Origin of the sequence: Peribacillus sp. FSL K6-1552 (genome assembly GCF_038005205.1) — a bacterium.
GTDB lineage: Bacteria > Bacillota > Bacilli > Bacillales > DSM-1321 > Peribacillus > Peribacillus butanolivorans.
Genome location: NZ_JBBOST010000001.1, coordinates 5,765,591 through 5,823,261, shown reverse-complemented (window position 1 = coordinate 5,823,261; position 57,671 = coordinate 5,765,591). Strand labels below are relative to the sequence as shown.

The window sequence follows — 57,671 nt, the reverse complement described above, 5'->3', positions numbered from 1 at the left end:
CGACATGTTTCTGTTTTGACCATTCGTAATTAGTAAAGAGTTAAGAAAAGAGCAAGAAGGAAAGCAGGCTATATTTGTTATTCACATGTGGATAAGTTAAAATAAGTGATACAGAATATGGGTTTTAATGCATGTGGATAACTCTTGAAAGGAAGGAGTATCTACTTTTTTTCATGAATATACTGTGGTATTGTAGTTATTTAGGGAATTCGACGATTTTATTATGGGAAAAATATAGAAACATCAATATATAAGAGGTGAAAGCATGGAATTCGATACAATCACCGCTATCTCTACTCCCTTAGGGGAAGGGGCAATTGCCATCGTAAGAATCAGCGGTGATGAGGCCATAGAAATAGCCGATAGAATCTTTAAAGGACCAGGCGGGAAAAGTTTGCTCGAAGTGAAATCACATACGATTCATTACGGACACTTAACTCAACCGAAAACAGGTGAAATCATAGAAGAAGTTATGGTTTCTGTTATGAAAGGTCCAAAGACATTTACAAGAGAAGATGTAGTCGAAATAAATTGTCATGGCGGGATCGTTTCGGTCAATCGGGTATTACAGCTTATCCTCTCACAGGGAGCTCGTTTAGCAGAACCTGGTGAATTTACGAAACGAGCTTTTTTGAATGGAAGGATTGATCTTTCCCAAGCAGAAGCTGTTATGGATTTAATTCGGGCAAAAACAGATAAAGCGATGAATGTAGCCTTAGGGCAAATGGAAGGGCGGCTTTCGAAATTAATTCAAAAGTTACGTCAGGAAATTTTACAGACCCTCGCACAAGTCGAGGTAAACATAGATTACCCGGAATATGATGATGTCGAAGAAATGACACATCGTTTATTTTTGGAAAAAGGCAGCTATGTGAAGACGGAGATAGAGAAACTCCTGCATACTGCACAGCAAGGGAAAATTCTGCGGGATGGGCTGGCGACGGTTATCATCGGACGCCCAAATGTCGGAAAATCTTCTTTGCTTAACAGCTTAGTTCATGAAAATAAGGCCATTGTTACTGATATTCCCGGCACAACACGTGATGTAATTGAGGAATATGTCAATGTTCGCGGAGTACCGCTTAAACTTGTCGATACAGCAGGGATTCGGGAAACAGAGGACATTGTTGAACGAATTGGTGTTGAACGCTCTCGTGCGGTATTAAAAGAGGCAGATTTAATATTACTTGTCTTAAACTATTCCGATGACTTTACACCTGAAGATGAAAAACTATTCCAGGCCGTTAAAGGAATGGATGTTATCGTTATTATCAATAAAACTGATCTTCCGCAAAAAATCAATTTGGATCAGGTTAAGGAAATGGCAGCATCGCATAAAATTGTTTCTACGTCTTTACTTGAGGATCAAGGAGTCAATGAGTTGGAAGATGCGATTGCTTCTTTATTCTTTGAGGGTTCTTTAGAATCAGGAGACTTAACCTATGTTTCGAATGCTCGTCATATAGCCTTACTTAGTCAAGCATTGCAGTCAATTGAGGATGCAATTGAAGCGATTGACATGGGGACGCCGATTGACTTAGTTCAAATTGATTTCACAAAGGCCTGGGAGCTTCTCGGCGAAGTCATTGGTGAAAGTGTTCAGGATAATTTGATCAACCAATTGTTCTCGCAATTTTGTTTAGGAAAATAACAGTAAAAGGAGGAGAAAACATGCAATACGAAGCAGGAAGCTATGATGTTATTGTTATTGGAGCTGGACATGCTGGTAGTGAAGCAGGCCTTGCATCTGCAAGAGTTGGAGCTAAAACTTTGATGGTTACCATTAATTTAGATATGGTCGCCTTTATGCCATGCAATCCGTCTATTGGCGGACCGGCAAAAGGGATAGTTGTCAGAGAAATTGACGCTTTAGGCGGTGAAATGGGGAAAAATATTGATAAAACCCATATTCAAATGAGGATGTTGAATACAGCTAAAGGTCCGGCAGTCCGTGCGTTGAGGGCACAGGCTGATAAATATCTCTATCAGCAAGAAATGAAAAAGACGATAGAAGATCAAGAAAATTTGACATTAATTCAAGGAATGGTTGAGGAATTAATTGTTGAAAATGATGTTTGTACGGGTGTCATTACTAAAACAGGTGCAGTGTATCGTGCGAAAACTGTCGTAATCACGACAGGAACATATTTACGTGGAGAAATTATTTTAGGGGAACTAAAATATTCAAGCGGTCCTAACAATCAGCAGCCTTCCATCAGACTTTCTGAACATTTGGAGCAATTAGGATTTGATTTAGTTCGTTTTAAAACAGGAACACCTCCTCGCGTCAATAGTTCATCTATTGACTACAGCAAAACAGAAATACAGCCTGGTGATGAAGTCCCACGTGCTTTTTCTTATGAAACAACGAAATTCATCACTGACCAATTGCCATGCTGGTTAACATACACGAATGAGGGAACACACCAGCTCATCGATGAGAATTTACACCGTTCACCGATGTATTCTGGGATGATTAAGGGAACTGGACCACGCTATTGCCCATCAATAGAAGATAAGGTCGTACGTTTTAATGATAAACCGCGCCATCAAATTTTCCTTGAACCTGAAGGGCGCAATACAAAGGAAGTTTATGTGCAAGGGCTGTCAACAAGTCTACCTGAAGATGTACAAGTGAAAATCCTTCAAACGGTTCCAGGGCTTGAGAAGGCGGAAATGATGCGTGCGGGATATGCAATTGAATATGATGCAATCGTTCCTACACAGCTTTGGCCTACACTAGAAACGAAAAAAGTTAAAAACTTGTATACAGCAGGCCAAATTAACGGAACGTCCGGCTACGAAGAAGCGGCGGGCCAAGGGTTGATGGCTGGTATTAATGCAGGATTGAATGCGATAGGAAAAGAAGAACTGATCTTAAGCCGTTCGGATGCCTATATTGGAGTTTTAATTGATGATCTTGTTACGAAAGGTACGAATGAACCATACCGCTTGCTGACTTCACGTGCAGAATATCGTTTACTGTTGCGTCATGACAATGCGGATTTACGTTTAACGGAAATTGGTTTCAATATTGGAATGATCAAAGAAGACCGCTACAAACGTTTTCTTTTGAAAAAGGAAGCAGTTGAAGTAGAAAAAGAACGACTGAAATCAACCTTCATTAAACCAACGCAAGAAGTGCAAGACGTTATTATTACAAGTGGTGGCAGTGAGTTGAAGGATGGAATTCGTGCGTCTGATTTATTGAAACGTCCTGAAATGGATTATTCTCATATTCAGAAGCTGGCTCCAAGTGATGTCGAACTAAGCGACGAAGTGACGGAACAAGTCGAAATCCAGATTAAATATGAGGGATATATTGAAAAATCTCTGCAACAGGTCGATCGTCTGAAAAAAATGGAGAATAAAAAAATTCCAGAGAACATCGACTATGATGCCATCTCCGGTCTTGCAACGGAAGCACGTCAAAAATTAAAACAGGTCCATCCGCTATCAGTAGCTCAGGCTTCACGAATTTCCGGTGTAAATCCTGCTGATGTCTCCATTTTGCTTGTTTATTTGGAACAAGGTAAGATTGCCAGAGTTTCTCAGTAACGGAAATACCCGAAAAGGATTGAAGAATTCATGAACATTGAACAATTTCAACAAGCACTACAGGAGAAGGGTATCGAGCTTTCTCCTCGTCAGCTTGAACAGTTTGACACCTATTATCGATTATTGGTGGAATGGAACGAAAAGATGAACCTAACCGCCATCACGAATAAAGAAGAAGTTTATTTAAAGCATTTTTATGATTCAATCAGTGCAGCTTTCTATTTCGATTTTAACAAGCCTTATCAGATTTGCGATGTTGGAGCAGGAGCTGGATTTCCGAGCATTCCTTTGAAAATTTGTTTCCCAAATATCCACGTATCTATCGTGGATTCTTTGAATAAGCGAATCTCCTTTTTAAATCATCTTGCTGATGAGTTACAATTAAAGGGCGTTTCCTTTTACCATGACCGGGCGGAAACCTTCGCTCAAAAACCAGAGCATCGTGAATCCTATGATATTGTTATGGCAAGAGCGGTAGCGAGGATGTCTGTCTTAAGTGAGCTTTGTTTGCCGCTTGTCAAACCGGATGGGACGTTCATTGCCATGAAAGCGGCAAGTGCACAAGATGAAATGGATACAGGCAAGAAGGCGATTTTTACATTAGGCGGAAAAATTGAAGAAATTTATCCCTTCACATTGCCCGAAGAAAATAGTGAAAGAAACATCATTACGGTAAAAAAAGTAAAGAAGACTCCTAAAAAATACCCTAGAAAACCTGGTACACCAAATAAACAGCCCATTGAATAATCCTTTTACTATGAGGCTTTCTATTCATTGTGGCTGATAGATAGATTTTGGCTAGCACTTGTTCTAATTTTCTTTTACTATAAATGTAGGATTTTTTTATCCATTTAAAAATGTATAAGTAAACCTGAAGGAGAATATCCGACAAAGTGTTCTTTACAACCATATGCCTCGTTTTCCTACAGAGCGAGAAAGTCGGAGTTTTATCTTTTTGAAAAATCAGGGAAATAATCTCGGGCAAGCCGGCAGATATCTATAATATCTGGGCGTCTAGGCCTCATTATTGCTTTAATGACGACAGTCGACATGTTTTTTACAACGATGGACCATATGTATAACCATGTCGGGAAATGTATGCAGGACTTGTCCTTTCAATAGAGAATATGTTATTTGGGAGTTTTAAAAGGTGGTGTAGGAAGATGAAGCATCCTTTTTCGCGGTTCTTTGGGTTTGGCGAAAAAGAAGAACAGCAACTAGAGATGGAGACACCTAGCAATAATAACGAAGAAATAAGAAAAATTTCCATTTCTGATATTGTGCCTAATCGATTTCAACCAAGGACCGTTTTTAATGACGATAAAATTGCAGAATTGGCTCAAACGATTCATACACACGGAATCATTCAACCGATTGTAGTAAGGGCGTATGGTCAGGGGCAATACGAAATCATTGCAGGCGAGCGTCGTTTTCGTGCTATGCAAAAGCTTGGTTGGGAATTGGCACCGGCTATTGTTAAGGATTTTACGGATACAGAAACGGCTTCAGTTGCGCTGATAGAAAACCTTCAGCGTGAAGAGCTGACACCGATTGAAGAAGCATTAGCTTATGGGAAACTATTAGAGCTTCATAGTTTAACTCAAGAAGCTCTGGCACAAAGACTCGGAATTGGCCAATCTACCGTGGCGAATAAGCTTCGGCTGCTTAAGCTGCCGAAGGAGGTCCAAGATGCACTTCTTCAAAAGCAAATTACGGAACGTCATGCCCGCTCGTTAATTCCTTTAAAAAGTCCGGAAAAGCAGATCAAACTACTTTTGGAAATCATCGAAAAAGGCTATAACGTTAAGCAGACAGAAGAGCGGGTCGTCAAGCTCCTCACCGGAACGGTACTTAAGCCGAAGCCAAAACGAAAGGCGTTTAGTAAAGACATGAGGATTGCGGTAAATACCATCCGTCAATCGTTGAATATGGTAACAGACAATGGAATAAATTTGGATGCAGAGGAAGAGGAATTCGAGGAATATTATCAATTTACGATTAAAATTCCTAAGAAGAAAACTTGATCCCCTTTTCCTTAGCCCCCGCTTGGTAGTCTTCGATTACCAAGCTTTTTTTATTCTCTCTTTTCAACAGCATCTTTTGGTCATTTTTAGGGAAATTCCAAATTTTAAGAGGAATTTCAGAAAACGATTTCTTCCAGGTTTATTCATGATAAAATAGAAAGAAAGAAAATTACGGTAAATGCATTTAGATATAGAGTATAAAGATCGTTGAAAGCAGGTGAATTCGTGGGTAAGATTCTCGCCATTGCCAATCAAAAAGGCGGTGTTGGAAAAACGACAACTTCTGTCAGCCTTAGTGCTTGTCTTGCATACATAGGACAGAAAGTCTTATTGGTCGATATCGATCCGCAGGGAAATGCGACAAGCGGTGCAGGTATTGATAAAGCAGATGTAGAACAATGTATTTATGATGTATTGGTTGATGATGTCGAAGCCAGTACCGTTATCTTGGAAACAAAGGTTGAAAACTTATATATTATACCTGCGACAATTCAACTTGCAGGTGCTGAAATAGAACTTGTTCCAACCATCTCTCGGGAAGTACGTTTAAAAAGGGCGTTAGAAGAGGTGCAGAGTCAGTATGATTACATTGTAATCGATTGTCCACCATCATTAGGACTGCTTACCCTAAATGCATTAACAGCTGCTGATGCTGTTTTAATTCCTGTACAATGCGAATATTATGCATTGGAGGGCTTAAGTCAGCTCTTAAATACGGTCCGTCTCGTGCAAAAGCATTTAAACCATGATTTGAAAATCGAAGGTGTGCTATTGACGATGTTGGATGCTAGAACAAATTTGGGTCTTCAAGTTATTGAGGAAGTCAAAAAATACTTTCAGGATAAAGTTTATCAAACCATCATTCCACGTAATGTCCGATTGAGTGAAGCGCCGAGCCATGGAGAACCGATAATTATTTATGATCCAAAGTCACGAGGAGCGGAGGTCTATCTAGAACTGGCAAAGGAAGTGGTGTCAAATGGCTAAGGGACTTGGCAAAGGACTAAACGCACTATTCAACAATGGGGAAATCAGTAAAGATGAAATCGTGCGGGAAATTAAATTGAGGGAATTAAGGCCAAATCCTTATCAGCCCCGGAAAAGTTTTCGACCTGAAGCGATAGAAGAACTTAAGCAATCAATCATAGAGCATGGGATATTACAGCCGGTTATTGCCCGGAAAAGTATTAAAGGCTATGAAATTGTGGCTGGGGAGAGACGTTATCGTGCCGCAAAAGAAGCTGGTTTAAAGACAGTACCGGTTGTTGTGAGAGAACTGAATGAACAACAGATGATGGAACTGGCCATTTTGGAAAACCTTCAACGGGAAGATTTAAACCCAATCGAGGAAGCGGCTGCTTATCAAACCCTGCTTGAAAAATTAGAAATTACTCAAGAACAGTTGGCTATTCGCTTGGGGAAAAGTCGGCCGCATATTGCTAACTATGTTCGATTACTATCTTTGCCTGAAAAGATAAGGAGTTATATCTCTGAAGGTGAAATTTCTATGGGGCATGGTCGTGCGTTACTAGGATTAAAGAAAAAAGAGTTGCTTCAGCCAGTTATAGACAAAATTCTCAAAGAAGGAATGAATGTCCGAAAGCTAGAGCAATATATTCATCAATTAAATGATACGGTTTCACGTGAAACTAAACCTGCGAAACAAGTGAAAAAAGATATATTTATAAAGCAGCGGGAGTCAAGTCTACGTGAAAGACTAGGAACAAGCGTGACTATTAAACAAAGCAAGAAAAAAGGGAAAATAGAAATCGAATTCTTTTCAAAAGAAGATTTAGAGAGAATATTAGACTTGATTGATCAAGAAAACCTTTCCTCTTAGTCCCTTCTTTGAGAGATGATTTTTGAATGTAGATATGCAACAGGGGATCTTACTGTAGAGAATTAGGTGAATAAGTTGGTTTTATTGGGGACTTTTGTGAATGGGGCTTGTATTTTAATCGGGTCAATTTTGGGAATGTTTTTACAGCATATACCTGAGAAGATAAAAGAAACGGTTATGAGTGGTATCGGTTTGACCGTTATTGTCTTAGGATTGCAGATGGGTTTTAAAAGTGATAATTTTATCATGGTCATTATAAGTATTGTGGGAGGCGCTGTGCTTGGAGAATGGATGAATCTTGAAGCCAGGCTTAATTCTTTAGGCAATTGGATTGAACGTCGGATGAAAGCGAAAAAAGGAACTTCGATATCACAGGGATTCGTAACAGCCACGCTCATATTTTGCATTGGAGCGATGGCCATTATCGGTGCCTTGGATAGTGGGATCCGTAATGATCATGATGTTTTAATAACAAAATCGATTATTGATGGGTTTACAGCGCTAGTTCTGTCCAGTACTCTTGGCATTGGTGTACTTTTTTCAGCATTCCCTATCATTCTTTATGAAGGATTCATTGCCATTTTTTCAAGGCAAATTAATACTTTGATCCCAACTGCGTTAATGGATTCCTTCATTCTTGAAATGACAGCAACTGGAGGAGTCATGATTTTAGCGATTGGCTTGAATATTATCGGTGTCACCAAAATCAGGGTGGCTAACCTGCTTCCAGGAATAATGATTACAGCAATTCTAGTTACAATCATGTATTATGTATAAAAATAAGGAAGGGGTGAACCCCTTCCTTATTTTTATACTCGGCCAAACTTTTCAGGAACATTAGAATTACAGGGTTTTTTCCTGTTTGAATGACCAGGAGAATGGAGTGAAAGTTGGTTTTACTGGATAATGATTTTGTGCTTCATAAATACCCTCTGCAATGGTTTTGGCCATTTTTAAGACTAGATTAAGACGAGTATTTTGTAGGACCATAAACTCCATGAATCCACTGACATTCACGATTCCAGTAATATGGGCATTGCCAACAGAAGGTAGATCTTTATTGACTCCAGCGCCAGGTTTCACCGGACCTTGGCCAATTTGAACAATGCCGACGCTTTTCAATTTTCCTAAGCAAGCATCGATTCCGACGATAAAGGGATTGGTATGGATTTTATTAATTTCACTTAATTTTTCCTGTAAATTCATAGCATGTATAGGATTATCGAGAGTTCCATAAACATGGAAGGAAGAGGCACCGTCTTCTGTTTTTTCATTAAGCAGAGTGCCGACAAGTGGACCGAGGGAATCGCCAGTAGAACGGTCTGTGCCAATACAGACAATTACGATAGGTTGAAGCTTTCCAGTTGGAAGAAGGTTGATTAATTCTTGGGAAATTTGTTTAGATGCATCTGTATCTTCATGTAGGATGCGGCTCAATCTATTTTTATTATTATTAAATAGACTAGAATTCAGATTCATCGGCTCAACTCCTTTACTTCGTTTGGTATTACAGTATACGGATAAAAAAGGAAAAATATACGGTATTTAATGTAAAATTGGTGGGGGATTTATTTGATAAGAACACGCAAACGGGGGAAGGGGAAATAGTAAGATGCTTCTTCCTCTACCAATTGTCGTTATATATACTCTCTAGCAAAAAATCATTCATGGAAATAGAAAAAACTTCTAATTATCTTACCTATATACCCATATTTTTTTTGTACAGAAACCCATATTTATTGATAAAATAGAGAAAACTTCTTATTTAGGGTTATCTTTCGGCTTGAGGGGTAGATGGAATACGTCCAAAATAGGAAGGTCATAGGGAATCTAAAAGTTTTGCAGGATTTTGCAATAGGCAGGAGGAAAAGATGGATAGCATTTATAATAACGTTACAAAAGAATTATTGGATGAAAAAGTATGGCTACTGATGGGGGAGGGAATTATTAAAATCTTCCTTGTTCTGTTGTTATCGCGTATTATTATTACAATAGGAAAGACCATTTTAAATAAATTTTTCAAGGCTCGTTTAAGAAGTCCTATTCGAGTTTCAGAGCGTAGGGAAGCGACACTCATTAAGCTGCTGGAAAATATCATTACCTATGTTATTAATTTCATTGCCTTGATGATGATACTTGAAATTTTTGGACTTCATGTAATGCCATTACTCGCAGGTGCTGGTGTAATCGGTTTGGCGATTGGGTTTGGTGCTCAAAGTTTAGTCAAGGATATCATCACAGGATTTTTTGTGATTTTTGAAGATCATTTCTCGGTTGGGGATTATATTAAAATTAATAATTTTGAAGGGGAAGTCATTGAAATTGGGCTTCGTACAACGAAAATTAAAAGTAGTGCAGGAGAATTGCACTTCATACCTAACGGCAGTATTATCCAAGTTACAAATTATTCTATTTTAAACAGTAAGGCTGTTGTTGATGTGACCATACCTAATGATGGATCAGTCGAACTTGCTGAAAAAGTGCTGGTCGATCTTTTAAGCAGTATGGAAGGTAAATATGAATCCTTAATTAAAGCACCTGAATTTTTAGGAATTGAAACAATAGGTCCTGATGAAATCGTCCTTCGAGTTACAGCTGAAACAAAGCCAATGCATCATGTCGAAATTAGTAGAATATTAAGAAAAGAAATAAGTGCTGCTCTGGATTTAAGTGGAATTACATCTACATACAAAGGCAGCGAGTCGTAGGAACTAGGGGGCTCATGGTTATGGATGAAAAAGAATTTGCACTTAAAGATATTGTCGAAATGAAAAAACCACATCCATGTGGAGTGAATAAGTGGAGAATTATCCGGCTGGGTATGGATATCCGGATAAAATGTGAAGGCTGCGGTCATAGCGTGATGTTGCCTCGACGTGAATTTGCAAAGAAAATGAAAAAAGTTCTACTAAAGCATGAGGATTGATCATGCTTTTTTCATGGAGAGAAAGCGGTTCTACTATCTCAATGATTTACTTGTCTTTTTAGGAAGTGAAATCTATAATTGGGAAAGGTTTAGGTAATTAGATTGTCTTTATAGAAGATTTATCTTTTTCCATATGTACGAATTATCTTGAAGGAGTGAAATATAAATGGCTTTAACAGCTGGTATAGTTGGTTTGCCTAACGTAGGTAAATCCACTTTATTTAATGCAATAACTCAGGCAGGTGCGGAATCTGCCAACTATCCTTTTTGTACAATTGATCCAAACGTCGGGATTGTAGAAGTGCCTGATCATCGTTTGCAAAAATTGACTGAATTGGTGAAGCCGAAAAAGACAGTGCCAACGGCGTTTGAATTCACGGATATTGCTGGGATTGTAAAAGGAGCTAGTAAAGGGGAAGGGCTTGGGAATAAATTCCTTTCTCATATTCGTCAAGTTGATGCAATTTGTCAAGTCGTTCGTTGCTTCTCTGACGATAACATTACTCACGTTTCTGGAAAAGTAAATCCAATAGATGATATCGAAGTCATCAATCTTGAATTGATTCTTGCTGATTTGGAATCTGTTGATAAACGAATCGACCGCGTTGGAAAAATGGCCAAGCAGAAAGATAAAGGTGCAGTGGCTGAGCATGAAATCCTTGTCGCTTTGAAAGAAGCATTGGAAGAAGAAAAACCAGCTCGTTCAGTTGAATTTACTGAAGAACAGCAAAAAATCGTGAAGGGCATGCACTTGCTTACAGCGAAGCCGACTCTTTATGTAGCGAATGTAAGTGAGGATGAAGTGGCTAATGCTGCTGATAATGAATATGTTCAACAAGTTCGTGAATATGCTGCGAAAGAAAACGCAGAAGTTATCGTAATTTGTGCAAAAATTGAAGAAGAAATTGCGGAGCTTGAAGGTGAAGAAAAGGAAATGTTCCTATCTGAACTCGGCATCGAGGAATCCGGTCTTGATCAATTGATCCGTGCTTCATACAACCTGCTCGGGTTGGCAACATACTTTACAGCTGGAGTTCAGGAAGTACGTGCTTGGACGTTCCGTAAAGGTATGAAAGCGCCTCAATGTGCAGGTGTCATTCACACAGACTTCGAACGCGGTTTCATCCGTGCCGAAATCGTTTCGTATAATGACCTACTTGAGGCAGGAAGCCATAGCGCTGCAAAGGACGCGGGCAAAGTACGATTAGAAGGTAAAGAATATATCGTTAACGACGGCGACGTAATCCATTTCCGTTTTAACGTATAAGGCATAGAGAGACTCTACAGACCCAATCTGTAGAGTCTTTTTTCTCGGTATAGTTTAAGTCTATAACATTTGATTTCAATAAATTGTAATAAGTCTAACCGTTCGTTGCAAAGCCCCATTAACTATGCTATAATTTCTTCTTGTGAGTAATTATAAATAATTGCTCCTTGCCCAATTGGGCCGCTTAGACCAAAAGGAGGTGACAGTGATGAGAAAATACGAAATTATGTATATCATCCGTCCAAACATTGAGGAAGAAGCTAAAAAAGCTTTAGTTGAACGTTTCAACACAATCCTTTCTGATAATGGTGCGGAAGTAGAAGCAAAAGAATGGGGTAAACGCCGTCTTGCATACGAAATCAATGATTTCCGTGATGGTTACTACATGCTTCTTAAAGTTAACGCTGAAAGTGCTGCGATTCTAGAATTCGATCGTCTTGCTAAAATCAGTGAAGACATTATTCGCCACATGGCTACTAGAGAAGAAGTATAATCCGATATTTAATATAAATTCTAATCTTGTTTCACGTGAAACAAGTTTGAAACCTAGGGGTTGATTCTGATGATGAATCGCGTAGTTTTGGTAGGACGCTTAACTAAAGATCCTGAATTACGATATACACCTAATGGAGTTCCTGTGGCTACCTTTACTTTGGCTGTGAACCGTGGTTTTACGAATCAGTCGGGTGAACGTGAAGCAGATTTCATTAACTGTGTAGTTTGGCGTAAACCGGCAGAAAATGTAGCTAACTTCTTGAAAAAAGGTAGTTTAGCTGGCGTGGATGGACGTGTCCAAACACGTAATTATGAAGGACAAGACGGCAAACGAGTATATGTGACGGAGATTCTGGCTGAGAGCGTTCAATTCCTTGAACCACGAAGCAGTTCAGCGGGTGAAAGAAATGAAGGCGGTTCTTACGGTGGAGGTCAAAAAAGTTATAGCAACAATAATAACGGAAATGACAACAATTCGTATGGACAAAATCCTAATCAGAATCAACGGAGCAATAATAACTACACTCGTGTAGATGATGATCCATTTGCAAATGACGGTAAAACAATCGACATTTCAGATGATGATCTTCCGTTTTAAACAACCGTTTAAAATGAAAATTCAACAAGCAGGGAGGGAAATTTATTATGGCAATGGGTGGACGTAAAGGACGCGGTAAGCGTAAAAAGGTTTGTTATTTCACATCTAACGGAATCACTAAAATTGATTACAAAGATACAGATCTTCTTAAAAAATTCGTCTCAGAACGCGGTAAAATTTTACCACGTCGTGTAACTGGCACAAGCGCTAAATATCAACGTAAATTAACGATTGCTATTAAACGCTCACGTACTATGGCATTACTACCATATGTATCTGGTGAATAATAAATAGGCACATTGAGGAGCAGTCCTTAATGTGCTTTTTTTTATGCAATAGGAGTGACGTATAAAAATAGCCCTTTTATTAAAAATCCGCTAAAATGCGGTTTTTTTTGTTTTTTGAAGGAATTTTTATAAACGAAAATAGTCTCTTTCCAAAGAAAAAATTCTATATCATGAAAAAAGATTGTGATGTTTGAAATATCCTATGCTTAACGGATACAATATAAAGATAGAGACTGGAGACATTATTTTTAGTTTTATAAAAAACGGGGGGTGAAAATAATTGAATAGCGGGAGACGAATTGCTGAGGGCGGGGCCCTTTTGGCACTATATTGCATTTTATTGTTCATCACAGTTCATATTCCAATAGTGGGCATCTTCACTCTTTTCTTTTTACCAATTCCTTTCATTCTGGTGACAAATAAACAAAAGATATCATGGGCTCTGGGGTATTTATTTGTTGCTTCGTTATTGTCGATACTTATTGCGACGATATTATCCGTGCCGATGACCTTACTTATGGGGGCAACGGGTATTACCATTGGTTATTTTTTGAAAAAAGATAAACCAATGGCACCTATGTTTATAAGCGCTGTCCTTGTATTCCTAGGGGGTACATTATTAATATATGCGGCCTCGGTATTAGTATTCGATGTAAACTACATAGAAAAATCGATGGTCATGCTTGAGGAGTCCATTGATTCTTCTGTTGTGATCATGGAATCCTTTGATCAGGCATCGACAGAGCAAATCGAAAAGAGAATGCATGAATCAATAGATTTGCTGAACACGCTTATGCCAAGTTTGTTCGTTGTCACTTCTGTCATCATGGTTTTACTGATTTTCTTTGCGGCCCATCCTATTTTGAAGAGGTTCAGCGATAAAACTTTAAAGTGGCCCCATTTTCGAGATCTGCGACTCCCGAAAAGCCTTTTATGGTATTATTTAATTACGATGCTTCTGGCTCTTTTTGTGAATACGGACAAGAATAGTTTTGTATATATGGCCATAACAAACCTATTTTTTATCCTGCAGTTTTTCATTTTGATACAAGGATATTCGCTGGTATTTTATATCAGTCATGTGAAGTCTTGGACTAAAGCTATACCTATTTTAATCGTGGTTGCTTCGCTTTTACATCCGATTTTCATAACCATCATTCGATTTTTAGGTATAATAGATTTAGGATTTCCTTTTAGGGAGACAATCAAGAAAAAGGAATAGTCCTTGTAAAACAGATGCTTTTAGGAGCTGAAACTATGCCATCTTATTTGAAAGAGTACTCGATTAAGTCCCCGTTATATGGGGTGCTGGCTGCAGGCTTGTTACTTTTGGGCGTACTGGCTTATTATAATTGGGTTGTTGCACTTGTTGGATTATTGATTCTTGCTGGTTTATTTTATTTAACATTAAAAGTGGAAGAAAAAAAACAGCGTAAGACAGAAGAATATATAACAACGTTATCCTACCGTCTAAAGAAGGTGGGTGAAGAAGCGTTACTGGAAATGCCAATTGGGATTATGCTCTTTAATGACGATTTTTACATTGAATGGACCAATCCATTTCTGGCTTCATGTTTTAGTGAAGATTCATTGGCAGGAAGATCTCTCTACGATGTCGCTGATTCGATTGTACCGTTAATTAAGCAAGAGATTGAGACAGAGACGCTTACACTCCATGACCGGAAATTTAAAGTGGTCCATAAGCGTGAGGAACGACTTCTTTACTTTTTTGATGTAACAGAGCAAGTTGAAATTGAAAAATTATACGAAGATGAGCGGACAGCAATCGCCATTATTCTGCTTGATAATTATGATGATTTGACGCAGGGAATGGATGATCAGCGTAAAAGTAGTATAAACAGTTTGGTTACCTCACTTCTTGATAAATGGGCAAGGGATAATGGCGTTTTCTTTAAACGGGTTTCCTCGGAACGATTTATCGCTGTTTTTAATGAGCATATCCTTCATCAACTTGAAAAGGGTAAATTCACTATTTTAGATGAAATTAGGGAAACGACAGCCAAGCAAAATGTACCACTGACCTTGAGCATTGGGGTTGGCTCGGCTGTATCTTCCCTACCGGAACTGGGATCACTTGCCCAGTCTAGCTTAGATCTAGCTTTGGGGCGGGGCGGAGATCAAGTTGCTATTAAGCAGGCAAACGGAAAAGTGAAATTTTATGGTGGTAAAACCAATCCAATGGAAAAACGCACGAGGGTCCGCGCACGCGTCATTTCGCATGCATTAAAGGATATAGTCTTGGATAGCGATAAAGTCATTGTCATGGGCCATAAAAATCCGGATATGGATGCAATAGGTTCAGCCATCGGTATTTTAAAAGTGGCTCAAATGAATGAACGTGACGGATATATTGTCATAAACACACAGCAACTTGATAGCAGTGTCCTTCGTTTAATGGAAGAAATTAAAAATAAAGAGGACTTGTATGCACGGTTTATAACTCCCGAAGAAGCATTTGAAATGATTACGGATGAAACGTTGCTCGTTGTAGTTGATACGCATAAACCTTCAATGGTGATTGAAGAGCGATTATTAAATAGGATTGATAAGGTAGTTGTCATTGACCACCATCGCCGAGGTGAGGAGTTTATCAAAAACTCATTGCTCGTTTATATGGAGCCATATGCATCCTCAACAGCTGAACTTGTAACTGAACTGCTTGAATATCAGCCAAAACGCAGCAAAATTGATATGCTTGAGTCTACGGCACTGCTTGCCGGGATTATTGTCGATACGAAAAGTTTTACTTTAAGAACTGGTTCACGAACATTCGATGCAGCCTCTTATTTAAGGGCTCATGGAGCAGATACGGTACTTGTTCAGAAATTCTTAAAGGAAGACGTAGACACCTATATTAAACGGTCGAAGCTGATTGAAGAGGTTGTCTTTTATAAAAAGGGTATTGCAATTGCTTCGGCAAAAACTGATCAGGTCCATAATCAGGTGCTCATTGCTCAGGCAGCCGACACGCTTTTGGCTATGGACGGCGTTGTCGCTTCCTTTGTAATGGCTAAGAGATCTGATGATACAGTTGGCATAAGTGCACGTTCTCTCGGTGATATCAATGTCCAGGTGATAATGGAAATGTTGAATGGAGGCGGACATTTAACAAATGCCGCTACTCAACAGGCATGTTCCATTGAAGAAGCCGAAAGTCGATTAAAAGCAGCAATTGATGATTATTTAGAAGGGGGACAAAAAGAATGAGAGTTATATTTCTAAAAGATGTTAAAGGTAAAGGAAAAAAAGGGGAAGTCAAAAATGTCGCAGATGGTTATGCACATAATTTCCTGATTAAACAAGGATTGGCTGTAGAAGCAAATAATACAAATGTGAAAACTTTGGAAGCTCAGAAGAATAAAGAAGAATCGCTTGCTGCCGAAGAACTTCAACATGCAGAAGAACTGAAAGTACAATTGGAGAAGTTAACTGTTGAATTATCTGCTAAAGCTGGAGAAGGCGGGCGTTTATTCGGTTCTATCACGACGAAACAAATTGCCTCAGAGCTTCAGAAAAAACATGGCATCAAGATTGATAAACGTAAAATGGAGCTTGCTGACGGAATTCGTTCTTTAGGACATACGAAGCTCCCTGTAAAGCTGCATCCTGAGGTTACAGCAACACTCACAGTGCAAGTGAAAGAAATTAACTAATTTTAGTGGTTTCATATCTGTGAAAAATTGATAAAATAGAGATAGACGAAAAAAATGTGATTGGGCATGTTGTCCTTTCACTTTTTTCTTTTTAACTAGAAACATATAAATAAGCAAAAAGTATCCTCTTAGAATGGGAGGTTTTAAGATTTGATAGAACAATTTCAAGATAGAGTTCCCCCTCAAAATATAGAAGCAGAACAAGCTGTGCTAGGGGCCATTTTTCTAGAGCCTTCTTCACTAACTGTTACATCGGAAGTTTTGATTCCAGAGGATTTCTACAGAAGCTCGCATCAAAAAATCTTTAATGTGATGATCAAGTTGAATGACGAAGGAAAAGCTGTCGATTTGATTACGGTGACTGAAGAACTAGCCGCTGCAAAGAACCTTGAAGAAGTGGGTGGGGTTTCATATTTAAGTGAATTGGCCGGGTCGGTACCTACCGCAGCCAATATTGAATATTATGCCCGCATCGTAGAAGAGAAGTCGTTACTACGTCGATTGATCAGGACAGCAACGAATATTGCTCAGGAAGGATATAGCCGCGAGGATGAGGTCGAGGAGCTGCTCGGGGAAGCAGAAAAAACGATCATGGAAGTAGCCCAGCGGAAAAATTCCGGGTCTTTTCAAAACATTAAGGATGTATTAGTACGGACTTACGATAATATCGAGGTATTGACCACCCGTAAAGGTGATGTCACAGGAATTCCGACCGGATTTGCTGAACTGGACCGAATGACAGCAGGTTTTCAACGTAATGACCTTATTATCGTGGGTGCTCGTCCCTCTGTCGGTAAGACCGCTTTTGCTTTGAACATCGCTCAAAATGTTGCAACGAAAACAGAAGAGAACGTTGCGATTTTTAGTCTTGAGATGGGTGCCGAGCAGCTTGTTATGCGTATGCTTTGCGCGGAAGGAAACATTAACGCTCAAAATTTGCGGACAGGCTCCTTAACGGATGAGGACTGGCGCAAGCTAACAATGGCGATGGGAAGCTTGTCGAATGCCGGTATTTATATTGATGATACGCCAGGAGTCCGAATTGGTGAAATTCGTTCAAAATGCCGTCGTTTGAAGCAGGAACATGGACTTGGCATGATATTGATTGATTACCTTCAATTGATTCAAGGAGATGGCCGTTCAGGCGACAATCGTCAGCAAGAAGTATCGGAAATTTCTCGTTCACTCAAAGCGCTTGCTCGTGAACTACAAGTACCTGTTATCGCCCTTTCCCAGCTCTCCCGTGGAGTGGAGCAGCGCCAAGACAAGCGCCCCATGATGTCAGATATCCGGGAATCAGGGAGTATTGAGCAAGATGCTGATATCGTGGCATTCTTATATCGTGATGATTATTATGATAAAGAATCCGAGAATAAAAATATTATCGAAATCATTATTGCCAAACAGCGTAATGGCCCTGTTGGGACGGTTTCGCTTGCATTCGTTAAAGAATACAATAAATTCGTTAACCTGGAACGGCGCTTCGATGATGACTCGATGTCTCCCGGGGCTTAAATAGATTTAATGTTATTCATAGAAAACGGCCCGCCACTTTTGAAGTGGCGGGCTGTTTTTATGGAGAAAATGATAAAAAAGAAAAGCCATCGTAAATAATAAAGGATTTCCATGGGTAAAATAAATGATATTGAAATATTGAAGAGAATAATCTAAATCGAAATGAGAAAAAAAGCCGCTATAAATACCTTAAAAACGCTATTTTCATCTTAGTTGCTTCATTCCCTATCAGTAAAAAGATAAGAGTAAAACCCGATTATTACCAAGTGGTAATCTTTTTATTTTTCAGAATTATCAGTATGAAAAAACGCTACAGAAGGTTAATACCTTATATTTATACTGTAGGAAAGTAGGTAAAATGCATATTTACGAACGAATTATTTATTAATTTATATAATGTTCGGATTTTGTATTGACTTCCTCTTTGAATTATTGATAAAATAGGTTTGTTTGATAAGAACCGGTTAATAACCGGTATTACGTGATCCTTTGGAGGTGCTTTATTCAGATGTCATCAGTTGTAGTAGTCGGTACACAATGGGGAGACGAAGGTAAAGGTAAAATAACAGATTTTCTATCCCAGAATGCGGAAGCCATTGCTCGTTATCAAGGTGGGAATAATGCAGGGCATACGATTAAATTTAACGGTGTTACTTATAAACTGCATTTAATTCCGTCAGGGATTTTTTATAGTGATAAAATTTGTGTTATTGGAAATGGAATGGTAGTTGATCCAAAAGCGCTTGTAGAAGAGCTTGCATATTTACATAGTCACGGAGTGAGCACGGATAATCTTCGTATCTCTAACCGTGCACATGTCATTCTTCCTTACCATATTAAATTGGATGAAGTTGAAGAAGATCGTAAAGGTGCTAATAAAATTGGTACGACGAAAAAAGGAATCGGCCCTGCTTATATGGACAAAGCTGCTCGTAACGGCATCCGTATGGCAGATCTTTTGGACCGTGAAATTTTTGAAGAAAAATTGTCCCAAAATCTTGTCGAAAAAAACCGTATGTTTGAACGTTTTTATGAAACAGAAGGTTTTAAAATCGAAGATATCTTAGAAGAATACTATGAGTACGGACAACAAGTGCAGAAATATGTTTGCGATACATCCGTTGTATTGAATGACGCACTTGATGAAGGAAAACGCGTATTATTTGAAGGGGCTCAAGGGGTTATGCTTGATATCGATCAAGGAACATACCCATTTGTTACTTCATCTAACCCAGTTGCAGGCGGCGTAACGATTGGTTCAGGTGTTGGACCTACGAAAATTAACCATGTGGTTGGAGTATGTAAAGCATATACAAGCCGTGTGGGTGATGGCCCTTTCCCTACAGAATTACATGATGAAATCGGTCATCAAATCCGTGAAGTAGGCCGTGAATATGGTACTACTACAGGCAGACCGCGCCGTGTGGGCTGGTTTGACGCTGTTGTTGTTCGCCATGCACGCCGTGTTAGCGGGATTACCGATTTATCTTTAAACTCCATTGACGTGTTATCAGGTCTTGATACGGTCAAAATTTGTGTGGCTTATGAATACAAAGGCGAAATCATTCATGAGGTTCCAGCGACTTTGAAAGCGATTGGCGAATGTACACCAGTCTATGAAGAGCTGCCAGGCTGGCCAGAAGACATCACGGGATGCAAATCATTGGATGAACTACCAGAGAACGCTCGTCACTATGTAGAGCGCGTATCTCAATTAGTAGGCATTCCTTTGACTACTTTCTCTGTCGGTCCTGACCGTAACCAAACAAACATCGTAAGAAGCCCTTGGCGTCTAGCGTAATTCATGAAAAAAGGAGCTGGCTTTTTTGCCGGCTTCTTTTTTATTTAAATCTAACTCCTTGGTGGTGTGGCTAGTATGTCAGTTTGTACAAATATGATTAAGCAATATGTACTGAGATACTAACAAGGAAATGATGTTTTTAAATAAATTTTGTTTAAAACAGTAGTGAAAAGGAAAAAATATAAAATAAAATAAATTTTATTTTAAAAAACTATTGCATAAACAATAAAAACTATGATATTATCAAAAGCGTCGTCACAATAGAACAAGCCAATAACACGGTAGAGCAACAAGCAAAGCTTCCACAAGTAGCGCGAGTTGCGGAGTTTACATCTTACAGAAGGTAAACAGAAAATCCGGAAATTATGTGGCGAAAATTTATTAGAACGAGCCATTAGCTCAGTTGGTAGAGCATCTGACTTTTAATCAGAGGGTCGAAGGTTCGAATCCTTCATGGCTCACCATTTTTCCGGCCCATTGGTCAAGCGGTTAAGACACCGCCCTTTCACGGCGGTAACACGGGTTCGAATCCCGTATGGGTCACTTCTTTATATAATTTATATGCTGGTCCCGTGGTGTAGCGGTTAACATGCCTGCCTGTCACGCAGGAGATCGCGGGTTCGATTCCCGTCGGGACCGCCATTTTATTTTTTTTATGATTTTTTCATTTAAAATAGAATATTTGGCTCAGTAGCTCAGTCGGTAGAGCAAAGGACTGAAAATCCTTGTGTCGGCGGTTCGATTCCGTCCTGAGCCATCCTTTTGAAAAGCGCCTTTCGGACGCTTTTTTTGTTATATATTAATTTACAAACGGGATAAATCCTGTTAATAGATTGTTATTGATTTGTAACAATCCAATTTTAACCATTTATATAAATGGTTCGCTATTCCTTATCAGGCTTACGTCTACCTCCTTTTTTATTTCGAAAGATACCTTTTCTAAAAACATATTTATTGGTACTTGTTGTCACCATTTATACAGTTCTATTACATTATGAAGTCTATTTCTTGATTTTTTTATTATTATGATAGAGTTATGAGTGGAAAAATGGTTATAGAAATTAGTCATGTACGCGTGAATATTGAAATATTGAAATTGAACTAATATATCTCATATAAATTTGATTAGTTTCTTAATTGGTGACTGGGCCGTTTAAGGAGGACAATATATGTTTATCTCAAAAAATAAAGGAATCTTTCTGTTCATTATATCCCTAATGTTATTGCTTGCAGGAAATCGAGCAACAGCAGCAGGTGTATCGGAAATTAAAACCATTCAGCATGTTTATCTCAACAATGAATTCGTGGGAAGTGTAACGGATGAAGCGGAAATAGAAAAGATTGTAGCGGATAAAGTTGCAGAAGCAGAGGCGGATTATCCTGACTATACATTTGATAGTGAGACGCAGTTAGCATTTGTGGGCGAGGAAGTATTTAGTGAAGAAGTAAAAGAGGACCAAGTCTTAAAGGAAATTGACGATCAATTGGATGTAAAGGCAGACGCGTATGAGATTAACATTGATAATCAGGTGGTCGCTTATGTTCCTTCTAAGGAAGATGCTGAGGAAGTTGTGAGAAAAATCACCTTATTATATGTAGATGAGGAAGAATACGCTGAATATGAATCCAGCAAGAGAGAAAGTGAATCGGATACGGTTGAAACGTTAAAAGAACCAGGAAGCAGAATTCTAAATATCGAATTTTCGCATCCAATTACGTTTAATGAAACCGCGGTTGATCCTAAAAAGATTATGACGGTTAACAAGACCCTTTCCATGATAGAAGAAGGAAAAGAAGAAAAGGCTATCTATGAGGTAAAGGAAGATGAGGAACTTGAAGAGGTCGCTAATAAGCATGATATGGACCTAATTCAGCTGTTGGAGCTAAACCCGGACCTTAATAAGGATAATGGGCTTAAAGTAGGTGAGAGCGTCTATGTGACCCAAGCTACACCCTATGTGAACGTAATGGTAGAAAGAGAAGTTTTGAAAGAAGAGGGGATTCCTTTTGAAAAGAAAGTAAAAAAGGATGATGATCTTCTGAAGGATGAGCTCGTTATTGAACAAGAGGGTAACGATGGCGTTCAGTCATTCACCTATACAGTTGAAGAAACAAATGGTAAAAAAATCAGTGAAACTATCGTAAAAAAAGAAGTTACGGAAAAAGCGATCACAGAGATCACTAGAAAAGGAACAAAGGTCATTCCTTCAAACGGAAGCGGCACCTATTCGTGGCCTGCAGACGGGGGCTATATTTCCAGTAAGCAGGGCCAGCGCTGGGGGAAACTACATAAAGGAATAGATATTGCCCGACCAACAACAAGGACCATCACGGCAGCCGATCATGGAATAGTCGAATTCGCAGGAGATTCCGGAGGTTATGGTAATAAGGTAATAATCAATCATAATAATGGATTTAAAACGTTGTATGCCCATTTAGATTCAATAGATGTAAAAGCAGGACAAAAGGTTGGAAAAGGAATGAAAATTGGGATGATGGGCTCAACAGGCCATTCCACCGGTGTCCACCTTCACTTTGAAGTATATAAAAACGGGTCTCTTGCAAATCCGCTAAATTATATAAGTCAGTAATTGAGAGAAGTCTTCGAAAAATATTCGAAGACTTCTTCTTCTGCTACATACATAGATGAGAATAATAGGAAAAAGGTGATTTAATGCCTGTAAAATGATAAAGTATAATAGATACAATTTGCTTACATTTAGGTGTTTAGACCTTTTAATAGGGTATATATAGTGAACGTTGTTGGACTAAGACGATAGGTCGGTGTAATCAGTAGGAAAATATGAAAAAAGGTCCCGGATAAGGACAAGGTTTTTAATAGATTTAGTTTAGTCATTAAAAAGGAGATAAGTACATGGATAAGAAAATTTTGGTAGTGGATGATGAAAAGCCAATCGCGGATATTTTACAATTCAATTTGAAAAAAGAGGGTTATGAGGTTTTTTGTGCTTATGATGGTAACGAAGCTCTTAAAATGGTAGAAGAACGGCAGCCTGATTTGATCTTGCTTGATATCATGCTACCACAGCGTGATGGGATGGAAGTTTGTAGAGAAGTAAGAAAGAAATATGAAACGCCAATCATCATGTTAACGGCTAAGGATTCTGAGATAGATAAAGTATTAGGGTTAGAGCTTGGTGCAGATGACTATGTGACAAAGCCATTTAGTACCCGGGAAATAATCGCCCGTGTTAAGGCGAACTTAAGACGCCAGCAAGCTGTCCCGGTTCCGGATCAAGAAAATGAACCGAAGGAAATTACAATAGGCACTCTTACTATCCATCCTGATGCCTATGTGGTATCTAAGCGTGGCGACACGATTGAATTAACTCATCGCGAATTCGAATTGCTCCATTATTTAGCAAAGCATATCGGCCAGGTTATGACAAGGGAGCACTTATTACAAACCGTTTGGGGATATGATTACTTTGGCGATGTACGGACAGTCGATGTAACGGTTAGACGTCTTCGTGAGAAGATTGAAGATAATCCAAGCCATCCGGGTTGGATTGTAACTAGAAGAGGGGTCGGTTATTACCTGCGTAACCCTGAACAGGAGTAGTTCTTATGAAAAAGGTTGGTTTTTTTCGCTCAATTCATTTTAAATTTGTTCTGATTTATGTGTTGCTTATTTTCGTAGCGATGCAAATAATCGGGGTTTATTTTGTTGGGGAATTGGAAGAAAATCTTGTCGGGAACTTCACGAAATCGATCAAAGGCCGCGTTAACCTGCTTACCTACAGTATTGGTGAAGAAATGGAAAAAGAGAGGGGAGAGGAAGACCCAACCCTCGAAGAAGCGATTAATACGGTACTGAAGGATCGCGATAATTCATCGAACGATATTTCGGAAGTACGTGTTATTGACACACGCAGCAGACGCGTAATTGGAACCTCCGCCCCAGGCAACCAGGAAATCGTAGGGAAGAAGACAACAGAGGTCCTTATTAAAAATACGCTGATTTATGGAAAAGAAGATAGTGATATATTTCGAGATCAGAAAACTGGCAGGCGGCTTTGGGTTCTTTCGACACCTATTGAAGCAAATGGAGAGGTCATTGGCGCCGTCTATGTAATAGCTGAGATGGAGAATGTCTTTGAACAGATGGAAGAAATCAATAGTATCTTCATGACGGGTACGGCCATCGCCCTGGTCATTACTGCCATCTTGGGAATTCTGCTCGCACGAACGATCACCCGCCCCATGTCGGATATGAGAAAACAGGCACTGGTGATGGCGAAAGGGAATTTCTCTAGAAAGGTTAGGGTATATGGCGATGATGAAATTGGTCAGCTTGCTGTCACTTTCAATAATTTGACTAAAAAGCTTCAAGAGTCGCAATCTAGCACAGAAGGAGAACGACGTAAACTTTCATCTGTCCTCGCTAATATGACAGACGGTGTTATTTCAACTGATAGACGCGGTAGAGTGAACTTGATTAATGAACCAGCTGCACAATTACTTAATGTCTCACATGAAACCGTCATGAACCAACCTATCATTGAGGTTTTGGGCCTTGAAGAAGAATATAAATTTGAGGATTTACTGGAAGAACGAGAGTCCGTAATCCTTGATTACAGCAAAAAGGATCGGCCGTTCATTTTGAGGGGGAACTTTTCGGTCATTCAAAAGGAAACGGGATTCGTTAATGGATTGATCACTGTTTTGCATGATATTACAGAGCAGGAGAAAATTGAGGGTGAGCGTAGGGAGTTTGTTGCCAACGTGTCGCATGAGCTAAGAACACCGCTTACAACGATGAGGAGCTACCTGGAAGCATTGGCGGAAGGGGCTTGGAAGGACGAGGAAATCGCTCCATCCTTTTTAAGTGTGACCCAAAATGAAACGGAGCGAATGATCAGGCTTGTTAATGATCTGTTACAGCTTTCGAAAATGGACAGTAAAGATTACAGGCTTAAAACGGGCTGGGTGAATTTCAATAAATTCTATGACCATATCATCGATCGTTTTGAAATGACGAAAAATGATGACATCACGTTTAAGCGTGATCTGCCAAAGGAAGCTTATTTTGTGGATATTGATGAAGATAAAATCACTCAGGTTCTTTATAATGTAATCTCCAACTCATTAAAGTACTCACCTGAAGGGGGTCAAGTGACCTTCCACGTCAGGGCATCGGATGGCTTTATCGTTGTCAGCATTACAGATCAAGGAGTGGGCATCCCGAAAAACGTCATTGATAAAATATTCGACCGCTTCTACCGTGTGGATAAAGCAAGGGCCCGGAACTTAGGTGGGACAGGGCTTGGTTTAGCGATTGCAAAAGAGATGGTCGTGGCGCATGGTGGGAAAATATGGGCAGAAAGTGTGGATGGAAAAGGAACTACGGTGTTCTTTACACTTCCTTACGAACAGGAAGAAGAGGATGATTGGTCATGAATTTTGAACGTGCGAAAAGTATAATACTGATTATTTTAGTTGGGACTAGTATTTTTTTGACTTGGAGTATTTGGACGTACGAGCCTGAATATGATCAGTTTGACCAATCTGATCTTATAAGGATTAAAAGTGATGTTCAGATTGTCAGTGATGTCATTAAACCGGTTAGTATCCTTTTTCATAGCAATGGTCAACATTTTCAAACCTCCGATCCTGTAGAAATAGATAAAATGGAGAAAGAATTTTCTCAATGGCGTTTTACCGGCGTAAAAGAGCTATCCATGAAAAGGCTTCAAAGGAAATTTGATGATTTTGTTCATGAAGAGGGATCAGTGGAAATCGGATTTTCCGATGATGTTCCAATCTCCCTCTATAAAACGGTATTGGATATTGGGGATAAGGAATTGCCTAGCTTTTCTTTTGATCGCATCATCATTAAACAAAAAGATATCAGTGGTAATGAATCTGCGGTTTATTTTGTCTCTTACGAACAAGAGAAAATCTACCAAAGCATGGTCAGTACTAAAAGACTTAAAGATTTCATGGATGATTTTTATAATGATTCACACAAAAAATATCCTGAATACACAGCCCAAACCATAAACAGTAAAAGGACACTGTTTGTTCCGGAAAATTCTATAAAGATTAACAGATTTCAATATTATATTGACACATTTGATATTGGAAACCTGAAAGATGCGTTATTTAATTATCCCAAGTATGTACGACAGGATTCAGTTTCAGTCGGTGAGGAATACACGGATGGAACAAGACTGATGACGGTCAATAAAGAAAATTACCTAATTTCTTATATCAATCCGGCACAAAAGAGCATTGGCAGTTCCAGTGACCTTCTCCAAAAAAGCATTGATTTCATCAATGATCATACTGGTTGGGAAGATAACAATTACCGCTTTGCCTATATGTCGGAGAATGAGCAACGAGTGGTATTCCGCTTATTCGTAAATGGTTATCCGGCCTTCAATGAATCCGGAATGACAGAAATCGAGCAAATTTGGGGAAAAGAAGAAATTTATAGCTATGAGCGTCCCTACTTTTCACTTGCTTCTGTCCTTCCTTCAGAAGGATCGGTAAAAACTTTACCAAATGGCAGGGAAGTACTGAATCAGTTGAAATCTAAGGAAAATATTGATTTCAAGAGTGTGGAGGACATCTCGGTTGGTTATAAGCTGAATAAGTCGTTAGATTCCAAGCTTGTTACTCTTGTTACACTTGACCCCACTTGGTATTATCGTATCGGCGATAAATGGTTTATTGTGCCTTTTGATGAAGACTCAGGAGGCGATCAAAGTGGATTGGAATAATACAAAGTCAATTTTCATCATGGTTTTCTTCGTTTTGAATATTTTTCTTCTTTATCAATTCCTGGAAAAGATTAATGACTCCCAAATTGAAAATTTCACGGAGTCCTCAACGGAAGAACTCTTGAAGGAAGATGATATTTCAATAGAAGTCCCAATTTCGAAACAAAAAGTGAAGGATCAATTCTTGATTGCTAAAAGTAAAAATTTCGAGAAGAAAGATTTACAGTACCTGAAAAATCAAAAAGCGAAAATTATAGACGATAAGAACCTTGTCGGTACATTTAAAACGCCGGTTAGTATGAATGATAAAATTCATGCTGCCGATGTTGAGATATTCTTGAAGGAGTATATCTTGAATGGTAATGATTATCGCTTTTGGAGCTATGATCAAATCAACCAGACCATCATCTGCTATCAAGTGGCAGATAAAAAGATGTTTTATAATAATAGTAAGGGTAAGGTCACTTTATATCTGAACAAGAAGGGTGAAATCGTTTCCTATGAACAGATGTATTTAGAGGGGATTAAAAAATTCAATAAACCTAAAGAATTGGTATCTGCTTTAAATGCTATTAGAGCATTGTATGATAATGGTGATATTGATCCCAAAAGCAAAGTGACTAATGTACAACTAGGTTTTTATAATTCTCTGCAGACGACATCTGTGTCACATTTACTTGTGCCAACATGGTGGGTGGTCTTGGATAACGAAACGGATCTATTCGTGAATGCTTTTGATGGAGAGGTCATTGAATTAAATACAGAAGAAAAAATACTGGAGTGAGTATAGATGACTATGCATTTTAGTGTTCTCGCAAGCGGGAGTACAGGAAATGCCTTTTTCGTGGAAACGGAGGATCAATCTTTTCTTGTCGATGCCGGTTTAAGCGGTAAAGCCTTAGAAGCGTTGTTTCAGGATATAGGCCGTGATATGTCGAAGCTATCCGGAATCCTTGTTACCCATGAACACAGCGACCATATTAAAGGTCTTGGCGTGGTTGCTAGAAAACATAAACTCCCGATATATGCGAATGCAAAGACATGGAGTGCCATGGAGCGTTCAATCGGTGAAATTACTGTCGAACAAAAATTCACATTTGAAATGGAGCAAGTCAAAACATTCGGCAGTCTTAATATAGAATCCTTTGGTGTATCTCATGATGCTGCAGAACCAATGTTTTACGTGTTTCATCATGAAGATAAGAAGCTTGTGGTTATTACTGATACAGGATACGTAAGTGATCGGATGAAAGGTATTATCTCGAATGCTGATGCCTATGTATTTGAAAGTAATCATGATGTATCTATGTTGAGGATGGGAAAATATCCGTGGAGCATTAAGCGCAGAATTTTAAGTGATGTTGGTCATGTTTGTAATGAGGACGCCGCTCTTGCAATGAGTGAAGTGGCCGGAGATAAGACAAAGCGGATTTACCTGGCCCACTTGAGTCTTGATAACAATATGAAGGACCTAGCAAGAATGTCAGTAGAACAAACTTTAAAGACAAAAGGAATCATCGTCGGTGAACAATTTTCTCTGTATGATACGGATCCGAAAAAACCGACAGAGCTTGTTACGTTATAAATAAAAGGAATGGATGAGGGAAACCTTGTTCATTCCTTTTTATTTATAAAATATATAAGTTACTAACCGGATTAAAAGGGGTATCGTTTGGTTAGAACTATATAGGAAAATAGAAAAGTTGCTGCATATTATTCAATTTTAAGTTTACCCTTAAATAAGGGCGTACATTTTTTTAGAAAAATTCGGTTAAATGAGTATAATTAAGGGAGGATACCAAACAATAGTAGTTGCTATAATTCATTCCTAAAATGAGAGGATGGAGCTGTCTTGGGTTATTATGATCAGAATGATGAGAACCAAAACAAAAAGAGAAAGGGGAGCCATACGAGCTATTTTCTTTCAGGCTTGGGAGGCGCCATCATTGGGGCATTACTTATTTTATTAGCTTTTCCGGGAAGTGGACTGTTGATTAACGAAAGCAGCGAAAATACAACAGAGAAATCAACTGATAGTGAATCGATGAAGCAGACACAGCAAAGCCTGTCTGTAGATGTGACAAGTGCCGTCACTGATGCTGTTGATAAGGCTAGCGACGCGGTAGTCGGCATCACAAATATTCAGGAAACAACTTTCTGGGGCCAGCAGGGAAAAAATGAGAGCAGTTCTGCTGAAGCCGGTACTGGTTCTGGTGTCGTTTATAAAAAAGATGGCGGTAAAGCCTATATTGTTACAAACAACCACGTCATTGAAGACGCAAATGAATTGGAAGTCACGTTAAGTGATGGAACTAAACTACCAGCGGAACTACAAGGTAGTGACCCATGGACAGACCTTGCCGTCATAGTAGTAGATGGAGATAAAATTAAGACCATTGCCGAGTTCGGGAAATCTGAAAAACTGAAACCTGGAGAGCCTGTCATTGCCATTGGTAACCCGCTAGGTCTTCAATTCTCTGGATCCATTACACAAGGGATCATTTCCGGTTTGGAACGTACAATTGAAGTGGATATCAATGAAGACGGACAGGTGGATTGGAATGCAGAGGTTATTCAAACCGATGCGGCGATTAACCCAGGGAACAGTGGAGGGGCACTTGTTAATATGTCCGGGCAGGTCATCGGAATCAATTCCATGAAGATTGCAGAAAATGCAGTGGAAGGAATCGGGCTTTCCATTCCGATTGATTCAGTTATTCCAATTATTAATGATATCGAGGAATATGGTGAAGTTAAACGTGCATTCTTAGGTGTGAATTTAGCATCTGTAGAAGAAATTTCTCAATACCATCAGCAGAATACATTAAAGTTGCCAAAGAAAGTTACTGCGGGCGTTGCAATAACAGGTGTTCAAAGTAACTCTCCAGCTGATAAAGCAGGTCTAGCAGAATTTGATGTCATCGTTGGAATGGATAATGAAGAAATCCATGACGTAGTAGAATTAAGAAAGTATCTTTACAATGATAAGAAAATCGGTGACAAGGTTAAAATCATCTATTACCGTGATGGAAAGAAAGAAACCACGGAAGTCACGCTTTCAAGCAGCGAAATCTAAAGAACACAAGGACAGGGAGCCAATACTTCCTGTCTTTTGCTTGCGACTTTCTTGTTTTTTGATACGATTACTTGTGGATATTTGCTAAAAGCTAAAGAAACCAATCAAATTGTGGATAAATAGGTGCAGCATTATTAGTAACATAAATAAAGAAGAGGAGGATGTATGATGGAATTATATTGCTGTCAGGAACACGTAGATATGGCGTTGGATGAAGTGGTATATGAGTGTGAAACGTACCCTGTTTTAACATTCATTTCTGAAGAAAAACAGTTATCAACAACCTGTGAATATTGTCGAAACGTGGCAATATATCTAGTAGGGAACTAATATTCCCATACAAGATGTGGATAGAAATTGTGGATATGTGGATAACTATTGTGGATAACGTGTTTGTAACCTGTTCTTAACATGTTCTTAACATTTTTACAAAGTAGAAACTAGAGCATGGAATTGACGTATATTTAAACCTTTGATGCTCTATATGAGATAAAAGGTCATTAGAATTAAAAAAGAGTTTTTATGGCTGCAAAATAAAGACAGGGAAGCGAATTCTTATTAAAATAATCAGCTCTGCCTATCTAGGCAACCTTAGTTTTATACAAAATTTGTCGATAAAATTCATATCAAGATTTAATGGGATTATATTATGAAGGAATTTCATAGTTTATCAGGGACAAAATTATATAAAGCGTCAATAAAAGTCATTATTGGAATAATGATGACTGGAATACTGTTATATTAAGGCGTTCTAGTTCAATAGGTTTGATTTTTTATTTTCATTTTTTGTTGGTTCTACTTTTGGTTACATTACTCTTGAGTTATTCTAGAAAAGAAACAAATGTACATTATTCACTTATGAATGAAGGAAGCCGTTGCCACTTTTTTAAGGAGGAAGCGGCTTTTTAATATAAAGATGATAGTTGAATCATTATTTATAGTGGTTATAAATGTAATGGACTTATCCAAAACTGGAAAGGATATGCTTGTTTTGCTTATAGGTCCCTCTAAGGTATGATAATAGGTAGGCAAATCCAACAAATGATACTAAAACATAATGAAAGTTAGAGGATATATATGAAAATAACGATTATTACTGTTGGCAAGCTAAAAGAAAAATACTTAAAGCAAGGAATTGCTGAATATACAAAACGTTTAAGTGCCTATGCTAATATAGAACTTATTGAAGTACCAGATGAAAAAGCCCCGGAGAACCTTAGTGCAGCGGATATGGACATTGTAAAACAAAAGGAAGGTGAGCGAATCTTAGCTAAAATCAGCCAAGACACCTACGTTATTACACTTGAAATCAATGGCAAACAGCTCACCTCTGAGCAGCTAGCATCTCATATTGACCAGCTAGCTACTTATGGAAAAAGTAAAATTGCTTTTATTATTGGTGGTTCTCTGGGGCTTAGCTCAGAGGTGATTTCAAGAAGTGATTATGCACTTTCCTTTTCTAAAATGACCTTTCCGCATCAGCTAATGAAGTTGGTTCTGTTGGAGCAAATATATAGAGCATTTAGAATAAATAGAAATGAACCGTATCATAAATAAATTTGCCAATTCAGAGGAATTGCTTATAAGGTTTTTTGAGTTGTAGAATTAAATTTTAATGTTATGAAAAGAGGGTAACGTATGAATAAAGAGTCCATTTATGGTTTAACATTCGATCAATTGACAGCGTGGCTTTTGGAACATGGTCATAAAAAGTTTAGAGCTTCACAAGTCTGGGAGTGGCTTTATAGGAAGCGTGTAACAGATTTCTCTGAAATGACAGATGTAAATAAAGAGTGCATTCAATTACTGAAAGATAACTTTTTCATCCAAACTTTAACTGAGCATGTTAAGCAAGAGTCAGCGGATGGAACGATTAAGTTCTTGTTTAAATTACAGGATGGAAACCTCATCGAAACGGTTATGATGAGGCATAAATACGGGATTTCGGTTTGTGTCACCACACAGGTAGGATGTAATATTGGTTGCAGTTTCTGTGCAAGTGGTCTATTAGCCAAAAGTCGAGATTTATCTAGTGGGGAAATTGTAGAACAGATTATGAACGTTCAACTGCATCTAGATAAATTGGAAAAAGAAGACATTGTTAGTCATGTAGTTGTAATGGGAATTGGCGAGCCGTTTGACAACTTTGAAAATATGATAGACTTTTTAAAGGTAATTATGGACCATAAAGGGCTTGCTATCGCTGCAAGGCGTATCACTGTATCGACTAGTGGACTTGCCAACAAGATTTATGAATTCACAGATACTCAATTACAGGTAAACCTGGCAATATCATTGCATGCACCGAATAATGAACTTAGAACCCGGATAATGAAAATAAACCGAGGTATTCCAATAGAAAAATTAATGAAATCGCTTGATTATTATTTAGAAAAAACAAATAGAAGAATTACTATTGAGTATATCCTATTGAAAGATGTAAATGATCATAAAGAAGAAGCCGAGCAACTTGCCAATCTTCTTGATGACAAAAAACATCGGCTTTATGTTAACTTAATTCCATATAATCCTGTAGATGAACATAGTCAATATCAAAGAAGTGAGAAAGAGTCAGTTCTCTCGTTTTATGATACGTTGAAAAAGAGAGGCGTAAATTGTAAAATCCGCCAAGAGCATGGAACGGATATTGATGCGGCCTGCGGACAGTTAAGAAGTAAACAAATTAAAAAGGCTGAAGTTCAATAAGAATTTGATGAATAAAGGCCAAAATTCAACAGAAAAAACAGTATGTTATTGAACACATACTGTTTTTTCTGATTTATTAAATGATGAAAGGTCGATTTAATTGTAACGACGGACGAATAATCTCTTTGAAGGTCGAATTATACCTCACGACGGTCGAATAATCTCCCAGAAGGTCGAAATCTACTTCGTGAAGGTCGAAAAATCACTCAGAAGGTCGAAATATACTTCGCGACGGTCGAAAAATCACTCAGAAGGTCAAATATACCTCGCGACGGTCGAAAAATCACTCAGAAGGTCGAAATCTACTTCGTGAAGGTCGAACTTCGTTCAAAACTCTTATTGAAGTTTCTTATTTAGCTATTTCTTTTACGGAGGCAACTTCATAAGTAGTAAGTTCACTGCCTAGAATAGGTGATTCTTTTTTTGCTTCATCGGAACTAGGTTCAGGTCGTTTATGTGCAGCTTTAAACGCATCACTATTTCTCCAAGCAGTAAAGTTATCAAGGTTTTCCCAGTACATATTTACATTTAGTTCATCATGATCTGTTAAGTTTTGTGTTAATAATACTTCTACTTTTACGAAGCCTTCTGTTGTATCAAGTGGACCTGGTGCGGTAAATCCTGGGGCCATAACTGCACCCATCCCTTTTTTAACTCTAATTCTATTCGTTACGATTATCATAAATCAACGCTCCTTTTAGAGTTTTCCTTTTTTTAACACTCTTGTATCATACATATTTTAGCATATTAGCAGGAATATAATCTATTTTGATTAATCAAAGCAAAGGTTAAGAAGGTTGAAAGAAATAATTTTTCGGAAAGCAACCTTTCACTCAAAATAGGTAAGGGAGTTTCATTTTATTATTTTTTAAAAGACATGTCTTTTAAAAATCGAAGAATAGATCACATGAAAAAAGCATCTAGTAGTTTGGTTATTACGAGGTTTATCACTTCATATCGCGTATAATAGAAATCAGTATAAGGAAATAACGATTGTGGAAACAATAAAGTAAGATACTAAACAACAAAAGAGGCTATTATATGACTGAATTAAGTTTTACTGATTATACATTAAGTGATGAAATTGTAAGGGCATTGGAGAGTCTGGGTTATCAGCAACCAACGGAAGTTCAACGTGAAGTGATTCCTGTTGCATTGAAAAGAAAGGATCTTGTCGTGAAGTCGCAAACAGGGAGTGGTAAGACAGCTGCATTTGGCATACCGATCTGCGATATGGTTGATTGGCAGGAGAATAAGCCGCAGGCACTTATTTTAACACCTACGCGAGAGCTTGCTGTACAGGTGAAAGAGGATATTACGAATATAGGTAGATTTAAACGAATTAAAGCAACAGCGGTTTATGGAAAATCTCCATTTGCTCTACAAAAAGCAGAACTTAAACAAAAAAGTCATGTAGTTGTAGGAACGCCAGGACGAGTACTCGATCATATTGAAAAAGGTACGTTTGTTTTGGAGCGCTTAACACATTTGGTTATTGATGAAGCGGATGAAATGTTAAATATGGGGTTCATCGAACAAGTGGAAGCCATTATTAAAGAGCTTCCAAAAAACCGAGTTACCATGTTGTTTTCTGCTACTTTACCAGAGAGTATAAAGAAACTTTGTCAAAAATATATGAACGATCCTTTAGATATTGAGATTAAGGCAACGGGCATAACGACTGAAAAGATTGAACATGCCCTAATCGAAGTGAAGGAAGATGATAAGTTTTCCTTGCTTAAAGACGTTACAATCACTGAGAATCCTGATAGCTGCATCATTTTTTGTCGGACGAAAGATCGGGTGGACGAAGTATGTGAAAAGTTAATGGATTTAGATTATCCTTGCGATATGATTCATGGAGGTATGCTTCAAGAAGATCGTCTTGCTGTGATGAACGAGTACAGAAGAGGTGAATTCCGCTATTTAGTTGCTACAGATGTAGCTGCAAGGGGAATTGACATTGATAATATTACTCATGTTATTAATTATGATCTTCCACTAGAAAAAGAAAGCTATGTACATCGAACTGGAAGAACAGGTCGAGCTGGTAAAAAAGGGAAAGCCATTACTTTCGTGACACCGTACGAAGATAAGTTCCTTAAAGAGATTCAAAGCTATATCGGATTTGACATCCCTAAAATCTCGCCTCCATCAGAAGAAGATGTCTCGAATAAGTTGAATGATTTTGAAGCGAAACTAGAGGCTCGTCCCAAAATAAAAAAAGATAAAAGTGAACAATTGAATAAACAAATCATGAAGCTATATTTTAATGGCGGTAAGAAAAAGAAAATCAGGGCCGTTGATTTCGTGGGTACAATTGCGAAGATTGATGGTGTCAAAGCCGAAGATATTGGAATTATCACCATTCAGGACAATGTTTCCTATGTGGAAATATTGAATGAAAAGGGACCTCTTGTTTTGAAAGTGATGAAAAATACGAAAGTCAAAGGTAAGCTTTTAAAGGTTTCAGAGGCCTTTAAGAACTAAAAGAGAATGATAAATAAAGAAGCGGTAAAGATGAATGATTGGTCTTTGCCGCTTCTTTATTTTTGTTATTGATTATTTATGAGAAATTTTTACTCCGTTATATAGCGGTTAGATAGGGCAATCACATGCTAGAAAAGTAACTTCAATTAAGAGATGTCTAACATCTTTTCATTATACAAAGGCTCATAGCGGCAGGAGTATAAAGGAAACTACATAGAAATACTCCTTTAAGTTGAATTTTAAGGAACAGCATATGAAAGAGAAAGTATAGATGCATTTTTGACATGGACAGGATGAGCATGTCCTGATAGTATATAAATGATAATGATTATCATTTTCATAAAAGGACGGTCTTGAGGGGGAAAAAACACATGAATACACTGGAGAAAATGGAGACGTTTATCGTACTTGCCGAGTGTCGCTCTTTCACAGAGGCTGCCCGCCGACTTTATTGCTCACAACCTACTATTAGTCATCATATCAATCACTTAGAACAAGACTTTGATTCAAGACTTTTTCATCGTACTGGTAGGAAAGTAGAGTTAACGAAGCAAGGGGAAGTTCTCTTGACTTATGCAAAACAGATTCTGAGTCTTGTGGATGAGGCTTCAGTAACGATAAAAAAGGTAGACTACTTTGAACAGACACTCTCGGTATTCGTCAGCAATTATATTGCGGATTACTTCTTTGCGGATCTTCTCCATCAATACAAGGAGATTTCACGAAAGAAGTGCATTGAAATCAATAGTTTTTGTTACGATGATTTAAAGAGAAGCCTTCAAGATAACTTGACCAATTTTGCAATCATGCCAATCTATCCTGAAGACTACTATTTAATGGACCACTATGACACGTCAGTTTTATTCGAGGATGAACTATCCCTGATTTTCCCAAACGATTATTTATGGGATACAAGAAAAACACTTTACTGCCGTGATTTACATAACAAAACCGTCCTCTTGCCAAAGAGTCATTACTTACAGCAATATATCAAGAGTCATTTACGTAGTCGACAAGTTAAGGTGAGGTATTTACAAATGAGCAACTTTGAATTAATCAAAAAGGCTGTAAAAGCTGGACATGGGATTGCCTTTCTACCTAGCTTTGCTGTTGCGGAGGAATTAAGTAAAGGAGAGTTAGTTTCAAGGCCGGTATCAGGGCTATCAATTAAGCGGAAAAACGGATTAGTAATCCGTAAGAATACTCAGCTTACAGATTATGAACAGGATTTTTGTAATAAGTTAAAGCAACATTTCCTTCAATTCGTTTAAGATCCTCATCGAGAGGATTTTTTTTATTTGTATAACTAACCTTTGTATTAAGAAAATGAATAGTGCCATTCATAAATATTACAAAAGGAATATGGCGGCAATGAAACTAAGGATTATCATAAAAAAGCAGAATAATCGATATTGATAATCATTATCAACTTTGGTAGTTTGAGATTACACAAAGGCCTGAACCACAAAGGTGATTCTGATAATTAAGGATGTAGAAGGAAGCTATGAAGATATCGCCAACATCTGTTTTAAGCAAAGTTTGATAGATGCATTGTTGAGGAGGAAAAAAATGAATGAGAAAAAAAACGACTTTCTGATGCTTGATACAGGAAGCTATTTTGGAAAAGCAAGGGTGAACGACCCTAAGTATCAGGAGGATTTTACATTTATTGATACTTACGAACTACCAGATATTGATTTAAAACCTTTTAAATGCCTGGTTATCCAGGGTTTAATAGATCAGAAATTTTTATATAAACATAAAGAGTTAATTCATGAATTTTTAAATGATAAAAAAGTCATCGTTTTTTGTGGCAACATATTTATGGATTGGCTACCAGGGGGCTCGAACTTTATCCCTAAAACGATACACAGTTTTCAAGACTATGTTGTATCAGTCCACCAACCCCACCCGATTTTTGAAGGGGTGGAAGAGGATGATATGACCTATAATAAAGGGGTTTCAGGCTTTTTTGCAAGAGGTCATCACCCAATTCCTGATAGAGCTGAGGTTTTGTTGACGTTACCTGGTGGAGAACCAATCACATATATTGATAGGGACAGCACAAAAGGAACAATTCTTGTTCATTCAGGAAACGATTTATTTGGTTCGATGAATGTGAAAAAAACAACAGTCCGTATTAGCTTCCAACTCATGCAGTGGGTACGGAATGAATACCAAATACTTCAAGAGAAGAGTGAAGTGAAATGAGGAAAATTGCAGTAATTGACGGTGGTAGTTCACAGCACCATCGGACATATACCGAGCCGAAATATCGTAAATATATTGATACGTTAATTTATCTTCCTAATCTAGTTGAAACGTCAATTGATGAATTTGATGTCCTGCTCCTTCCTTCCCAACTACATATGGGCCTTCTCATGAAGTCCATGGATAAAATATATGAATTCGCTAATAGGGGTGGGATCATTGTGTCTTTTGGTCCACAGCTGAATGAATGGATTCCAGGCCATAATTGGGAGTTCAGGGAAACGAATTTTTGGTGGTGGCTTGAAAAGGATCCCCAAAGCGGTTTAGTTCTTCAAAAGCCTGACCATGATTTATTCAGCCGCTATCTAACACTTGCTGATTCGACTTGGCATCAGCATGGCGTATATTGGCCGCCTAAAGGTTCAGATATCCTTGTTTCTACTGAGGACGGTGGAGCCGTTCTTTATATTGATAAGGTCAGTACAAAAGGTACTTGGGTAGTTATGACTCTTGACCCTGATTACCATTATGGCTCTTATTTTATGCCAGCAACGGAAAGGTTTCTGAATGGATTCTTCCCTTGGCTTGCTGAAGGCGATGTATAATGATGTAATTTGAAAATCTTCCAAAAGGTAGCCGTTTCGGATACAAATAGTGAATCTACTGCTGCCTTTATCGATGCGATTGCTCAGCACCGTCATTGGGCACGTTCTTAATTCTTGAATGTAAAAACCCAGACTTTAAGGAGTCTGGGTTTTTAGTGTGATTTAGAAATTATTATTGTAATAACTCTCCACATCTTTAATTTGCTTTTTCCTCAAAGAGAGAGACAATTCCAACAATCACGTTGGTGGCCTTCATCATATTATCGACGGAAATGAATTCGTATTTGCCATGAAAGTTCTCGCCGCCTGTAAAAATATTTGGTGTTGGTAGGCCCATATACGATAGTTGAGAACCGTCCGTACCACCGCGGATTGGTGAGATTTTTGGTTTGATTCCGAGTTTCTCCATTGCTTCATAGGCAATGTCGACGATTTCTTTGACCGGCTCGATTTTTTCCTTCATGTTGTAGTATTGATCATTCAATTCAAGAAGGATTTGATTTTGACCATATTTTTCTCTTAATTCTTCGGTGATTTTCGCTATATAGTTCTTACGGTTGTTAAATTGTTGGCGGTCAAAATCTCGAATAATGTAAGAAAGCTTGGTTTCCTCAACATCTCCGTGAAATGAAAGGAGATGATAAAATCCTTCGTAACCATCTGTATATTCCGGTGCCTCTTCTCGAGGGAGCCTGCTGTGGAGCTCCATGGCAATCTTAGCCGAGTTGATCATCTTCCCTTTGGCAGTACCAGGGTGTATATTGGTCCCTTTGACAGTGATCTTGGCTGATGCCGCATTAAAGCTCTCATATTCAAGTTCACCAAGTGGACCGCCATCTACTGTATAGGCAAATTGAGCATCGAAAGCAGCTACATCAAACTTATGTGGTCCTCTGCCGATTTCTTCATCGGGAGTAAAGGCCACACGGACTTTTCCATGTTTGATTTCTGGATGATGAATTAAATAATCCATAGCTGTCATAATTTCGGCAATGCCAGCCTTATTATCTGCGCCGAGTAGGGTAGTTCCATCCGTTGTGATTAAGGTATGCCCTTTATAGTCGTTAAGCGAAGGAAAATCATTAGGTGATAGGATGACATTCAACTTTTCATGTAAAGTAAGATCACTACCATCATAATTTTCAACAATTTGCGGTTTTACATCTTTCCCAGTAAAATCCGTCGCCGTATCAATATGAGCCAAAAATCCGATGGTCGGTACTTTCTTTTCTGAATTGGCAGGCAAAGTCGCCATAACATAGCCATTTTTATCAATTGTCACTTCTGTCATCCCGATTGCTTGTAATTCCTCTACCAATGTATTTGCGAGAGTTAACTGTCCGGTTGTAGAAGGACATGTGGGATTTTCCTCATTGGATTGCGTATCCACCTTTACATAGGAAGTAAATCTTTTAATAATTTCATTTTTCATTTTTCCCTCAGCTCCTTTTTCCCTTATCTTACCATGTTTGATTAGGATGAAAAAATCATCTTTGTTCTAGTGGAGGAACAATTCGTCCTTCTATCTTCTTTAGATATGAACTTTAAAATAGATTTTGTACAAAAATGCAAAGAGCAGCATGTTATTACCCACATGCTGTTCTTTGCTGTTGTTTTTTGAAAGCATGGTCTAAGAGCATGTACTTTTACATATTCAACGCCCAAACAGATACACTTTTTCCATGAACAGGAAATGTTGCGAAACCATCTTCTTCAATGGTGATATGATCATCTCTATGAAAGGTCAGGTCAATCCAGATTTCACCAGCACGATGTTCACCGACGAACATCCTTTTTTCACTGTTGTGGTCTCCATTGGAAACAATGACAGCACATCCAGACCCTTCTAGTTCTTCGACTCCAAGTCGGACCCAGCCTATCGTGTTTGGATCATTGAAATAGTCTTCTTGTTTTCCATAGGCTTTTTCATATCGAGCAAATAAGAGGCGGTCTAAAATATCCTTTTTTCCAGGAACTGGAGAAGGTCCGCCGATTCCATAATAGTCTCCGTAAAAGACACAGGGGTAACCGCAAAGTCTTAGCAAGATAAGGGCATATGCTGATGGTTTAAACCAGTCCTTTACCCAGGATTCTAGTGATTCATGTGGCTGGGAGTCATGGTTGTCGACAAAAGTAACGGCCTGTGCCGGATTGGTTTTAACGAGGGTATGATCAAAGATGGTTGAGAGGTCGAACTTAGAGCCTGCTTTTGAGGCTTCATGAAATTTATAATGCAGAGAAACATCGAACAAGTTGAGGTCATGATTTGTTTGTTCTAAGTAAGTTTGGCAAGCCTTCACATCGGCCTTCCAAAATTCTCCGACCATGAAGAAATGTTCCTTTGTATAAGGGAGGAGTTCCTGTAAAAAATCATTAATAAATTCATAATCAATATGTTTTACAGCGTCCAATCGAAAACCATCGCATTTTAACGTGTCGACCATCCATTTTCCCCAGCTAATCATCTCCTGGCGAACTTTTGGCTGACTGTAATCGATGTTGGCAAACATTAAGTAATCGTAGTTACCAAATTCATCAATAACATGCTTATTCCAATGTTTATTTTCCCCTGTTATCCGGTACACACCCATTTTGTCGTTTCCGGCATCATAGTCCGTTCCATTAAAATGAGAATGGTTCCATTTAAAATCAGAGTATTGATTATTACGGCCTGGAAAATCGAATGTTGTCCAACCTTCAATTTCAAATGGTTCTGAAATGTCTTCCATCCGGTTGTCCGGGTTGACTTCAATGACTTCAAATTTTTCAGTTCTATCAGCTCCAGCCTTATGGTTCATAACTAGATCGATATACACGCAAAGCCCGTAGTTATGACATGTAGCTATTGCTTGAAGCAATTCCTCTTTTGTTCCGTATTTGGTTCGAACGGATCCTTTTTGGTCGAATTCACCCAAATCGTATCCGTCATAAATTCCATAGCCGTTATCCCCTACGGATTGCCCTTTTGTAACTGGCGGAAGCCAAACACAGTCAATTCCTATATCTTTCAACTTGGAAGCCTCATACTTCAATCTGTCCCAATGAGAGCCATCTGCTTCAAGATGCCACTCGAAAAATTGCATCATTGTATGATTTCTTTTCATTCGTTCCCCCCCTGACACCGACACGTTTTGACAAGATTGATAATGGACAATCGGAAAATTAATGATGGAAATCTTTACCCCGTATATAAAAATAATAAACAAGTATCCAGTCTCTCTGAATAGAGGTTCAGTCCTCTCTCTATTTTACTATTTTATACCAAATAAGGGTAATTATAAGTTTGAAAATAATCGATGAGAGCAGTTTGCTAAGTCAGGAAGAGGGAGGAATAAGCTTAAGAAAGTGTTATGAAAAGGCGCTTGGAACGTGGTTAATCATATTAGTAGGAAATCAAGGTATTTATTTTTTTAGATTTTTTTTTGGCGTCTGTCCAAGTTGATTTTTGGTTTTTTTCGTGAACTTTTATAGAAATAAAGAATAATAGGGAAAGAAATTATTTTTGTACGTAGAGTCATTTGGTTGGGAAATAAATAGAGGGTAGTAAGCTAATGAAATAAAAAAAGGTATCTCAAAATTTAGTTTGGGATACCTTGATTGTAACGAAATTAATAGGCAGTTAGCCTCTTTTTCCTCTTCGTTTAAAGAAGTGAGCGAATGCCATTGCGCCAAATAGTAATAAAAGGAGAACAGAAGATAGAATTATCGTTTCTTTGGAGTAATTGCTGTTAGCCACTCCTTGCGAACCCATATTCTCGTTCATACCAGGGGGCTTTATAGCTGCACCATTTTCACCATCACCCATGTTAGGGGGCTGCATGGCAGCACCGTTCTCACCGCCGCCCATGTTAGGAGGCTGAGCTGCACCGCCCATACTGCTTTCTGTTTCAGCTTCAACAACTAGATCTCCGGAAAGTTGTGCCAAGATAGAATCAGCACGTTGGGTAGCGAAATCGACCAGGGTTTCTTTGCCTGACGTTGCTTCTGTATACTCGTCCAATGTATAGAATTTTGTCGGATCTTTTTCCACATATGGTGAGATTAATGTGGAAATCTCAGTTGTAATTGCTGTCATATTTTCTTCAGAGAAAAAATCTGTGGCAATGTCGTCTAGATAATCATAATATTTTTCGCGGTACTCTTCGTTGGAAAGCAGGGCATTTAATAAAGGCCGATTCTCAAGTGTCGTACCTGACACAGGCTCTGTAATGCTGAAGTTAATAATGCTTTCATTCATGAAATTGGAGCTCATGTCCATCATGGCACCACCGTTCATATTCGGTGAACCACCAGGGAATTCTGCATTGTCATCATCATTAGCAGCAGTTGTATCACCATTAACCGTTGCAGCATCTTTTTGATCAGCTGCCTTTTCATCCTCTGCGGCTTGTCCCTTTCTGCCCCCGCCCCCTGAATAACCACCAAATGACATATTATAGTCCCATGGCAGGATGGAAAAGACGCCGTTCTCTTCATATAAATAGTAATTATGCTTTTTATCGCCTTGATAGTGATCGAGGTTGACAAGAGCTGTATTAGCTGCAAAGTAGCGCAGCATTTCGTCAACATTTAATACTTCTTCTAAATTCCCGCCATTATTGATAACATCAAGCATTTTGATCATAGCAGATTGATCGGAATTATCGTTTGTTTTTAAGTTTATTCCTGTGTAGTCATCAATATCATCGCTAATCCATTTTAAATCACTTCCGGTGCCATCAGGATAATAAAGGTCCCCGGTGCCATCAGCAAAGTTAGTATCTAAAAATGTTTCTTCAATAGCTTCTACACCTAAATACAAACCCCATTCTTTGCCGTTAATGGTCACGTACATATAGGAATGACCGGGAGTTGCTATGCCCATTTTTTCCATTAGCTCATATGAAAGATACTCTCTCATATAGGTTGGGTCACTGTAATTGTTATTTAAAGCCATTTTTTTCAAGCCGTGTAAATCTTGATCTTCCTGATAATAATCAAAGTCTATCTTCCAGCTGTAACGATCAGAATCTTCCATTTGGACAACAGAATTTAAGGAAAGGTTACCCTTGGTTCGAAAGCCTACATTTTTAACCGTTTCTCCATCAATCGTTACATCGGCATTAACAATTTCCTTTTCAGTGGGATTCTCCAAGATGGAGACTAAATCATCATCATCCATTTTTATATCAACGTTTGTCACCCTACTTTGATCAAATACAGATTCTGTATAAGTTTTCCCTTTCGAAGCTTTTTCAACTTGAAGATTGGGAAGGAAAAACATCACTGCTATAAAAATTACTATCAGTAAACCAATCGACGCTAAAACATATCTTGTTTTTAACATGCCAAGGCTCCTTCCTCCTGTATTCTTAAATAGAGGAGCGGACATAGATTTTTATGTCCGCCTTCTATCTTAGGCAGTGAAGTTGCCGTCATAACTTAACATGATTGCAGAATGAACGCTGTCCATGTCCTTGACTTGATTAATGAATTCAGTATTATTATCCTTTAATCGAATTTCATATGTCACTTCGAGGTTATTGCCAGGCATTACGGATTTCGATTTGATAGAGTGTTTTTTCACTTTACTAGAAATCCTTTCTTCTAACGTTTTTTCAATTGAAGCATCTGTGTATTTCACGATAAATAAATAAGGATTTTCTACAGTCAAACGGTTTGCAAATACAAGCATGACAGTACCGATTAAAATAGCACCGATGATGACGAGTGGAATTAGACCAGCCCCGCACAAAATCCCAGAAGCAGCTGCCCAGAATAGGAACACCAAATCCATAGGGTCTTTAATAGGCGTTCTGAACCGTACAATAGATAGAGCACCAACCATACCAAGAGAGATAACGATATTAGTTGAAATACCCATGATAATTAGGGCAGTAGCCATTGTCATAATGATGAGAGAGATGTTGAAATTGTGTGAGTACATCACACCGGAAAAGGTCTTCTTATAAATAACGTAAATGAACAAACCGATGGCAAATGCTAACAGTAACCCTATTAAAGAGTCAATAATTGAAAAGCTTTCGGTCTTGTCCAAAAAGCTAGATTTGAAAATATCATTAAAAGTACTTGTGGTTGTTGCAGTTGCGGTCGTATCCATGTTTTATTCCTCCAAAAATATTGGTAGCTGAAAATCAGCCGTATCTTCTGCTTAGTTGATATTTTGAAAAAGATGATTTTCTAGTATCGATGATGGAAAGCAATTGTTTGATGATACCTGGAAGATATTCATCAAATTTGACCTCCAGAATGACCCAATCGGGATCTAATGCATCGACTACGATTAATTCAGGATTCAGGAAATCTGTGTCTCGATAACTGGTTTTCACGTTACTATCAAACGTTACCCGAACATTTCCATATTCATAGATAAAGACTTCTCTTTCATAGTCCACGACGGTTGTCGGTTTGATCTGAAAAAGGGTCATTTGAATATATAAATCTCGAAGTAAATCCCTTGAATCCCCAGACATCCATTCTATATCCCCTAAACGAATTCGTTCATATTCTTCAGCAGAGAGCCTACATTTCTGTTTATAGGTTAAATTATCCCGCTTACTCTTTTTTTCTAGGTTAATAAAGTCGGAATCATAATCATAAAGTCTAGCTCTAAATTTATCTCTATGATAGAAGCCCTCTGTTTTTTGCCTTAGTATTTTATTGTCAAAGTTATCGAAATAGACACTGCGAATTAAATACTTTCCATCATGTCCATGGGGATCAAGCTTCATAAAGTTCTGTAGGTTATTTCTTAATAGATAACAATCCGCTTTGGTAATTGCATGTTTGAGTTCACGCCTGCCTTTCAAACCATTCATTTTTGTTCCTCCTTTTCTGTGTTTTTATCTAGGTCAAGCTTATTAATATAATCTTAATTAAACCTTAAGAAAAATTTCCGGGTCATAAAATGAACTGAACATCCTAGTTACAACCATTTAAATACCATTTTTAACCTCCATTTAATATTATTGGAATTTATTAGAAGAAAAATGAGCGGATTTACTCATTGAGAATAATTATCATTATCATTAGAATGAATTGTGTGATAATGATAATTATTCTCAATTAATTAATATACAGGGAGGCTCATTATGGGAACAACCACACTTACCAAAAATGATCAATTACTGGAACAACAAAACACAAGGGAATCAAATGCTCGATCTTATCCTAGAAGATTACCTATGGCCATCGATCAAGCGGAGGGAATATACCTAACAGACATGGATGGAAAAAGATATATTGATTTTCTTGCCGGTGCTGGAACATTAGCGCTCGGACACAATCACCCGGCTGTGCTAGAAGAAATGGAAAATGTTCTAAAAGCTAAACGACCTTTACATACATTGGACTTTACTACGCCAATCAAAGAGCAGTTCGTTGATGAAATTTTTGAATGTCTGCCTGAAGAATTCAGAAAAAATGCAAAGATTCAATTCTGTGGTCCTACTGGCGGAGATGCTATTGAGGCGGCACTTAAATTAGTTAAAACAGCTACAGGCAACCGAAGCATTTTATCTTTCCAAGGTGCTTATCACGGAGCAACACATGCGACAATGTCAATTAGCGGTAATACAAAACCAAAGGAAAAAGTTCAAGGGTTAATGCCAGACGTGCATTTCCTACCATATCCATACCAGTATCGCTGCCCATTTGGAATTGGCGGAGAGGAAAGTCACAAAATTAGTAGCCAGTATATCGAAAACCTGTTGAACGATCCTGAGTCTGGATTATTAGCACCTGCAGGAATGATTTTAGAGGCAGTACAGGGTGAGGGAGGTTCCATTCCAGCACCAATTCCGTGGCTTAAGGAGATCAGGAGAATTACAAAAGAGCGAGGCATTCCATTAATTATCGACGAAGTTCAATCGGGTATCGGCCGAACAGGTAAAATGTTTGCCTTCGAACATGCAGGAATCATTCCAGATGTTCTTGTACTATCAAAAGCAATAGGTGGCAGCCTTCCATTATCCGTCGTGATTTATAACAAAAATCTGGATCTATGGTCTCCGGGTGCTCATATTGGTACGTTCCGCGGAAATCAATTGGCAATGGCAGCAGGAACAGCAACTTTAAAGTTCATGAAAGAAACAAATCTTGTGGAGCATGCAGCTAAAATGGGAGAAATCTTAAAGAATATTCTTAAAGATTTGCAAAAAGATATCCAACAAATTGGGGATGTTAGAGGCCGGGGATTGATGGTCGGTGTTGAACTGGTTAACCATTTAGAACCGCAAAACTCGAATGGAAGCTATCCGGCTAATTCTGAACTTGCCAGCACCATTCAACAGGAATGTTTCCAAAGAGGATTAATCTTAGAAGTCGGTGGCAGACATGGTAGCGTCGTGAGGTTTTTGCCTCCATTAATCGTAACGGAATCCCAGCTTCGAGAAGCTACTGCAATTTTTGAAGAAGCTGTTCGTGCAGCTGTTGCAAGAGGGTGAAGAATAAATGATTGAAATGATTAATAAAACTAATTTTGCTTATTCTCCATTTTTCTTGAATAACGAGGCCGGTTTCAATAATTACACCGATTCTTTAAAAATCATCGAAAAAAGACTTACCGACTTTTTAAAAGAGAATAATCAGCCGTATTCTGGGAAAAAACCGCATGAAATAGAAGCGAGATTAAATGAGCTGTCCCTTGGTTCTATAAAAGGGGAGACATTGGAAGGTGTCGCAGCTGAACTAGCTGAGTTTGTTATTAATGACAGCATCAATGTACACAGTCCTACTTGTATCGGACATTTGCATTGCCCGACACTCATACCTGCAGTGGCTGCCGAAATGATTATCAGTACTCTAAATCAATCAATGGATTCCTGGGATCAAAGCTCAACCGCAACCTTTATTGAAGAGCGTTTAATAGATTGGTTGTGCACTCAGGTAGGGTTTTCTGATAAAGCGGACGGGATTTTCACAAGCGGTGGAACCCAATCTAATTATATGGGACTGTTATTGGCGAGAGACGCCTATTGTAAGCGTGTCTGGGATATAGATGTACAGCAACATGGTCTGCCAACCGAAGCAAAAAAACTGCGGATTTTATGCTCGGAGGCTGCCCACTTTACGGTCCGTAAATCCGCGGCACAGCTAGGGCTTGGTGAACAGGCGGTAATAACGGTTAAAACGGATTCTAATCACCGTCTTTCTATAGATGAACTGAATCGTCAGCTTATGATTTTAGAGGAGCAGGATTTACTTCCATTTGCGATTGTTGCCACATGTGGAACAACGGATTTTGGTTCTATAGATCCATTACATGAATTGTCTGCAGCTGCAATGGAAAAAGGATTATGGCTGCATGTGGATGCCGCTTATGGCGGAGCGATGATTTTAAGTCGGGATTTCAAAGAATTAATCAATGGAATTGAACTGGCTGACTCGATTACGGTTGATTTTCACAAATTATTCTATCAACCAATCAGTTGCGGTGCCTTTCTTGTCTCCGACCGCAATTCGTTTCAATATATCCAGCATCACGCCGATTACTTGAATCCACAGGAAGATGAAGAGGAGGGTATGGTCCACTTAGTCAATAAATCGATTCAAACGACGAGAAGATTCGACGCGCTGAAACTTTGGATGTCATTAAAGGTTGTTGGACTCGATACATTTGCTGAAATGATTGACTATACTTGTCATCTTGCACGCGAAGTGGCTGCGAAGATCAATAAAGCAGAAGGATTCAGCGTATTAAATAAAAATCCCGAATTGAATGCAGTTGTATTTCGTTATAATCCCGAAGGAAAAAGTGATCAATTAGTAAATCTTCTAAATAAACAGATTCAGCAAGAATTACTAAAGAGCGGACGTGCATTTTTGGCAAAAACTCGTTTTGATGGACAGGTTTATTTAAAGATGACTCTATTGAATCCAATGACAAAGCTTGAACACATAGAGGAAATCATAGATGAGATTCGGGTATTAGGTGAAATGTTCAAGATGATGGAGGAATGATGATGAATAGTAAGCAAATAGCTGAACGGGCGACGATGCAAAGCTTTCTGAATTGTTATTTCCGAGAAACTGGGAATTGCAGTCTAGAAGAAACAAAGAACTGGCCTGAACTGGAGGGTACTGTACCGACTTCTTTATTAGTCAGTAATCTTGCATCCCAAGATATTGCATTGCTTGTTCCACTAAAGTATTGGTCGGAAACGGGGCGTCATATTATATCCTTCCCGGTTTACTACCAAACGGCGTCCAAACAAGTGCGTGAATTAGACTACGTGACAATGGTTTCAGCCGTGTCTAAAGAATTATTAAATGAACAGGGCCGAACAGATAGTGAAGATGAATTGATGTTGCGTGTCATCCTAAGTAGCCAAAATATTCAACGCTATGTGGAAGCACGGAGAGAAGACTTTGATGCACTTCAAAGTCCTGACTTTACATACATCGAAGCAGAACAGTCCCTTCTATTTGGTCACTTGTTCCATCCAACACCGAAAAGTAAGCAGGGAATATCAGATAGGGATGAATGGAACTATTCACCAGAATTAAAAGGGGAGTTCCAGCTTCATTACTTCCTAGCAGATTCATCGATTGTCATCCAAGACTCTAGTGAAGTCATATCTGCAAGTGAGATCATTAAACAGGAATTAGCCGGCGATTTGGAGATTTCCAGTGGATTCCGTGACACGTATTGCAAAAAAGAAAGCCCATATATCATTATTCCAGGGCACCCGCTTCAGGCAAAAGAGCTAGTCGAAAAAGAAGAAGTCAAGAAGTTAATTGAGCTAGGACTACTAATCTATGCAGGCCCGCTTGGGAAAAAATTCACGGCCACTTCTTCATTCAGAACAGTCTATAGTGCTACATCGAAATATATGTATAAGTTTTCCGTTCCGGTTAAAATCACAAACTCGTTACGTGCAAATCTGCAAAAAGAACTCGATCGTGGTGTTGAAATCGCGAAATTAATAGATTCCAAAGTGGGCGATGATTTAAGAAAGCAGCACCCGTCCTTCCGCGTCATAAAGGACCCTGCTTATCTAACAATCAAAACAACTGAACAAGATTCAGGTTTTGATGTTGATATTCGGGAAAATCCTTTCTATGAAAACAATAAACAGGCAAGCCTGATTGCAGGTCTATGTCAGGACAATGCCTATGGTGCACCATCAAGGCTTGGAGCGATCATCCGAAAATTAGCAGAAGAAGAAAACCGTAGTACTGAAGAAGTAAGTAAGGATTGGTTTAATACGTATCTTTCAATGACACTAAAACCGATGCTTTGGCTGTTTGAAGAGTATGGAATTGTTCTAGAAGCCCATCAACAAAATTCAATTATCCAGCTTCAAAATGGGTACCCATCCACTTTTTATTATCGAGATAATCAAGGGTATTACTATTGTGAATCAAAAGTAGACCGGCTGATGAGCATCCTGCCTGAACTAAGTGAAAAAAGCTTCACAATTTGTTCTGATGAAGTTGCTGAAGAAAGACTTCAATACTATTTCTTCTTTAATCACTTATTAGGCATAATCAACAATTTTGGTACGGAAGGATTAGCATCAGAGCAGACACTATTACAGCTCGTTCAGGAACAACTAGAATCTAGTGGTAAGGAAAGCAAAGATGAAGGATTGAACCGGGTTGTCTCGAGGTTGCTTTATGAACAAGAACTACCTTGTAAAGCCAATTTACTGACGCGTTTTCATGATATGGACGAGCTTGTTGGCTCACTTGAGACACAGTCTGTTTATACGACCATTGAAAATCCGTTCGCGCAGGGGGTTTTAGCCACCCATGAAAAATAGTTATGAAGAAAAGCTGAAAGACCGTAATCAGCAGCTTTCTTTTGTCAAAGTGGAATTTGAGCGGGATATTGATACTCTGCATAGTTGGATGCACGAAGATCATGTGATACCCTACTGGAACTTGAATTTTACAAAAGAAAAATTTGCTGTTCATTTGCAGAAAGCGTTGGCTGATACACACCAAACACTATACTTGGGTTGCCTGGACGAGATCCCAATGAGCTATTGGGAGTCGTATTGGGTAAAAGGCGATATCATTGAAAAATATTATGAGGCTGAGGAGGGTGACCAGGGTATTCATTTACTCATTGGTGATCCCGAGTATCTTGGAAAAGGACTAGCTTTGCCATTTTTAAGTGCAATGGTGAAATTCCAACTACTGACTTCTACCACAAACAAAGTGATGGCAGAACCGGATATCCGGAATGCAAAGATGATTCATTTATTTGAAAAATGCGGCTTTACCCCAATTAAAGAGATTGAACTCCCTGACAAAACAGGATTACTTATGTCATGTACGCGGGAGAATTTCGAGAGGAAGTGGAAGTATGGAGAAGCAACAATCTATCTATGATGTGGTTGGAATCGGGATAGGTCCCTTTAACCTTGGACTTGCGGCCCTTTTAGAGAAAACCCCGGAGCTAAATGCCGTCTTTTTTGAGAAAAAGCAGGAATTTAATTGGCATGAAGGGATGTTGCTTGAAGGGACGACACTGCAGGTACCATTCTTTGCTGATCTAGTTAGCATGGCAGATGTGACAAGCCCATATAGTTACTTGAATTATTTACAGCAACATGACCGGCTTTATCATTTCTACTTCCTTGAAAAATTCTTGATTCCGCGAAAAGAATATAACGAATATTGCCGCTGGACTGCGAATCAACTTGATAGCTGCTGTTTTGGAAAAGTGGTAGAGGCGCTGGAGTATATTAAGGATCAAGAGGAACCTTTCTATCAGATCAGTGTGAGAGATGAAAAAACTCAACAGATTGAAGTCTATTATAGCCGTCATATAGTCATGGGAATTGGCAGTACTCCAGCTGTACCGTCTGCATTTAGTCCATATATGGGAGAGAGCATCCTGCATTCGGCCGATTATTTACGGAATAAAGAAAATGTCTTAAAGAAAAAATCCATAACAGTTGTCGGATCCGGACAGAGTGCGGCCGAAGTATTTGAAGACCTACTGAATGAGCAGGAGAAGCATGGTTACCAGCTAAACTGGTATACAAGATCCAAAGGTTTTTTTCCTATGGAATATTCAAAACTTGGGTTGGAATACTTCACTCCAGATTACCTAGATTTCTTTTACCGGCTGCCTCAGGAAAAGAAAGATGAAATTCTGCCAAAACAGGATCTGTTGTATAAAGGAATCAGCGCGAAGACAATTGCTGCGATCTTCGACAAAATGTATGAAAAGTCTATTGGAAATGCAGAACTTGCCATTGAACTTAGGGCAATGACAGAAGTTGCAGCCGTAAAGCCAACTGAAAGTGGCTGGACATTGAAATGTCGACAGTGGGTGGAAGAAAGCGAATTTGATGTGAACACAGAGGCGGTCGTTTTTGGTACTGGCTACAAATCAACCGTGCCGGCATTCCTTGACAGTATGGAAGACCTTATAGTCCGCGATGAGTTTGGCAGACTTGAAATTACGAAAGACTATCGAGTTGGTACGACCGTATCTACACCAAATCATCTTTTTATTCAGAATGGCGAGATACATACGCACGGCGTGGGCGCACCTGATTTAGGATTAGGGGCATTCCGGAACTCCATTATTATTAATCAATTAGCGGGAAAAGAAATTTATCCATCTGAACCAAAAGGAGCTTTTCAATCATTCCGTGTAAAAGCACCAGTCATGGCCTATTAATAGAAAGAAAGGGAGTCAATGTATGCAGTTCATAAATGAAATGGAAAAGGCGGTTACAGAAAAAAATTGGTCGATAGTAAACCAAAACCTGCTCGCTAAAATGATTTCCGAGTATATGTATGAAGATATAATCCATCCAGCTGTCTTGAACGAAAATGCAGCAGGAAACTTATATGAGTTAAAGATAAATGAGGAAAAATCTTATCAATTTTTAGCCTTGCCTCGTCTTTTTGACAGTTATGATGTACAGGCTGAATCGATTAAAGTATTTGAAGCAGAACAAACCAGACAAGTAAATGATGCCATTCAATTCATTTTGGACCTTCAGCCGTTAATCGGGATGACTGCAGAAACAACGGGCCATTTAATCAAAGAGTTCCATCATACGTTGCTTGCAGACCTGCAATTACTATCTAAACCGGAACAAAACGCGGATGATTTAGTCGAACTGGACTATGCGCTACTTGAAGGAGAAATGAGCGGTCACCCTTGGATTGCCTATAACAAGGGAAGAATTGGATTCGGTTATGATGATTACCTGAAATTCGCTCCAGAAAATCAGGAGAAAATTCAGCTATCATGGATTGCCGTTCATAAAACAAGGGGTGCGTTCAATTCCATCCAAACGTTATCCTATAAGCAATTGATGGAAAATGAACTAGATGATGAAACCCGAAAAGTATTTGCAAACAGATTGGCAGAGAAAGGGTTAAAGGAAGAAGACTATTTTTACCTGCCAATCCATGAATGGCAATGGAAGAATGTAATCATTCAGAATTTTACCGATGATTTAGCTAAAGGTCTGATTGTAGCTTTAGGAAACGGCCCTGATGAGTATCTTCCACAGCAATCGATTCGGACGTTTGTTAATGTTTCGAATAAGAACAAACATCACGTCAAGCTACCGATGAGCATTTTAAATACGTTGGTCTACCGTGGATTACCAGCAGAGCGTACTGTCATTGCACCAAAAATCACAGAGTATATTAAGAACATTTACAATAATGATTCGTTCTTAAAGGAAGAATGTAAAGTAGTACTTCCTGGTGAGGTGGCCAGTTTAAATGTAGATCACCCATATTTTTCTAAGCTAAAGAATGTACCATATCAATATTTAGAGATGCTAGGCGGTATTTGGAGAGAAAGCATATACAGTTATATGGAAGAAGGCGAGAAGCCTATTACACTTGCATCCCTTTTGCATGTGGACTACGAAGGAAAGCCGTATGTGGAAAGCCTGATTGAAAAATCTGGATTAACTACGGAGGCCTGGACAGCCCAATTATTCGACGTCATTCTTTCACCATTGTTACATTTTATCTATCAGTATGGGGTTGTCTTCTCACCGCATGGCCAAAATACAATTTTAGTATTGAAGGATTATAAACCGCACCGGTTGGCAATCAAGGATTTTGTAGATGATGTAAATATCAGTGATCAGCCGCTTCCTGAATTAAGTATGCTTCCTGATAATCTAAAAAAGGTACTAAGAAGCGAAGCTCCGGAGGGCCTGGTTCAATTCATTTTCACGGGACTATTTATCTGTCATTTCCGTTACTTGTCCACACTTCTTATGAGAAGGAACCTATTGGATGAGAACGTCTTTTGGGAAGGTGTCGCTCGAGCAATCCTTACACATCAGCAAAAATTCCCACAATTGCAGGATCGTTTCGAGACATTCAATTTCTTTGCACCTAAATTAACCAAACTCTGTCTGAACAGAAACCGTATGCTTCAATACGGATATAGTGATGGCGAAGATCGTCCGCATGCATCTGAGTTTGGGTATGTAAATAATGCTCTTTACGAAAAGTTACCTGCAAACACACTTTAAATGTAAAGTTGGCTCAGATATTTGAGCCAGCTTTTTCGAATTTTTTGTTTTCATAACTAGAGATGTGAAAGGAACCTTTGTGTTCATTATTCATCAAATGTATACCTAGGAAAGGATTGTGTTATGCTTTTTGGTTCAAATTACCTAATGAATATCTGTGGAATAGGACTTGCCGTCCATATGAATTGGTGATAAGCTAAATATGTAAACGGTTACACATAATATATTGAGGTGGATATATTGGCAACTATTCGGGATGTTGCAAAGGAAGCGGGAGTTTCCGTAGCAACGGTTTCAAGAGTGATGAATGGCAGCGGATATGCACATGAAGACACAAAGAAAGTGGTCATGGCAGCTGTTGAAAAGTTAAATTATAAACCGAATGAAGTGGCAAGATCCCTCTATAAACGTAAATCTAAATTGATTGGCTTGATTTTACCTGACATTACTAATCCCTTCTTTCCAGAAATGGCAAGGGGCGTTGAGGACTATCTGCAGAAATTTGGATATCGATTAATATTTGGGAATAGCGATGAAAAGCGAGATAAGGAAATAGAATATATTGACACCTTTCTACAGAATAATGTAGTGGGCATGATTGCATCAACAAGTGAAGAGACAAATGAAAATTTTGATAATCTAGAAATTCCTGTTGTCCTTCTTGATCGTACAGCAGAGGAGTTACCAGCCGTCTATTCTGATCAAAAAACAGGCGGTAAATTGGCAGCTCGTGTATTGCTCGATCGAGGTAGCACAAACATCGTCCTTATCAGGGGACCAGTCGAAATAAAACCTGTATATGAACGGTACATTGCAGCATTGGAAGAATTGGAGCAAGCGGAAGTGAATGTTCATGTCATGGATTCATCTCTTACCCTTCAAGGTGGACAAATTTGTGCGAGACAGTTGTTTGAACAGTATCCGGAGACAGATGGAATCATTGCCTGTAATGATATTGTTGCAGCAGCCGCCCTACAAGAAATCTTGAAAAGGGGAATAAGAATCCCTGAAGATATTCAATTGATAGGTTATGATGATATCGCATTCACAGCGTTATTACATCCTCCGCTATCGACAATTCGCCAGCCCGCCTATGAGATGGGGGCACAGGCAGCAAAACTGTTAATTAAAAAGATCAATCAGGAAAAGATAGAAGAAACGCACAAAAAGCTTCCAGTTTCTTTTGTGGAAAGACAAACAACGAGAAGGAAGGCGGAGAAGCCATGATAAAAATTGCAGTAGTAGGAAGTTCTTCAATGGACTTAGTGGTAACATCAGCTAAGCGTCCTATAGCAGGGGAAACAGTTCTAGGAGATTCTTTTATAACAGTTCCTGGAGGAAAAGGGGCCAATCAGGCCGTGGCCGCAGCTCGTCTTGGTGCGGAAGTAACAATGATTGGATGTGTAGGAGATGATTTTTATGGAGAGATCATCTTAGAAAACCTGAAAAAAAATCATGTAAACACGAAGTATGTGGAACCGGTTACAGGTGCTATGTCAGGTACAGCTCACATTACCCTTTCAGAAGGTGATAACAGCATTATTGTCGTTAAAGGAGCAAATGATTCCATCACTCCTGAATATGTACAAAAAGCGAAAAAAATCATCGAGGAATCAGATATCGTCATGGTTCAGCAGGAGATACCAGAGGAAACTGTTTTATACCTTGCTGAATTATGTGAAAAACTCCAAAAGAGATTACTTTTAAACCCAGCACCTGCACGTAAGATAAGCGAGGCTGTTATTCAACAGTCATCATTCATTACACCGAATGAACATGAATTCGAAATACTATTCGATGGAAGAGACCGGACGGAAGTTTTAACAGAGTATCCAAATAAATTATTTATTACAGAAGGTAAAAATGGCGTTCGTTATTTTGACGGGCATGAAGAGAAGGTTGTCCCAAGCTTTGTGGTTGAAGCAGTCGATACAACAGGTGCAGGAGATACATTTAATGCTGCACTCGCGGTTGCTGTTGCAGAAGGAAAAAGTTTTGACGACTGTCTGTTATTCGCAAACCGGGCTGCCTCTATTTCTGTTACGAAGTTAGGAGCTCAAGGGGGCATGCCGACAAGGGAAGAAGTCGAAAGGAGCTTTGAAGAATGAAACGTCATGGAATCATCAATAGTTCAATAGCCAAAGTTCTTGTTGACCTTGGGCATACGGATTATATTGTCATAGGTGATTGCGGCCTCCCGGTACCTTCAGGAGTACTTAAAATAGATTTAGCCTTAATACCTGGAACGCCTTCATTTCAAGATGTTGTTCGTGCCGTTCATGAAGATATGGTAGTCGAGAAAGTGATTGCCGCCACTGAGGTGAAGGAGAAAAATTCAAAGCAGCATCAATATATGGAACAGCAATTCGGAAATGCGATTGAATATGTTTCCCATGAGGATTTTAAAAGGCTGACAAGTAAAGCAAAGGCAGTAATCCGTACAGGGGAAACGACGCCGTATTCAAACTGCATTTTGCAGTCTGGAGTATTTTTTTAAATAAAAGAGGTGAAGAGCATGCAAATTGAAATGAAAAATATTTATAAAGCATTTGGTCAAAACAAGGTATTGGAAGGCGTTCAGTTTTCTTTAGAGGCTGGAGAAGTCCACGCACTTATGGGAGAAAATGGAGCCGGAAAATCGACCTTGATGAACATTTTGACCGGGCTGCATAAGCATGATCAAGGAACTATTGAAATTAATGGTAAAGAAACCTCATTTAAGGATTCAAAGGAAGCGGAAGAAGCGGGAATGGCCTTTATCCGTCAGGAATTGAATATTTGGCCGGAAATGACGGTGTTAGAGAATTTATTTATCGGCAAGGAAATGGTAAATGCCTTCGGTGTCCTAAGAAATAAACAAATGAAAGCGCGGGCAAATGAGATCTTTAAAACGCTTAATATTTCCCTTCCTTTTGATAAGGAAGCAGGGCTTTGTTCCGTTGGGGAACAGCAGATGATTGAAATTGCTAAAGCACTTATGACGGATGCCGAAGTCATCATCATGGACGAACCAACCGCGGCCTTAACTGATAGAGAAATCGAGAAGCTCTTTGAAGTGATGAAGGGCCTTACCAAAAAAGGCGTGTCTCTTGTTTACATCTCTCACCGAATGGAAGAAATCTTTGCCATTTGCGACAGAATCACCGTGATGCGTGATGGAAAAACTGTCGATACGAAAAGAATTAAAGATACAAATTTCGATGAAGTTGTTCAAAAGATGGTTGGCCGGGAGCTAGAGGATCGTTTCCCACATCGTGAAGCCCATCTAGGTGAAGTAGTCCTTGATGTAAAAGGACTAACTAAAAAGGGGCTTTTTGAAGATATCCATTTCGCTGTCCGAAAAGGTGAGATTGTGGGCGTGGCCGGATTAATGGGAGCCGGTAGAACAGAAATAATGCGTGCCCTTTTCGGGGTTGATCAAATAGACAGCGGTGAGATTACTGTTGAAGGTAAGAAAGTTTCCATACGAAAACCAACGGATGCAGTTCGCTACGGTTTAGCTTTCATCACGGAAAACCGTAAAGAAGAGGGCTTGATCCTGGACTTTTCAGTACGGGAAAATATCGGCCTGCCGAATTTAAAAAGCTTTGCTCCTAGTGGACTCGTAAAAACGGAAGATGAGAAAAAATTTGCTGAGATGATGATCAAGCGACTTCATGTGAAAACATCCTCTACAGAAACGATCATCGGTAATTTATCCGGTGGGAATCAACAAAAGGTGGTTATTGCCAAATGGATTGGCACTTCGCCTAAAGTATTGATTATGGATGAGCCAACCAGGGGAATTGATGTTGGAGCTAAACGTGAAATTTATGAATTGATGAATGAATTAACAGAGCGCGGTATCGCCATTATTATGGTTTCGTCAGAGCTCCCTGAAATCGTTGGGATGAGTGATCGAATCCTTGTTGTTCATGAAGGTAAAATTGCCGGGGAACTGAAAAAGCAGGAAGTAACACAAGAAAAAATTATGGCATTGGCGACAGGAGGGAACTAGGATGAAACTTGAGGCTACAGGGAAAAGCGGGATTTGGCAGAAATTTGGTCCGTTACTCGCCTTGATTTTATTATTTATCGTAATAACTGTTTTAAATCCATCATTCATGGAACCAAATAATATTTTGAATTTATTGCGTCAAACCTCTATTAATGCACTTATTGCATTTGGGATGACCTTTATCATTTTAACAGGTGGAATAGATTTGTCCGTTGGTTCCATACTGGCTCTATCCAGCGCACTTATGGCTGGAATGATGGTCTCAGGATTAGATCCAATTTTAGCAATATTAGTAGGAGTCCTACTGGGTACACTAATGGGTGTAATTAATGGAATTCTTGTTTCAAAAGGGAAAATGGCACCTTTCATTGTGACGCTG

The 57,671-nt window shown here is 38.8% G+C and carries 50 protein-coding genes and 4 tRNA genes (1 of these 54 cut by a window edge); 47 read left to right on the top strand and 7 right to left on the bottom strand.

Annotation, left to right across the window (positions count from 1 at the left end):
• Positions 1–265 precede the first annotated feature (265 nt).
• The 7 genes from mnmE to NST21_RS27920 all read left to right on the top strand — a co-directional run bounded on the left by mnmE (position 266) and on the right by NST21_RS27920 (position 8,199).
• Positions 266–1,651 (top strand): tRNA uridine-5-carboxymethylaminomethyl(34) synthesis GTPase MnmE, encoded by a 1,386-nt coding sequence (mnmE, locus tag NST21_RS27950; protein ID WP_340892427.1) that lies wholly within the window; start codon positions 266–268, stop codon positions 1,649–1,651.
• A 20-nt stretch (positions 1,652–1,671) separates the two neighbouring features.
• Positions 1,672–3,558, top strand: a complete 1,887-nt coding sequence (mnmG, locus tag NST21_RS27945) for a tRNA uridine-5-carboxymethylaminomethyl(34) synthesis enzyme MnmG (protein WP_340892426.1) — start codon at positions 1,672–1,674, stop codon at positions 3,556–3,558.
• A 30-nt stretch (positions 3,559–3,588) separates the two neighbouring features.
• A complete protein-coding gene (gene rsmG, locus NST21_RS27940) occupies positions 3,589–4,305 on the top strand; it encodes a 16S rRNA (guanine(527)-N(7))-methyltransferase RsmG (protein ID WP_056521964.1) in 717 nt (238 codons plus the stop codon).
• Positions 4,306–4,721: 416 nt separating this feature from the next.
• Positions 4,722–5,582 carry a nucleoid occlusion protein gene (noc, locus tag NST21_RS27935; RefSeq protein ID WP_340892425.1) on the top strand — a complete coding sequence of 287 codons (861 nt, stop codon included), beginning with the start codon at positions 4,722–4,724 and terminating at the stop codon, positions 5,580–5,582.
• 225 nt (positions 5,583–5,807) lie between these two features.
• Positions 5,808–6,569 (top strand): ParA family protein, encoded by a 762-nt coding sequence (locus tag NST21_RS27930; protein WP_056522133.1) that lies wholly within the window; start codon positions 5,808–5,810, stop codon positions 6,567–6,569.
• On the top strand, positions 6,562–7,422 hold the full coding sequence (locus NST21_RS27925) for a ParB/RepB/Spo0J family partition protein (protein ID WP_340892424.1): 861 nt from the start codon (positions 6,562–6,564) through the stop codon (positions 7,420–7,422). Before NST21_RS27930 ends, NST21_RS27925 begins: the two co-directional genes overlap by 8 nt.
• A gap of 75 nt (positions 7,423–7,497) precedes the next feature.
• Positions 7,498–8,199 carry a DUF554 domain-containing protein gene (locus tag NST21_RS27920; protein ID WP_201250190.1) on the top strand — a complete coding sequence of 234 codons (702 nt, stop codon included), beginning with the start codon at positions 7,498–7,500 and terminating at the stop codon, positions 8,197–8,199.
• 66 nt (positions 8,200–8,265) lie between these two features.
• Here the strand turns inward: NST21_RS27920 and yyaC are convergent, their stop codons facing one another.
• Positions 8,266–8,901, bottom strand: a complete 636-nt coding sequence (gene yyaC / locus NST21_RS27915) for a spore protease YyaC (RefSeq protein ID WP_340892422.1) — start codon at positions 8,899–8,901, stop codon at positions 8,266–8,268.
• A gap of 392 nt (positions 8,902–9,293) precedes the next feature.
• Here yyaC and NST21_RS27910 point away from each other — a divergent pair, with 392 nt between their 5' ends.
• From NST21_RS27910 to rlmN, 25 genes are all read left to right on the top strand, one after another.
• Entirely contained in the window at positions 9,294–10,130 is an 837-nt protein-coding gene (locus tag NST21_RS27910) for a mechanosensitive ion channel family protein (protein WP_340892421.1), read from the top strand.
• 20 nt (positions 10,131–10,150) lie between these two features.
• The gene (locus NST21_RS27905; protein WP_098177045.1) at positions 10,151–10,348 is read left to right on the top strand and encodes a DUF951 domain-containing protein; all 198 of its coding nucleotides are present in this window, start codon (positions 10,151–10,153) and stop codon (positions 10,346–10,348) included.
• A gap of 166 nt (positions 10,349–10,514) precedes the next feature.
• Positions 10,515–11,615, top strand: a complete 1,101-nt coding sequence (gene ychF / locus NST21_RS27900; RefSeq protein WP_053348320.1) for a redox-regulated ATPase YchF — start codon at positions 10,515–10,517, stop codon at positions 11,613–11,615.
• Positions 11,616–11,823: 208 nt separating this feature from the next.
• Entirely contained in the window at positions 11,824–12,108 is a 285-nt protein-coding gene (rpsF, locus tag NST21_RS27895) for a 30S ribosomal protein S6 (protein ID WP_056521977.1), read from the top strand.
• Positions 12,109–12,177: 69 nt separating this feature from the next.
• Positions 12,178–12,708: a single-stranded DNA-binding protein gene (gene ssb, locus NST21_RS27890; RefSeq protein WP_056521980.1), complete on the top strand. Its 531-nt coding sequence runs from the start codon at positions 12,178–12,180 to the stop codon at positions 12,706–12,708.
• Between the two features lie 47 nt (positions 12,709–12,755).
• Complete coding sequence (rpsR, locus tag NST21_RS27885; protein ID WP_053348323.1) at positions 12,756–12,995, top strand: 30S ribosomal protein S18; 240 nt, start codon at positions 12,756–12,758, stop codon at positions 12,993–12,995.
• 280 nt (positions 12,996–13,275) lie between these two features.
• On the top strand, positions 13,276–14,217 hold the full coding sequence (locus NST21_RS27880; RefSeq protein WP_340892418.1) for a YybS family protein: 942 nt from the start codon (positions 13,276–13,278) through the stop codon (positions 14,215–14,217).
• Between the two features lie 35 nt (positions 14,218–14,252).
• Positions 14,253–16,223, top strand: a complete 1,971-nt coding sequence (locus tag NST21_RS27875) for a DHH family phosphoesterase (protein ID WP_340892417.1) — start codon at positions 14,253–14,255, stop codon at positions 16,221–16,223.
• Complete coding sequence (gene rplI, locus NST21_RS27870) at positions 16,220–16,669, top strand: 50S ribosomal protein L9 (RefSeq protein ID WP_098177048.1); 450 nt, start codon at positions 16,220–16,222, stop codon at positions 16,667–16,669. The genes NST21_RS27875 and rplI overlap by 4 nt, the downstream gene beginning before the upstream one ends.
• A gap of 150 nt (positions 16,670–16,819) precedes the next feature.
• Positions 16,820–18,184, top strand: coding sequence for a replicative DNA helicase (gene dnaB / locus NST21_RS27865; RefSeq protein ID WP_053348327.1), 1,365 nt, complete (start codon positions 16,820–16,822; stop codon positions 18,182–18,184).
• 508 nt (positions 18,185–18,692) lie between these two features.
• Entirely contained in the window at positions 18,693–19,985 is a 1,293-nt protein-coding gene (locus NST21_RS27860; RefSeq protein ID WP_053348328.1) for an adenylosuccinate synthase, read from the top strand.
• A 388-nt stretch (positions 19,986–20,373) separates the two neighbouring features.
• Positions 20,374–20,449: transfer RNA gene (locus NST21_RS27855), tRNA-Lys, on the top strand.
• 7 nt (positions 20,450–20,456) lie between these two features.
• A tRNA-Glu gene (locus NST21_RS27850) sits at positions 20,457–20,528 on the top strand.
• Positions 20,529–20,551: 23 nt separating this feature from the next.
• Positions 20,552–20,627, top strand: a tRNA-Asp gene (locus NST21_RS27845).
• Between the two features lie 42 nt (positions 20,628–20,669).
• Positions 20,670–20,742: transfer RNA gene (locus tag NST21_RS27840), tRNA-Phe, on the top strand.
• A 412-nt stretch (positions 20,743–21,154) separates the two neighbouring features.
• Positions 21,155–22,576, top strand: coding sequence for a M23 family metallopeptidase (locus NST21_RS27835; RefSeq protein ID WP_340892414.1), 1,422 nt, complete (start codon positions 21,155–21,157; stop codon positions 22,574–22,576).
• 284 nt (positions 22,577–22,860) lie between these two features.
• Positions 22,861–23,568, top strand: coding sequence for a response regulator YycF (yycF, locus tag NST21_RS27830; protein WP_034316131.1), 708 nt, complete (start codon positions 22,861–22,863; stop codon positions 23,566–23,568).
• Between the two features lie 5 nt (positions 23,569–23,573).
• Positions 23,574–25,406 (top strand): cell wall metabolism sensor histidine kinase WalK, encoded by a 1,833-nt coding sequence (gene walK / locus NST21_RS27825; RefSeq protein WP_056521994.1) that lies wholly within the window; start codon positions 23,574–23,576, stop codon positions 25,404–25,406.
• Positions 25,403–26,731, top strand: a complete 1,329-nt coding sequence (locus NST21_RS27820; RefSeq protein ID WP_340892413.1) for a YycH family regulatory protein — start codon at positions 25,403–25,405, stop codon at positions 26,729–26,731. Before walK ends, NST21_RS27820 begins: the two co-directional genes overlap by 4 nt.
• The gene (locus NST21_RS27815; RefSeq protein WP_056522000.1) at positions 26,718–27,515 is read left to right on the top strand and encodes a two-component system regulatory protein YycI; all 798 of its coding nucleotides are present in this window, start codon (positions 26,718–26,720) and stop codon (positions 27,513–27,515) included. The genes NST21_RS27820 and NST21_RS27815 overlap by 14 nt, the downstream gene beginning before the upstream one ends.
• Positions 27,516–27,521: 6 nt before the next feature.
• Positions 27,522–28,316 (top strand): MBL fold metallo-hydrolase, encoded by a 795-nt coding sequence (locus tag NST21_RS27810; RefSeq protein ID WP_340892412.1) that lies wholly within the window; start codon positions 27,522–27,524, stop codon positions 28,314–28,316.
• Positions 28,317–28,583: 267 nt separating this feature from the next.
• Positions 28,584–29,807 carry a S1C family serine protease gene (locus tag NST21_RS27805; RefSeq protein ID WP_340892411.1) on the top strand — a complete coding sequence of 408 codons (1,224 nt, stop codon included), beginning with the start codon at positions 28,584–28,586 and terminating at the stop codon, positions 29,805–29,807.
• Positions 29,808–29,972: 165 nt separating this feature from the next.
• Positions 29,973–30,137, top strand: a complete 165-nt coding sequence (locus tag NST21_RS27800) for a CxxH/CxxC protein (RefSeq protein ID WP_376182820.1) — start codon at positions 29,973–29,975, stop codon at positions 30,135–30,137.
• 747 nt (positions 30,138–30,884) lie between these two features.
• Positions 30,885–31,364 carry a 23S rRNA (pseudouridine(1915)-N(3))-methyltransferase RlmH gene (gene rlmH / locus NST21_RS27795; RefSeq protein WP_056522008.1) on the top strand — a complete coding sequence of 160 codons (480 nt, stop codon included), beginning with the start codon at positions 30,885–30,887 and terminating at the stop codon, positions 31,362–31,364.
• An 81-nt stretch (positions 31,365–31,445) separates the two neighbouring features.
• Positions 31,446–32,513: a 23S rRNA (adenine(2503)-C(2))-methyltransferase RlmN gene (gene rlmN, locus NST21_RS27790; RefSeq protein WP_340892410.1), complete on the top strand. Its 1,068-nt coding sequence runs from the start codon at positions 31,446–31,448 to the stop codon at positions 32,511–32,513.
• A gap of 349 nt (positions 32,514–32,862) precedes the next feature.
• On the opposite strand, the gene NST21_RS27785 is transcribed toward rlmN, so the two are convergent.
• Positions 32,863–33,195, bottom strand: coding sequence for a heme oxygenase (locus tag NST21_RS27785; RefSeq protein ID WP_053348337.1), 333 nt, complete (start codon positions 33,193–33,195; stop codon positions 32,863–32,865).
• A 359-nt stretch (positions 33,196–33,554) separates the two neighbouring features.
• On the opposite strand from NST21_RS27785, the gene NST21_RS27780 reads away from it, so the two are divergent.
• From NST21_RS27780 to NST21_RS27765, 4 genes are all read left to right on the top strand, one after another.
• Positions 33,555–35,003 (top strand): DEAD/DEAH box helicase, encoded by a 1,449-nt coding sequence (locus tag NST21_RS27780; RefSeq protein ID WP_340892409.1) that lies wholly within the window; start codon positions 33,555–33,557, stop codon positions 35,001–35,003.
• A 371-nt stretch (positions 35,004–35,374) separates the two neighbouring features.
• Positions 35,375–36,274 (top strand): LysR family transcriptional regulator, encoded by a 900-nt coding sequence (locus tag NST21_RS27775; RefSeq protein WP_340892407.1) that lies wholly within the window; start codon positions 35,375–35,377, stop codon positions 36,272–36,274.
• Between the two features lie 298 nt (positions 36,275–36,572).
• The gene (locus tag NST21_RS27770; protein WP_340892406.1) at positions 36,573–37,214 is read left to right on the top strand and encodes a phosphate starvation-inducible protein PhoH; all 642 of its coding nucleotides are present in this window, start codon (positions 36,573–36,575) and stop codon (positions 37,212–37,214) included.
• Positions 37,211–37,819, top strand: a complete 609-nt coding sequence (locus NST21_RS27765) for a hypothetical protein (protein WP_340892405.1) — start codon at positions 37,211–37,213, stop codon at positions 37,817–37,819. The genes NST21_RS27770 and NST21_RS27765 overlap by 4 nt, the downstream gene beginning before the upstream one ends.
• 196 nt (positions 37,820–38,015) lie before the next feature.
• Here NST21_RS27765 and pepT read toward each other — a convergent pair whose 3' ends face one another.
• The 5 genes from pepT to NST21_RS27740 all read right to left on the bottom strand — a co-directional run bounded on the left by pepT (position 38,016) and on the right by NST21_RS27740 (position 44,637).
• Positions 38,016–39,251 (bottom strand): peptidase T, encoded by a 1,236-nt coding sequence (gene pepT / locus NST21_RS27760; RefSeq protein ID WP_340892404.1) that lies wholly within the window; start codon positions 39,249–39,251, stop codon positions 38,016–38,018.
• 214 nt (positions 39,252–39,465) lie between these two features.
• A complete protein-coding gene (locus NST21_RS27755) occupies positions 39,466–40,923 on the bottom strand; it encodes an alpha-amylase (RefSeq protein WP_340892403.1) in 1,458 nt (485 codons plus the stop codon).
• 515 nt (positions 40,924–41,438) lie between these two features.
• Entirely contained in the window at positions 41,439–43,145 is a 1,707-nt protein-coding gene (locus tag NST21_RS27750; RefSeq protein WP_340892402.1) for a CotH kinase family protein, read from the bottom strand.
• A gap of 69 nt (positions 43,146–43,214) precedes the next feature.
• On the bottom strand, positions 43,215–43,919 hold the full coding sequence (locus NST21_RS27745) for a DUF4956 domain-containing protein (RefSeq protein ID WP_340892401.1): 705 nt from the start codon (positions 43,917–43,919) through the stop codon (positions 43,215–43,217).
• A 34-nt stretch (positions 43,920–43,953) separates the two neighbouring features.
• A complete protein-coding gene (locus tag NST21_RS27740; RefSeq protein ID WP_340892400.1) occupies positions 43,954–44,637 on the bottom strand; it encodes a polyphosphate polymerase domain-containing protein in 684 nt (227 codons plus the stop codon).
• 273 nt (positions 44,638–44,910) lie between these two features.
• Between NST21_RS27740 and NST21_RS27735 the strand changes: the two genes are divergently transcribed.
• The 11 genes from NST21_RS27735 to NST21_RS27685 form a co-directional block, all read left to right on the top strand.
• Positions 44,911–46,263, top strand: coding sequence for an aspartate aminotransferase family protein (locus tag NST21_RS27735; RefSeq protein ID WP_340892399.1), 1,353 nt, complete (start codon positions 44,911–44,913; stop codon positions 46,261–46,263).
• Between the two features lie 7 nt (positions 46,264–46,270).
• Positions 46,271–47,779 (top strand): pyridoxal phosphate-dependent decarboxylase family protein, encoded by a 1,509-nt coding sequence (locus tag NST21_RS27730; RefSeq protein WP_340892398.1) that lies wholly within the window; start codon positions 46,271–46,273, stop codon positions 47,777–47,779.
• Positions 47,779–49,584, top strand: a complete 1,806-nt coding sequence (locus tag NST21_RS27725; RefSeq protein WP_340892396.1) for an IucA/IucC family protein — start codon at positions 47,779–47,781, stop codon at positions 49,582–49,584. Before NST21_RS27730 ends, NST21_RS27725 begins: the two co-directional genes overlap by 1 nt.
• Positions 49,574–50,158 carry a GNAT family N-acetyltransferase gene (locus tag NST21_RS27720; protein ID WP_340892395.1) on the top strand — a complete coding sequence of 195 codons (585 nt, stop codon included), beginning with the start codon at positions 49,574–49,576 and terminating at the stop codon, positions 50,156–50,158. Before NST21_RS27725 ends, NST21_RS27720 begins: the two co-directional genes overlap by 11 nt.
• Positions 50,133–51,461, top strand: a complete 1,329-nt coding sequence (locus NST21_RS27715) for a lysine N(6)-hydroxylase/L-ornithine N(5)-oxygenase family protein (protein WP_340892393.1) — start codon at positions 50,133–50,135, stop codon at positions 51,459–51,461. The genes NST21_RS27720 and NST21_RS27715 overlap by 26 nt, the downstream gene beginning before the upstream one ends.
• A gap of 22 nt (positions 51,462–51,483) precedes the next feature.
• Positions 51,484–53,295 carry an IucA/IucC family protein gene (locus NST21_RS27710; RefSeq protein ID WP_340892392.1) on the top strand — a complete coding sequence of 604 codons (1,812 nt, stop codon included), beginning with the start codon at positions 51,484–51,486 and terminating at the stop codon, positions 53,293–53,295.
• A 240-nt stretch (positions 53,296–53,535) separates the two neighbouring features.
• Entirely contained in the window at positions 53,536–54,522 is a 987-nt protein-coding gene (locus NST21_RS27705) for a LacI family DNA-binding transcriptional regulator (protein WP_201187698.1), read from the top strand.
• The gene (rbsK, locus tag NST21_RS27700; RefSeq protein WP_340892391.1) at positions 54,519–55,403 is read left to right on the top strand and encodes a ribokinase; all 885 of its coding nucleotides are present in this window, start codon (positions 54,519–54,521) and stop codon (positions 55,401–55,403) included. The genes NST21_RS27705 and rbsK overlap by 4 nt, the downstream gene beginning before the upstream one ends.
• Positions 55,400–55,792: a D-ribose pyranase gene (gene rbsD, locus NST21_RS27695; RefSeq protein ID WP_053348352.1), complete on the top strand. Its 393-nt coding sequence runs from the start codon at positions 55,400–55,402 to the stop codon at positions 55,790–55,792. The genes rbsK and rbsD overlap by 4 nt, the downstream gene beginning before the upstream one ends.
• Positions 55,793–55,810: 18 nt before the next feature.
• On the top strand, positions 55,811–57,292 hold the full coding sequence (locus NST21_RS27690) for a sugar ABC transporter ATP-binding protein (protein ID WP_340892390.1): 1,482 nt from the start codon (positions 55,811–55,813) through the stop codon (positions 57,290–57,292).
• 1 nt (position 57,293) lies between these two features.
• Positions 57,294–57,671: the 5' portion of an ABC transporter permease gene (locus tag NST21_RS27685; protein ID WP_098177069.1), read on the top strand. The gene runs 567 nt beyond the window's last position; the window shows 378 of its 945 coding nt (coding positions 1–378); the start codon lies at positions 57,294–57,296; the stop codon falls past the right edge of the window.

Excerpts from the sequence above, each read along its gene's own strand:
- rlmN (WP_340892410.1), top strand. The coding sequence starts at position 31,446 with ATGAATAAAGAGTCCATTTATGGTTTAACATTCGATCAATTGACAGCG.
- NST21_RS27755 (WP_340892403.1), bottom strand. The coding sequence starts at position 40,923 with ATGAAAAGAAATCATACAATGATGCAATTTTTCGAGTGGCATCTTGAA.
- rpsF (WP_056521977.1), top strand. The coding sequence starts at position 11,824 with ATGAGAAAATACGAAATTATGTATATCATCCGTCCAAACATTGAGGAA.
- NST21_RS27750 (WP_340892402.1), bottom strand. The coding sequence starts at position 43,145 with ATGTTAAAAACAAGATATGTTTTAGCGTCGATTGGTTTACTGATAGTA.
- NST21_RS27800 (WP_376182820.1), top strand. The coding sequence starts at position 29,973 with ATGATGGAATTATATTGCTGTCAGGAACACGTAGATATGGCGTTGGAT.
- rbsD (WP_053348352.1), top strand. The coding sequence starts at position 55,400 with ATGAAACGTCATGGAATCATCAATAGTTCAATAGCCAAAGTTCTTGTT.
- NST21_RS27810 (WP_340892412.1), top strand. The coding sequence starts at position 27,522 with ATGACTATGCATTTTAGTGTTCTCGCAAGCGGGAGTACAGGAAATGCC.
- walK (WP_056521994.1), top strand. The coding sequence starts at position 23,574 with ATGAAAAAGGTTGGTTTTTTTCGCTCAATTCATTTTAAATTTGTTCTG.
- rpsR (WP_053348323.1), top strand. The coding sequence starts at position 12,756 with ATGGCAATGGGTGGACGTAAAGGACGCGGTAAGCGTAAAAAGGTTTGT.
- NST21_RS27765 (WP_340892405.1), top strand. The coding sequence starts at position 37,211 with ATGAGGAAAATTGCAGTAATTGACGGTGGTAGTTCACAGCACCATCGG.
- NST21_RS27745 (WP_340892401.1), bottom strand. The coding sequence starts at position 43,919 with ATGGATACGACCGCAACTGCAACAACCACAAGTACTTTTAATGATATT.
- NST21_RS27720 (WP_340892395.1), top strand. The coding sequence starts at position 49,574 with ATGAAAAATAGTTATGAAGAAAAGCTGAAAGACCGTAATCAGCAGCTT.
- NST21_RS27875 (WP_340892417.1), top strand. The coding sequence starts at position 14,253 with ATGCCATCTTATTTGAAAGAGTACTCGATTAAGTCCCCGTTATATGGG.
- NST21_RS27770 (WP_340892406.1), top strand. The coding sequence starts at position 36,573 with ATGAATGAGAAAAAAAACGACTTTCTGATGCTTGATACAGGAAGCTAT.
- rsmG (WP_056521964.1), top strand. The coding sequence starts at position 3,589 with ATGAACATTGAACAATTTCAACAAGCACTACAGGAGAAGGGTATCGAG.
- NST21_RS27735 (WP_340892399.1), top strand. The coding sequence starts at position 44,911 with ATGGGAACAACCACACTTACCAAAAATGATCAATTACTGGAACAACAA.
- NST21_RS27730 (WP_340892398.1), top strand. The coding sequence starts at position 46,271 with ATGATTGAAATGATTAATAAAACTAATTTTGCTTATTCTCCATTTTTC.
- mnmE (WP_340892427.1), top strand. The coding sequence starts at position 266 with ATGGAATTCGATACAATCACCGCTATCTCTACTCCCTTAGGGGAAGGG.
- NST21_RS27775 (WP_340892407.1), top strand. The coding sequence starts at position 35,375 with ATGAATACACTGGAGAAAATGGAGACGTTTATCGTACTTGCCGAGTGT.
- NST21_RS27715 (WP_340892393.1), top strand. The coding sequence starts at position 50,133 with ATGGAGAAGCAACAATCTATCTATGATGTGGTTGGAATCGGGATAGGT.
- rlmH (WP_056522008.1), top strand. The coding sequence starts at position 30,885 with ATGAAAATAACGATTATTACTGTTGGCAAGCTAAAAGAAAAATACTTA.
- rplI (WP_098177048.1), top strand. The coding sequence starts at position 16,220 with ATGAGAGTTATATTTCTAAAAGATGTTAAAGGTAAAGGAAAAAAAGGG.
- NST21_RS27925 (WP_340892424.1), top strand. The coding sequence starts at position 6,562 with ATGGCTAAGGGACTTGGCAAAGGACTAAACGCACTATTCAACAATGGG.
- NST21_RS27860 (WP_053348328.1), top strand. The coding sequence starts at position 18,693 with ATGTCATCAGTTGTAGTAGTCGGTACACAATGGGGAGACGAAGGTAAA.
- noc (WP_340892425.1), top strand. The coding sequence starts at position 4,722 with ATGAAGCATCCTTTTTCGCGGTTCTTTGGGTTTGGCGAAAAAGAAGAA.
- pepT (WP_340892404.1), bottom strand. The coding sequence starts at position 39,251 with ATGAAAAATGAAATTATTAAAAGATTTACTTCCTATGTAAAGGTGGAT.
- NST21_RS27710 (WP_340892392.1), top strand. The coding sequence starts at position 51,484 with ATGCAGTTCATAAATGAAATGGAAAAGGCGGTTACAGAAAAAAATTGG.
- NST21_RS27690 (WP_340892390.1), top strand. The coding sequence starts at position 55,811 with ATGCAAATTGAAATGAAAAATATTTATAAAGCATTTGGTCAAAACAAG.
- mnmG (WP_340892426.1), top strand. The coding sequence starts at position 1,672 with ATGCAATACGAAGCAGGAAGCTATGATGTTATTGTTATTGGAGCTGGA.
- NST21_RS27725 (WP_340892396.1), top strand. The coding sequence starts at position 47,779 with ATGATGAATAGTAAGCAAATAGCTGAACGGGCGACGATGCAAAGCTTT.
- NST21_RS27780 (WP_340892409.1), top strand. The coding sequence starts at position 33,555 with ATGACTGAATTAAGTTTTACTGATTATACATTAAGTGATGAAATTGTA.
- yycF (WP_034316131.1), top strand. The coding sequence starts at position 22,861 with ATGGATAAGAAAATTTTGGTAGTGGATGATGAAAAGCCAATCGCGGAT.
- ychF (WP_053348320.1), top strand. The coding sequence starts at position 10,515 with ATGGCTTTAACAGCTGGTATAGTTGGTTTGCCTAACGTAGGTAAATCC.
- NST21_RS27785 (WP_053348337.1), bottom strand. The coding sequence starts at position 33,195 with ATGATAATCGTAACGAATAGAATTAGAGTTAAAAAAGGGATGGGTGCA.
- ssb (WP_056521980.1), top strand. The coding sequence starts at position 12,178 with ATGATGAATCGCGTAGTTTTGGTAGGACGCTTAACTAAAGATCCTGAA.
- NST21_RS27740 (WP_340892400.1), bottom strand. The coding sequence starts at position 44,637 with ATGAATGGTTTGAAAGGCAGGCGTGAACTCAAACATGCAATTACCAAA.
- NST21_RS27835 (WP_340892414.1), top strand. The coding sequence starts at position 21,155 with ATGTTTATCTCAAAAAATAAAGGAATCTTTCTGTTCATTATATCCCTA.
- NST21_RS27820 (WP_340892413.1), top strand. The coding sequence starts at position 25,403 with ATGAATTTTGAACGTGCGAAAAGTATAATACTGATTATTTTAGTTGGG.
- NST21_RS27910 (WP_340892421.1), top strand. The coding sequence starts at position 9,294 with ATGGATAGCATTTATAATAACGTTACAAAAGAATTATTGGATGAAAAA.
- rbsK (WP_340892391.1), top strand. The coding sequence starts at position 54,519 with ATGATAAAAATTGCAGTAGTAGGAAGTTCTTCAATGGACTTAGTGGTA.
- NST21_RS27905 (WP_098177045.1), top strand. The coding sequence starts at position 10,151 with ATGGATGAAAAAGAATTTGCACTTAAAGATATTGTCGAAATGAAAAAA.
- yyaC (WP_340892422.1), bottom strand. The coding sequence starts at position 8,901 with ATGAATCTGAATTCTAGTCTATTTAATAATAATAAAAATAGATTGAGC.